Source organism: Micromonospora sp. U21, from assembly GCF_018070045.1.
In the GTDB taxonomy this organism is placed as follows: Bacteria; Actinomycetota; Actinomycetes; order Mycobacteriales; family Micromonosporaceae; genus Micromonospora.
Genome location: NZ_JAGPYK010000006.1, coordinates 278,969 through 334,452, shown reverse-complemented (window position 1 = coordinate 334,452; position 55,484 = coordinate 278,969). Strand labels below are relative to the sequence as shown.

59 protein-coding genes and 1 pseudogene (2 of these 60 running past the window's edge) are annotated in these 55,484 nt (G+C 71.5%); 33 read left to right on the top strand and 27 right to left on the bottom strand.

Translation table 11 applies throughout. The features are described from left to right. Positions 1-253: the 3' end of a DUF4396 domain-containing protein gene (locus KBX63_RS11275; RefSeq protein WP_210910930.1), read on the top strand. Its footprint begins 509 nt before the window's first position; only the last 253 of its 762 coding nucleotides appear in the window; its start codon lies beyond the left edge, outside the window; the stop codon is at positions 251-253. 249 nt (positions 254-502) lie between these two features. Here KBX63_RS11275 and KBX63_RS11270 read toward each other — a convergent pair whose 3' ends face one another. Next, positions 503-865, bottom strand: coding sequence for a hypothetical protein (locus tag KBX63_RS11270; protein WP_247662065.1), 363 nt, complete (start codon positions 863-865; stop codon positions 503-505). Continuing rightward, positions 844-1,065, bottom strand: a complete 222-nt coding sequence (locus KBX63_RS35150; RefSeq protein ID WP_247662064.1) for a hypothetical protein — start codon at positions 1,063-1,065, stop codon at positions 844-846. The genes KBX63_RS11270 and KBX63_RS35150 overlap by 22 nt, the downstream gene beginning before the upstream one ends. 62 nt (positions 1,066-1,127) lie before the next feature. Here KBX63_RS35150 and KBX63_RS11265 point away from each other — a divergent pair, with 62 nt between their 5' ends. From KBX63_RS11265 to KBX63_RS11255, 3 genes are all read left to right on the top strand, one after another. Continuing rightward, the gene (locus KBX63_RS11265) at positions 1,128-2,579 is read left to right on the top strand and encodes a glucose-6-phosphate dehydrogenase (RefSeq protein WP_210910929.1); all 1,452 of its coding nucleotides are present in this window, start codon (positions 1,128-1,130) and stop codon (positions 2,577-2,579) included. Positions 2,580-2,812: 233 nt separating this feature from the next. Beyond that, positions 2,813-3,157, top strand: a complete 345-nt coding sequence (locus KBX63_RS11260) for a hypothetical protein (RefSeq protein ID WP_210910928.1) — start codon at positions 2,813-2,815, stop codon at positions 3,155-3,157. A 786-nt stretch (positions 3,158-3,943) separates the two neighbouring features. After that, complete coding sequence (locus tag KBX63_RS11255; protein WP_210910927.1) at positions 3,944-5,179, top strand: MFS transporter; 1,236 nt, start codon at positions 3,944-3,946, stop codon at positions 5,177-5,179. Positions 5,180-5,327: 148 nt separating this feature from the next. Here KBX63_RS11255 and KBX63_RS11250 read toward each other — a convergent pair whose 3' ends face one another. Next, positions 5,328-6,047: a DsbA family protein gene (locus KBX63_RS11250; protein ID WP_210910926.1), complete on the bottom strand. Its 720-nt coding sequence runs from the start codon at positions 6,045-6,047 to the stop codon at positions 5,328-5,330. Between the two features lie 117 nt (positions 6,048-6,164). Between KBX63_RS11250 and KBX63_RS11245 the strand changes: the two genes are divergently transcribed. From KBX63_RS11245 to KBX63_RS11225, 5 genes are all read left to right on the top strand, one after another. Further along, entirely contained in the window at positions 6,165-6,596 is a 432-nt protein-coding gene (locus KBX63_RS11245; protein ID WP_210910925.1) for a helix-turn-helix domain-containing protein, read from the top strand. A gap of 163 nt (positions 6,597-6,759) precedes the next feature. After that, the gene (locus KBX63_RS11240; protein WP_210910965.1) at positions 6,760-7,101 is read left to right on the top strand and encodes a helix-turn-helix transcriptional regulator; all 342 of its coding nucleotides are present in this window, start codon (positions 6,760-6,762) and stop codon (positions 7,099-7,101) included. A gap of 122 nt (positions 7,102-7,223) precedes the next feature. Further along, a complete protein-coding gene (locus tag KBX63_RS11235) occupies positions 7,224-8,903 on the top strand; it encodes a hypothetical protein (protein WP_210910924.1) in 1,680 nt (559 codons plus the stop codon). Further along, on the top strand, positions 8,900-10,465 hold the full coding sequence (locus KBX63_RS11230; RefSeq protein ID WP_210910923.1) for a hypothetical protein: 1,566 nt from the start codon (positions 8,900-8,902) through the stop codon (positions 10,463-10,465). The genes KBX63_RS11235 and KBX63_RS11230 overlap by 4 nt, the downstream gene beginning before the upstream one ends. A 14-nt stretch (positions 10,466-10,479) precedes the next feature. Beyond that, positions 10,480-13,257 (top strand): hypothetical protein, encoded by a 2,778-nt coding sequence (locus KBX63_RS11225; RefSeq protein ID WP_210910922.1) that lies wholly within the window; start codon positions 10,480-10,482, stop codon positions 13,255-13,257. A 69-nt stretch (positions 13,258-13,326) separates the two neighbouring features. Here the strand turns inward: KBX63_RS11225 and KBX63_RS11220 are convergent, their stop codons facing one another. Next, positions 13,327-14,970, bottom strand: a complete 1,644-nt coding sequence (locus tag KBX63_RS11220) for an MDR family MFS transporter (RefSeq protein WP_210910921.1) — start codon at positions 14,968-14,970, stop codon at positions 13,327-13,329. After that, a complete protein-coding gene (locus KBX63_RS11215) occupies positions 14,967-15,434 on the bottom strand; it encodes a MarR family winged helix-turn-helix transcriptional regulator (protein ID WP_210910920.1) in 468 nt (155 codons plus the stop codon). Before KBX63_RS11215 ends, KBX63_RS11220 begins: the two co-directional genes overlap by 4 nt. A gap of 113 nt (positions 15,435-15,547) precedes the next feature. Here KBX63_RS11215 and KBX63_RS11210 point away from each other — a divergent pair, with 113 nt between their 5' ends. From KBX63_RS11210 to KBX63_RS11190, 5 genes are all read left to right on the top strand, one after another. Beyond that, positions 15,548-16,156, top strand: coding sequence for a TetR/AcrR family transcriptional regulator (locus KBX63_RS11210; RefSeq protein ID WP_210910919.1), 609 nt, complete (start codon positions 15,548-15,550; stop codon positions 16,154-16,156). A gap of 103 nt (positions 16,157-16,259) precedes the next feature. After that, complete coding sequence (gene ligD, locus KBX63_RS11205; protein WP_210910918.1) at positions 16,260-17,213, top strand: non-homologous end-joining DNA ligase; 954 nt, start codon at positions 16,260-16,262, stop codon at positions 17,211-17,213. A 106-nt stretch (positions 17,214-17,319) separates the two neighbouring features. Next, a complete protein-coding gene (locus KBX63_RS11200) occupies positions 17,320-17,481 on the top strand; it encodes a GNAT family N-acetyltransferase (RefSeq protein WP_210910917.1) in 162 nt (53 codons plus the stop codon). Between the two features lie 7 nt (positions 17,482-17,488). Then, positions 17,489-17,671, top strand: a complete 183-nt coding sequence (locus KBX63_RS11195; protein ID WP_307871689.1) for a GNAT family N-acetyltransferase — start codon at positions 17,489-17,491, stop codon at positions 17,669-17,671. Between the two features lie 233 nt (positions 17,672-17,904). Further along, positions 17,905-18,663, top strand: a complete 759-nt coding sequence (locus KBX63_RS11190) for an SDR family NAD(P)-dependent oxidoreductase (RefSeq protein ID WP_210910963.1) — start codon at positions 17,905-17,907, stop codon at positions 18,661-18,663. Positions 18,664-18,850: 187 nt separating this feature from the next. On the opposite strand, the gene KBX63_RS11185 is transcribed toward KBX63_RS11190, so the two are convergent. Beyond that, a complete protein-coding gene (locus tag KBX63_RS11185) occupies positions 18,851-20,644 on the bottom strand; it encodes an alpha/beta hydrolase fold domain-containing protein (protein ID WP_210910916.1) in 1,794 nt (597 codons plus the stop codon). Positions 20,645-20,751: 107 nt separating this feature from the next. Here KBX63_RS11185 and KBX63_RS11180 point away from each other — a divergent pair, with 107 nt between their 5' ends. From KBX63_RS11180 to KBX63_RS11165, 4 genes and pseudogenes are all read left to right on the top strand, one after another. Then, on the top strand, positions 20,752-21,765 hold the full coding sequence (locus KBX63_RS11180) for an RNA polymerase subunit sigma-70 (RefSeq protein WP_210910915.1): 1,014 nt from the start codon (positions 20,752-20,754) through the stop codon (positions 21,763-21,765). A 5-nt stretch (positions 21,766-21,770) separates the two neighbouring features. Next, positions 21,771-22,049, top strand: coding sequence for a hypothetical protein (locus KBX63_RS35145; protein ID WP_247662063.1), 279 nt, complete (start codon positions 21,771-21,773; stop codon positions 22,047-22,049). Positions 22,050-22,060: 11 nt separating this feature from the next. Next, the gene (locus KBX63_RS35140) at positions 22,061-22,516 is read left to right on the top strand and encodes a DUF6069 family protein (protein ID WP_247662062.1); all 456 of its coding nucleotides are present in this window, start codon (positions 22,061-22,063) and stop codon (positions 22,514-22,516) included. 228 nt (positions 22,517-22,744) lie between these two features. After that, positions 22,745-23,254 (top strand): annotated as a pseudogene (locus KBX63_RS11165) (response regulator transcription factor); the annotation flags it as partial. A 171-nt stretch (positions 23,255-23,425) separates the two neighbouring features. Here KBX63_RS11165 and KBX63_RS11160 read toward each other — a convergent pair. The 5 genes from KBX63_RS11160 to KBX63_RS11140 all read right to left on the bottom strand — a co-directional run bounded on the left by KBX63_RS11160 (position 23,426) and on the right by KBX63_RS11140 (position 28,954). Next, a complete protein-coding gene (locus KBX63_RS11160) occupies positions 23,426-24,253 on the bottom strand; it encodes an SAM-dependent methyltransferase (protein ID WP_210910962.1) in 828 nt (275 codons plus the stop codon). Positions 24,254-24,430: 177 nt separating this feature from the next. Then, positions 24,431-25,561, bottom strand: coding sequence for an MFS transporter (locus KBX63_RS11155; protein ID WP_307871688.1), 1,131 nt, complete (start codon positions 25,559-25,561; stop codon positions 24,431-24,433). A gap of 205 nt (positions 25,562-25,766) precedes the next feature. Then, entirely contained in the window at positions 25,767-27,506 is a 1,740-nt protein-coding gene (locus KBX63_RS11150) for a multicopper oxidase family protein (RefSeq protein WP_210910913.1), read from the bottom strand. Continuing rightward, a complete protein-coding gene (locus tag KBX63_RS11145; protein WP_210910912.1) occupies positions 27,503-27,955 on the bottom strand; it encodes a DUF6220 domain-containing protein in 453 nt (150 codons plus the stop codon). Before KBX63_RS11145 ends, KBX63_RS11150 begins: the two co-directional genes overlap by 4 nt. A gap of 9 nt (positions 27,956-27,964) precedes the next feature. After that, the gene (locus tag KBX63_RS11140; RefSeq protein WP_210910911.1) at positions 27,965-28,954 is read right to left on the bottom strand and encodes a carboxymuconolactone decarboxylase family protein; all 990 of its coding nucleotides are present in this window, start codon (positions 28,952-28,954) and stop codon (positions 27,965-27,967) included. Between the two features lie 143 nt (positions 28,955-29,097). Here KBX63_RS11140 and KBX63_RS11135 point away from each other — a divergent pair, with 143 nt between their 5' ends. The 3 genes from KBX63_RS11135 (at position 29,098) to KBX63_RS11125 (ending at position 31,069) form a co-directional block, all read left to right on the top strand. After that, complete coding sequence (locus tag KBX63_RS11135; protein WP_210910910.1) at positions 29,098-30,228, top strand: sensor histidine kinase; 1,131 nt, start codon at positions 29,098-29,100, stop codon at positions 30,226-30,228. After that, positions 30,225-30,899: a response regulator transcription factor gene (locus KBX63_RS11130; protein WP_210910909.1), complete on the top strand. Its 675-nt coding sequence runs from the start codon at positions 30,225-30,227 to the stop codon at positions 30,897-30,899. The genes KBX63_RS11135 and KBX63_RS11130 overlap by 4 nt, the downstream gene beginning before the upstream one ends. 62 nt (positions 30,900-30,961) lie before the next feature. Beyond that, positions 30,962-31,069, top strand: a complete 108-nt coding sequence (locus tag KBX63_RS11125) for an SDR family oxidoreductase (RefSeq protein WP_210910908.1) — start codon at positions 30,962-30,964, stop codon at positions 31,067-31,069. Between the two features lie 30 nt (positions 31,070-31,099). On the opposite strand, the gene KBX63_RS11120 is transcribed toward KBX63_RS11125, so the two are convergent. Then, positions 31,100-31,690, bottom strand: a complete 591-nt coding sequence (locus KBX63_RS11120; RefSeq protein WP_210910907.1) for a TetR/AcrR family transcriptional regulator — start codon at positions 31,688-31,690, stop codon at positions 31,100-31,102. 93 nt (positions 31,691-31,783) lie between these two features. On the opposite strand from KBX63_RS11120, the gene KBX63_RS11115 reads away from it, so the two are divergent. From KBX63_RS11115 to KBX63_RS11105, 3 genes are all read left to right on the top strand, one after another. Further along, positions 31,784-32,212: a nuclear transport factor 2 family protein gene (locus tag KBX63_RS11115; RefSeq protein WP_210910906.1), complete on the top strand. Its 429-nt coding sequence runs from the start codon at positions 31,784-31,786 to the stop codon at positions 32,210-32,212. A gap of 257 nt (positions 32,213-32,469) precedes the next feature. Beyond that, positions 32,470-33,969: a SulP family inorganic anion transporter gene (locus KBX63_RS11110; protein WP_210910905.1), complete on the top strand. Its 1,500-nt coding sequence runs from the start codon at positions 32,470-32,472 to the stop codon at positions 33,967-33,969. Then, positions 33,969-34,460: a MerR family transcriptional regulator gene (locus KBX63_RS11105; protein WP_210910904.1), complete on the top strand. Its 492-nt coding sequence runs from the start codon at positions 33,969-33,971 to the stop codon at positions 34,458-34,460. The genes KBX63_RS11110 and KBX63_RS11105 overlap by 1 nt, the downstream gene beginning before the upstream one ends. On the opposite strand, the gene KBX63_RS11100 is transcribed toward KBX63_RS11105, so the two are convergent. The 3 genes from KBX63_RS11100 to KBX63_RS11090 are packed head-to-tail and all read right to left on the bottom strand — an operon-like array spanning position 34,433 to position 37,034. Next, positions 34,433-34,996 (bottom strand): GerMN domain-containing protein, encoded by a 564-nt coding sequence (locus tag KBX63_RS11100; RefSeq protein ID WP_210910903.1) that lies wholly within the window; start codon positions 34,994-34,996, stop codon positions 34,433-34,435. The genes KBX63_RS11105 and KBX63_RS11100 overlap by 28 nt on opposite strands. Continuing rightward, a complete protein-coding gene (locus tag KBX63_RS11095; RefSeq protein WP_210910902.1) occupies positions 34,993-36,348 on the bottom strand; it encodes a cell wall metabolism sensor histidine kinase WalK in 1,356 nt (451 codons plus the stop codon). Before KBX63_RS11095 ends, KBX63_RS11100 begins: the two co-directional genes overlap by 4 nt. After that, positions 36,345-37,034, bottom strand: coding sequence for a response regulator transcription factor (locus KBX63_RS11090; protein ID WP_210910901.1), 690 nt, complete (start codon positions 37,032-37,034; stop codon positions 36,345-36,347). Before KBX63_RS11090 ends, KBX63_RS11095 begins: the two co-directional genes overlap by 4 nt. Before the next feature lie 154 nt (positions 37,035-37,188). Here KBX63_RS11090 and KBX63_RS11085 point away from each other — a divergent pair, with 154 nt between their 5' ends. The 4 genes from KBX63_RS11085 to KBX63_RS11070 all read left to right on the top strand — a co-directional run bounded on the left by KBX63_RS11085 (position 37,189) and on the right by KBX63_RS11070 (position 39,088). After that, complete coding sequence (locus KBX63_RS11085) at positions 37,189-37,605, top strand: STAS domain-containing protein (RefSeq protein WP_210910900.1); 417 nt, start codon at positions 37,189-37,191, stop codon at positions 37,603-37,605. 148 nt (positions 37,606-37,753) lie between these two features. Then, complete coding sequence (locus tag KBX63_RS11080) at positions 37,754-38,371, top strand: STAS domain-containing protein (protein ID WP_210910899.1); 618 nt, start codon at positions 37,754-37,756, stop codon at positions 38,369-38,371. Between the two features lie 52 nt (positions 38,372-38,423). Continuing rightward, a complete protein-coding gene (locus KBX63_RS11075; protein WP_210910898.1) occupies positions 38,424-38,699 on the top strand; it encodes a GlsB/YeaQ/YmgE family stress response membrane protein in 276 nt (91 codons plus the stop codon). An 89-nt stretch (positions 38,700-38,788) separates the two neighbouring features. Further along, the gene (locus KBX63_RS11070) at positions 38,789-39,088 is read left to right on the top strand and encodes a BON domain-containing protein (RefSeq protein WP_307871687.1); all 300 of its coding nucleotides are present in this window, start codon (positions 38,789-38,791) and stop codon (positions 39,086-39,088) included. A 26-nt stretch (positions 39,089-39,114) separates the two neighbouring features. On the opposite strand, the gene KBX63_RS11065 is transcribed toward KBX63_RS11070, so the two are convergent. Continuing rightward, on the bottom strand, positions 39,115-40,482 hold the full coding sequence (locus KBX63_RS11065) for a permease prefix domain 1-containing protein (RefSeq protein ID WP_210910897.1): 1,368 nt from the start codon (positions 40,480-40,482) through the stop codon (positions 39,115-39,117). Continuing rightward, on the bottom strand, positions 40,479-40,853 hold the full coding sequence (locus KBX63_RS11060) for a PadR family transcriptional regulator (protein ID WP_210910896.1): 375 nt from the start codon (positions 40,851-40,853) through the stop codon (positions 40,479-40,481). Before KBX63_RS11060 ends, KBX63_RS11065 begins: the two co-directional genes overlap by 4 nt. Before the next feature lie 292 nt (positions 40,854-41,145). On the opposite strand from KBX63_RS11060, the gene KBX63_RS11055 reads away from it, so the two are divergent. Then, the gene (locus KBX63_RS11055; RefSeq protein WP_247662061.1) at positions 41,146-41,538 is read left to right on the top strand and encodes a hypothetical protein; all 393 of its coding nucleotides are present in this window, start codon (positions 41,146-41,148) and stop codon (positions 41,536-41,538) included. 213 nt (positions 41,539-41,751) lie between these two features. On the opposite strand, the gene KBX63_RS11050 is transcribed toward KBX63_RS11055, so the two are convergent. Next, the gene (locus KBX63_RS11050; RefSeq protein ID WP_210910959.1) at positions 41,752-42,636 is read right to left on the bottom strand and encodes an MHYT domain-containing protein; all 885 of its coding nucleotides are present in this window, start codon (positions 42,634-42,636) and stop codon (positions 41,752-41,754) included. Between the two features lie 165 nt (positions 42,637-42,801). Next, entirely contained in the window at positions 42,802-45,603 is a 2,802-nt protein-coding gene (locus KBX63_RS11045; RefSeq protein ID WP_210910895.1) for an RNA helicase, read from the bottom strand. Positions 45,604-45,689: 86 nt separating this feature from the next. Here KBX63_RS11045 and KBX63_RS11040 point away from each other — a divergent pair, with 86 nt between their 5' ends. Then, positions 45,690-46,460, top strand: a complete 771-nt coding sequence (locus tag KBX63_RS11040) for an HAD family hydrolase (protein ID WP_210910894.1) — start codon at positions 45,690-45,692, stop codon at positions 46,458-46,460. Between the two features lie 18 nt (positions 46,461-46,478). Here KBX63_RS11040 and KBX63_RS11035 read toward each other — a convergent pair whose 3' ends face one another. Together KBX63_RS11035 and KBX63_RS11030 are read right to left on the bottom strand one after the other, a co-directional pair. Further along, the gene (locus KBX63_RS11035) at positions 46,479-46,877 is read right to left on the bottom strand and encodes a hypothetical protein (protein WP_210910893.1); all 399 of its coding nucleotides are present in this window, start codon (positions 46,875-46,877) and stop codon (positions 46,479-46,481) included. Further along, positions 46,874-47,182 (bottom strand): hypothetical protein, encoded by a 309-nt coding sequence (locus KBX63_RS11030; RefSeq protein WP_210910892.1) that lies wholly within the window; start codon positions 47,180-47,182, stop codon positions 46,874-46,876. Before KBX63_RS11030 ends, KBX63_RS11035 begins: the two co-directional genes overlap by 4 nt. A gap of 269 nt (positions 47,183-47,451) precedes the next feature. On the opposite strand from KBX63_RS11030, the gene KBX63_RS11025 reads away from it, so the two are divergent. After that, the gene (locus KBX63_RS11025) at positions 47,452-48,369 is read left to right on the top strand and encodes a DMT family transporter (protein WP_374102210.1); all 918 of its coding nucleotides are present in this window, start codon (positions 47,452-47,454) and stop codon (positions 48,367-48,369) included. Here KBX63_RS11025 and KBX63_RS11020 read toward each other — a convergent pair. From KBX63_RS11020 to KBX63_RS10995, 6 genes are all read right to left on the bottom strand, one after another. After that, complete coding sequence (locus tag KBX63_RS11020; RefSeq protein ID WP_374102209.1) at positions 48,332-49,279, bottom strand: diacylglycerol kinase family protein; 948 nt, start codon at positions 49,277-49,279, stop codon at positions 48,332-48,334. The genes KBX63_RS11025 and KBX63_RS11020 overlap by 38 nt on opposite strands. A 177-nt stretch (positions 49,280-49,456) precedes the next feature. Further along, positions 49,457-50,410: a twin-arginine translocase subunit TatC gene (gene tatC / locus KBX63_RS11015; RefSeq protein ID WP_210910890.1), complete on the bottom strand. Its 954-nt coding sequence runs from the start codon at positions 50,408-50,410 to the stop codon at positions 49,457-49,459. Between the two features lie 18 nt (positions 50,411-50,428). Beyond that, positions 50,429-50,722 (bottom strand): Sec-independent protein translocase subunit TatA, encoded by a 294-nt coding sequence (gene tatA / locus KBX63_RS11010; protein WP_210910889.1) that lies wholly within the window; start codon positions 50,720-50,722, stop codon positions 50,429-50,431. A 204-nt stretch (positions 50,723-50,926) separates the two neighbouring features. Beyond that, positions 50,927-51,172 carry a hypothetical protein gene (locus tag KBX63_RS11005; RefSeq protein WP_210910888.1) on the bottom strand — a complete coding sequence of 82 codons (246 nt, stop codon included), beginning with the start codon at positions 51,170-51,172 and terminating at the stop codon, positions 50,927-50,929. 10 nt (positions 51,173-51,182) lie between these two features. Then, the gene (locus KBX63_RS11000; RefSeq protein WP_210910887.1) at positions 51,183-52,262 is read right to left on the bottom strand and encodes a YafY family protein; all 1,080 of its coding nucleotides are present in this window, start codon (positions 52,260-52,262) and stop codon (positions 51,183-51,185) included. Next, the gene (locus tag KBX63_RS10995; protein WP_210910886.1) at positions 52,259-53,257 is read right to left on the bottom strand and encodes a YafY family protein; all 999 of its coding nucleotides are present in this window, start codon (positions 53,255-53,257) and stop codon (positions 52,259-52,261) included. The genes KBX63_RS11000 and KBX63_RS10995 overlap by 4 nt, the downstream gene beginning before the upstream one ends. A 127-nt stretch (positions 53,258-53,384) precedes the next feature. On the opposite strand from KBX63_RS10995, the gene KBX63_RS10990 reads away from it, so the two are divergent. Continuing rightward, a complete protein-coding gene (locus KBX63_RS10990; protein ID WP_247662059.1) occupies positions 53,385-54,431 on the top strand; it encodes a cation diffusion facilitator family transporter in 1,047 nt (348 codons plus the stop codon). 10 nt (positions 54,432-54,441) lie between these two features. Beyond that, a protein-coding gene (locus tag KBX63_RS10985; RefSeq protein ID WP_210910885.1) for a DUF3866 family protein crosses the window boundary here: on the top strand, positions 54,442-55,484 show its 5' portion. The gene runs 43 nt beyond the window's last position; 1,043 of the gene's 1,086 nt are visible here — the first part of the coding sequence; its start codon is at positions 54,442-54,444; its stop codon lies beyond the right edge, outside the window.

Here is a 55,484-nt window from a genome sequence, read left to right as displayed (position 1 = left end):
AAGAGCGTGGACCGCAATGCGGAAATTTTTCAAAGCCGACCTGCTGACCGTGTCCGTCTTCGAGCTCGCCCTATTAGGTTGGCTGGCGGTAATGCATTTTCGTGTTTTCCACGAGACCCTGCTGCCTAGTAGTCCGGTGTTTTGGTTCATTATCCTGGTCGGGTTGATCATCGGCTTCTTCACCGCTTGGCCACCAAGCTTGTTGCTGATCCGCCGCGGCGTCAAAACGGAAGTGCTGGGCACGCCGCAGTAGGTGGTGATGCGCCGACGCCCTGGGGCGGAGGGGTGCACGTTGAACTTGGTGTCGCGCAGCACGGCGAACGCCAGCGCGACGGCGGGCCACCGGTGGGCGTACTCGCCCGGGTGCAGCTACTCGCCAGCGACGATCCACGCCTGGCGGTGCCGGCGCATGTCCTCCACCAGATGTACCGCGCCGATCCGGTTGAGGGCGGCCAGCACCCGGCGCAGCGGCCGGGACACCGGGACGGCGGGGGCCGGTCGATCAGCGACTCGCCGCCCGAACGGGCGACCAGGAACCGGAGCACGTCGGTGGCGGTGTCGACCAGCGCGGCCACGTGCGCCTCGACGGCGGCCGGGTCGACCGGGTCCGCGAGTAGCCACGCCAGAACCCTGCCTTCGTCTCCCGGACGGGCACGGCGGCGCGCAGCCACGACACGTCGGTGCGGTCCTCGGCGTCGAGACGCAGGTTCAGGTCGTCCACGTCCGCAGGCGACAGCGCGGTCAGCACGGCGGCGCGGGGCAGCCGCAGCGCTGTGTGCAGCACGGCCCGGTGCTCGGTGGCGTTGACGTGCGCGCCGGAGAACATCGCGGCGATCCGGTCGGTCAGCCCGACCCACTCGGCCAACGCTCGCCCCGGCGCAGGTCGGCGGCGAGCAGGTCACGCAGATGGACGCCGCGGATCTCATCGACATGCCTGCGCAGGGCCTGCCACTCGGCGGTGCTGGTGCTGGTGATGCCTGCCACCATGAAGATCGGCGAGCGAGCCGGCCGCCGGCACTCCTGGACGCTGATCTCGGCCTGACCGGAGCAGGCTTCGATGCGCAACGATCGGGGCGCGTCCCCTAAAGGGGCGCCAACCTGCCCGACCGGCAGGGCATGGTGGTTGCATGACGACATCGCCTCCGAGCGCCGCCGGTCCCGTGGCCGACCTTCCCGCCGCCGGGGACCGCGTCTCCCAGACGTTGCTGCTGCTGGGCGGCACCGGCGACCTGGCCGCGCGCCTGCTGCTGCCCGGGCTCGGCCGACTGGTGACCACCGGCGCCCATCCCGGCCTCACGCTGATCGGCAGCGGCACTGCGGACTGGGACGACGAGCGGTGGCGCCGCCGCGTGGCCGACGCCTTCGCGACGGTCGGCGCCGACGGTCCCCGGGCGACCGAGGTCGTCCGGACCAGTCGGTACGTCTCGGCCGACGTCACCCGCGAGGAGGACCTGCGGCGGCTGCTGGCCGACTGTCGCGGCCAGCTGGTGATCTTCTTCGCGCTGCCACCGATGATCACCGCCCGGGCCGCCGCCGCGCTCGCCCGCATCGGCCTGCCGCCCGGCACCCGGCTGATGTTGGAGAAGCCGTTCGGCACCGACGCCGTCTCGGCGCGGTCCCTCAACGGCATCCTGGCCCGGCTCGTGCCGGAGGACCAGGTGCACCGCATCGACCACTTCCTCGGCAAGTCCACGGTCGTGAACATCCTCGGGCTGCGCTTCGCTAACCGGATCTTCGAGCCGGTGCTCAACTCGGCGCACGTGGCCTGCGTGGACGTCGTCTTCGACGAGACCCTGGGCCTTGAGGGCCGCGCCGGCTACTACGACGGCGCTGGCGCGCTCGTCGACATGGTGCAGAGCCACCTGCTGCAGGTCCTCGCGTTGATCGCGATGGACGCCCCGCCCACACTGGATGCCCGGGACCTGCGCGGCCGCAAGGCACAGGTGCTGCGGGCCACGCGGGTATGGGACGGCGACCCGGTGCGATGGAGCAGGCGGGCCCGGTACACGGCCGGGGAGGCGGCCGGGCGGCGGCTGCCCGCGTACGCCGACGAGCCGGGCATCGACCCGAACCGGGGGACCGAGACGCTCGCCGAGGTGGTGCTGGCCGTGGACACCTGGCGCTGGGCGGGCGTGCCGTTCCGGCTGCGGTCCGGCAAGGCCCTGGCCGGCAGGCGCGAGGAAGCCGTCGTCGCCTTCAAACAGCCGCCCCGGGTACCCACCGGGCTGACCGGCTACGAGCAGCCGGATCGGCTGCGGATCGGCTTCGGGCCGGACCGGCTGAGCCTTGACGTCAACATCAACGGTCCGGGCAACCCGCTGGAGCTCGATCAGGTGAACCTGGCGGCCGACTTCGGGCCGGGGGAGCTGCCGCCGTACGGTGAGGTGCTGCGCGGGGCCTTCGAGGGCGACCCGGCGCTGTCGGTGCGGGGCGACACCGTCGAGGACTCCTGGCGCATCGTGGAGCCGGTGCTCAAGGTATGGCGGGCGGGAGCAGTGCCGTTGCAGGAGTACCCGGCGGGCAGTCACGGCCCGGGCGACTCCCTCCTGACCCCGGCGCCCGGCGAGCGTCGTCACTGAGGACGATCTGGGCCGCCGATCATTCGGACGCCTGGAGGCGCCCATTCACCTCGTCGAACGCTGCTTCAACCGGCTCAAGCATCCTCACCGGGCTCAAGCAGAACGATCCAACAGAATTCCAACATCCGTCACGCACGATCTGTCCCTGATCGGCGCCGCCGGTCACTCCAGACGGACAGGAGCGTCACATGCGAACGAGACCGCGAACCCTTCGAACGACCGCACGGCAACGGGTGGCCGCCGGCGTCGCGGCCGCCGTGCTGGGCCTGTCGGCGTCGCTGGCCACCGCGACCCCGGCGCAGGCAGCCCCAGACAACTGCCAGAACGGCCAGATTGTCGGCCTCTACGCCAACTGGCCGAACAACGCCATGTCCTGGTTGTCCGTGTGCGCCGGCACCTTCACCGTCAACAGGAGCGGCGACCTCTTCGAGTCGAACAACTGGTCCGGCTGGTTCCAGGTCGGAAGCCGGAAGACACTGTTCTGCGACAACCAGTCGCTGTGGGTCACCGGCACACCCGGCCAGAACGCCGTGGTCAGCAAGGTCTACATCAGCGTGACGCGCATGCCCGGCTGCTGAGGCCGCCACGGGGGACCGCGGTGGGGTGAGCCCGAAAAGGACCCCCACCGCGATGGCGAAGCCCTCGGGTTCGAGGTTGGTCACGCCGGTCCCCCACTGGAGACCCCCAGGCGAGCACCATGCTGCCTCCTGGGGTCCGACGAAGAGGTCTGCTAGCCGTCTTGGCAGTAGCGAGAGCTGACCACTTCGGACGTCACTGGGAGGTCAGCCGCTCCGGAGTGCGTATCGCTGCTGCTCAGTGGTATGGCCGCGACACTCTCGGTTGAGCTCTTCGGAAGGCGACCACTTCGCTGGTCCGCACCCGATCTGCTCCCAACGCGAGTCTCAGCCGGCCCCACCGACGCTGACCTGCTCACACTCCCCCACCAGTCGCTATTGACAGCGGTTGACGTCCGTTCGGAGTCGTTGAGCACTCGCTGTGAAACAGGACGACGACGCACCCTATCTGACCTGCGGAAACGAGAAGCCCTCGTCAGGGGCGGGCACCCGCGTCGGAGATCCCCCCGCGGGGATCTGCGTCCCAGATGACGGCACGGCCGCGCCGCCCGTGACGGCGACCGCGGGCGGTGCTCGGCGACGAGGAGCGCCGCTTCCGCGCTCTGCTGCGGCGGGGACGGCCGGTGATCGAGGCCGCCCCTCCCGGGGGCCACTCACCGATGCCGACGACCGCTGGTTGCAGGACACCCACCGCCTGCCCCGGGACCTGGTCGAGGGTCCGTTGAGGCCGGCGAGCGGAGCGGGGGTCGGGCCCCTCGATTACGGTGATCACGAAAAAGGGGGTGGGCCATGGCGCCGGAGGTGTCGCCGCGAAGGGCCAGGGCCGTGCTCGTCGCGCTCTCCCTCGCCGCGTTCGCGTTCATCACGACCGAACTGCTGCCCGTCGGTCTGCTGACCCACATCGCACCCGATCTCGATCGATCCCGCTCGCAGGTGGGCATGCTGGTCAGCGGGTACGCCATCGTGGTCGTGCTGGCGTCCCTGCCGCTGGCCCGGCTGACCCAGCGGATACCCCGGCGTCAACTGCTCGGGGGCACGATGCTCCTGTTCGCCGCCGCGAACGCCACCGCCGCGCTCGCGCCGACGTACGCCGTGCTGGCCGGCTCCCGCCTCGTGACCGCCCTCGCCCAGGCGCTGTTCTGGTCCATCGCCACGGCGACCGTGACCGGGCCCTTCCCGGTCGCGGTGCGCGGCCGGGTGGTAGCGCTGTTCGCGACCGGGGCGACGCTCGCCCCGGTGCTCGGCGTACCCCTCGGCACCTGGCTCGGGCAGCAGGCCGGTTGGCGCGTGGCGTTCGCGGTGCTGGCCGGGGTCGGTCTGGCGATCGCCGCCACGGTGCTCGTCCTCCTTCCCTCCTATCCCCCGGCCGCTGGCGGCGCCGCCCGGGGCACCGCACCGGACGGGCGGCGCTTCGCCCTGTTGCTGATCGCGACCGCCCTCGGCATCGGCGGCTTCATGACCCTGCAGACCTACGTCACACCGTTCCTGCTCGACGTCAGCGGCTTCGCCGACGCGCTGCTGGCGCCGCTGCTGTTCGCCGCCGGCGCCGCCGGCGTCGTCGGCACCCTGGCCGCAGCCCGGACCCTGGACACTCGGCCGATCGCTTCCCTGCTGACGCCGCTGGGCATCGGCACGGCCTCGCTGGTCGGCCTGTACGCGCTCGGCACGCTCCGGCCCGGCGCGGTCGCACTCCTCGCCGGGATCGGCCTCGCCTACGCGGCGTTCGGTTCCGCCGTGCAGAACCGGATGCTGCAACTGGCCCCAGGCAGCACCGACATCGCGTCGGCCGGCGTCAGCACCGCCTTCAACGCCGGCATTGCCGGCGGATCCCTGCTCGGCGGTGCCCTCCTGACCACCTCGGGGGCACGCCCGCTGGCTCTCGTCGGCGGGCTGCTGACGCTGGCCGCCCTCACGCTGCTCGCTGTAGACGCGCGGTGGGGCCGCGCCGCCGTGCCAGCGCGGACCACCGCCCCTTCCCCCACCAGCCCCGCGACTGCGCGGCAGGTCACACCCACCCGGCCGTGAGGCCATTGCACGATCGCCAGACCGCGTTCCGAGCTGGCTCGATCGCATCGCAGATGACGGCGTACACGACGGCACGGGCGCTCCTGCCGTAGTGACACGGTGAATCGGCCGCTCCGTGGCCCCGGGGCCGGGCGGGAGCGGGACGGCGTCAGATGGTGCGGTCGGGCACCGCGCAGCCGTCCGGGGCGCACACACCCTCGGCGTCGGTGACGACCGGCAGCGGCCGCAGGGTGGGGTGGCCTTCGGCCCACGCCTTGCTGATCACCCCCAGCAGGTCATCGGTGCCGATGGCCCCGGGGACGGCGAAGCGGCCGTCGAACACGAGAAACGGCGCGCCTCGGGCGCCGAAGCGCTCCGCCTCGCGCTGGTCGGCCGCCACGCGGGTCCGATAGCGGCGGCTCCGCAGTGCCTCGGCGGCCCCGGCGCGGTCCAGGCCCACCTCACCGGCGAAGTCGAGGACCTCCGCGGCCGTCCACAGCTTGCGAGCCTGCCCGAAGTGGGCGCGGAACATCGCCGTCCAGATCTCGTTGCCGCGGCCCTGGTCCGCGGCGTACGCGAGCAGTTCGTGGGCGAGGTCGGTCGGGCCGAGCGTGCGGTCGACCGCTCGGTAGGGCGTTAGGCCCTCCGCCTCAGCGGCTCGCTCGATCGGGCGCAGGACCCGGTCCACGGTCGTCGCGGGGGCCCCGGCCATCTCGATCAGCTGCACCTGGCTGACGCCCTCGCGGGGCAGGTCAGGGTGGAGCTGGAAGGACCGGTGGATCACCTGCACCTGGTCGCCGTGCTCGAACCGGTCCAGTGCCAGGTGCAACCGGTGGTCCATCAGTCCGCAGTACGGGCAGACGATGTCCGACCAGAACTCGATCTTCACAGCTTGCTCCTCTCAATTCTCACTTCCTGTTCGTAGCACCATGATGCATTAGAATCGGAGAGCCACAAAAGGCACATTCATGTGCGTAGCGACCAGGTGACGGACAGGGCGGCGGCGATGAGCGCAGACGATCTTCGACGGAGACGGACCAACGTCCGGGCGAACGTCCGGAACGCGCCGGGACCTTGCGCGCACTGGAAGAATGAGGACGCCGACTTCATCCGTGAGGTCCTGGACCTCGTCGGCGACAAATGGAGCGTGCTGATCATCGGCACCCTCGCCGACGGCCCCACCCGCTACTCACATCTGGCGGACGCGATCCCCGGCATCTCCCAGCGCATGCTCACCCTGACCCTGAAGCACCTGCAGCGCACCGGGCTCGTCAACCGGACCTCCTACCCGGAGGTCCCGCCCCGCGTCGAGTACGCCCTCACCGACCTCGGCACCTCACTGCTGTCCACCGTCCTGGCCCTGGCGGCCTGGTCCGCCGACCACCACGCCGAGATCCGCCGCCACCAGACCGCATACGACAACGGCACCGCACCTTGAAGGACCATGACCCGGTCGTCGACCCGGGCGCTGTCCGCATCAGGCGTACGAGGTCCCTGGCGACCGGTTCACGATCGCCATCGGGGGACTGTCCCGGTTCCACCGGCCTATCGATGGTGTTGGTGGAACGATGGGAGGCGTGGGAGCTGCGAAAACTACCGCTATGCCTGTTATCTCGCCACTTGCTGGCGAGCCGATCAAACGTGTCGATGCCGAGCGGTTGGCGGGAGTGCTGAAGGCATTCGCCGATCCGGCCCGGCTGCGACTGCTCAGTTTGATCCAGTCCGCTCCGGAGGGCGAGGCGTCCGTGAGTGACCTCACCGCGCCGCTTGGCCTCTCCCAGCCGACCGTGAGTCATCACCTCAGGATCCTCACCGAGGCCGGCCTGCTCGAGCGCGAGAAGCGCGGCGTCTGGGCGTACTACCGCCTGGTGCCGTCCGCGATCGCGGCGATCGCCGACCTGTTGACGCCGCCCCGCAAGCGGCCGACGAAGAAGGCCCGCTGAGCTGGAGAGTTGGCGGGATCGCAGCCGAAGCTGACGGGCGTGGGCACGTGCGGGAAGTGGATCAGGTCCGCACTGGCACCTGGGTGACAGTGCTGGCGGCGCATCGCGGCTAACCTCCCGGCATGGGAGACACCGCCAACCTCGCGGCCGCCGGTGAGGCGGTGCGGCATCTGAGTGGCCTGCTGGCGGATGTCTGGCTGGCGGTGGACGCTCCGGACCACGTCGGCGGGCGCTGGGTGGAACTCTGCCGCGGGTCGCCGGTCAGTCCGGTGTTCGTCTGCATCGATGCCATGAGCAACGTGCTGCACGTGCGGTACCTCGGCCCCGAGAACCTCTCCATCGTCTACCTGCCCGGCTGGTACTACGAGGTGGCGACCGCCGCCTCGCTGGGCCGGCCGCTCGGCGCCTCCGCCGCGACCGTGCTGGACTTCGCGGCCGCGCGCCCGCTCGCCTTCGACCTGACCGTCGAGCACAGGATCCGGGATGCGGTGGAAACCGTGACGCTCGCGCCGGGCCGCGACCCGATCGAGTACGAGCCGCTCGCCTTCGGCTATGCCTTCGCGCCCGCGCGCGGCTTCGGCATCACCGATGCGCCGGGCACCGACCTGGCGACGGACCCGTCGGCGATCTTCCACTGGAGTGCGATGTCGCTGCGGGTCGCCGCGGCACCCGGCGTCACGTTCGAGCAGCGGCCGTTGTTGGGCGCCACCGCCCTGAGCGTCGTCCGGGCGGCCCACCGAGCGGGCGAAGGCACCATCACCTGCGATCAGACGCTCCACGTCGAGTTCGAGCGGCATCGTCATCCGATGACGCTGCCGCCGCTCGGCGCGCCGCTGCGTCCCGTACCGATGGCGGAGCCGGACATCGTCGCGAACGCCGTGGCCATGAGCCGTGCCCTCGGCGAGCCGCAACCCGTGGCGGTGCAGGAGACCTGCGCGGACGGCGTGGACCTGGTGCTGATGAAGCCGGACCTGCGCCGGCCGCCTCGGGGGACGCCGTGGAGCTGGCAGCCGACCTGGCTGGTCGAGGCGGCGAAGGTCGTCGACGACGCCGTGTTCGCGATGGTGATGAGCCTCCTCGACACCTACGTCCAGTGGCTCGGCGGGCTGCCGGAGACCGCGCCGGTGCCGATCCACATCCGCCTCGATCCGGCGAGCGGGAAGGACCGCTTCGCCTATCGACTCGACTATCTGGATGCGGACGGCGAGGCGTCGGCCGAACCGCCCGACGACACCGCGACCTTCGCACCGTGCTTCCGGTTGACCGTTGTCCGCACCGAGAACGTGCGGGTCGTCCTGGACCTGCCCCTCGGCGCGGCCGGTGAGTCTGACATCGCCGGCATCGTCCAGTACCGCGAGAAGGTCGTCCCCCACTTCGACGACGTGCCGCTGATGATCGCCGACGGCGAGGTCGACACCGGGGCCCCGCTGGAGGCACGGCCGGCGACGATCGAGGAGATCCTCCACATCGTCGTCACGCTCGGCGAGTTCGTCCCGTTCCCACCCCTCCAGGTCGGGTACGACCTGCGCGACCTGGGCAGCGTGGCGTCGTACGTGCTGACCGGGAAGGACCTGTACGGCGAGCCGATGGGAGGCCTCGAGGCCGCGATCACCCTCGGCGGTGTGCTGCTTCCCGAGGTCGCCGAACGGGTGGTCGGCTCGTTGCTCGCCTCGGGCCGGCGGGTCACCACCCTCGGCGACGATCCCGCGCGGCGCCTACGGGAGGCGGCGGAGGCCACGGTGCCCGGTGACGCGGCGCTGGCCCGTTCGTTGATCGAACGCGTCGAGGAAGGCCGGCGATGACGCGCCCGCCGGCCCGCGCCGGCCTGTCCGTACCGGAGCGGCTCGCGCTGCTGGGCCAGCTCCAGCGCATGACCCCACAGGCCCGGTCGCTCCTGCGGCAGGACATCGCGGCGCCCGCCTTCCTGCGCGACGCCGGACAGCTCATCGACCCGTCGGGCGTCTGCTTCCGGTCCGGCTTCCTGCAGCACGCCTTCGAGACAGCGCGCCGGGACGTCCCGACCCTGACGATGGAGGGGTTCCTGGCCAGCGGAGGCCATGGCTCGCTCCTGCACGGTGTCGTCGACGCGCTGCTCGGCGAGGCGTCCGCGACGCTGCTGCGCACATCGGATCCCGCACGCTACGTCGACGCGCTGCGGCGCGCCTACGGCAGCTTCAGGACGGTCCCGACACCCTTCGACGGCGGCGTGTCCTACGGCTCATACCGATACCACGAGGGTTTTCACGTCGAGGTGCCCGACGACCTGAACGTCACGCCGATGAACGCTCCGGTCGGCCCGGACCTGCATTACCCGGCGTACGGAGGCGTGGTCACCAGCCGCGGCCACCGCTCGATCGGCATGGTGCTGGCGTCGCGGGTCTGGGACCGGGAGATCCCACTGACCGCGCGGGGTCCGGACCTGTTCCGGGAGCTGAACGTCCGGAGCTACGACGAGGTGCACGCCTGGGACTACGACCCCGATCTGCTGATGTCCGAGGTGCAGATCGCCCACATGATCTCTACCGGGGACGCGCCGATCTACCGCTTCTCGTTCAAGACGGGGCCGCCCAGCGCCCGGACCGCCGAGCAGGCACGGTGGGAGCTCTCGGCCCGGCTGGAGGACGAGCGGATCCTGACCGTCGACAACGCCGAGCTCCAGCGGTTGTGGGACCACCACGGCCGTAACACGACCCGCCCGCGCGGAGACCCACTGGACCTGCGCAGCCGCTACGGCCGGGATCCGTACTACCGACTGTCCCGAGACGAGCTGTTCGAAACCGCCATGCGGCTTCCGTCGGCGCGGAACGTGTCCATCCGCGTCTACGAGTGGGAGCACTCGCGGCCCCAACGGTTCGACAGGGAGATGCAGCGTTGGGTCCGGACGTTGCGCAAGAAGCTCGACGAGGGTTTCTGGATCAGCCGGCTGTCCATGCTGACCGGGGCGTGCGAGCCGGGCAACCTGCAACTGCTCTCCCCACGGGACCACGCACTGACCGACGTCTACGCCGGGCGCATGATGGGCGGCACCACGCGGCTCGACCGCTGGGGCAACCGGGTGGTCCCGACCGTGGCGGAAGAAGCAGCCTACGACCATGCGGCGCGCGCACAGGACTTCATCGTCCCTTCCGGCGCGACCATGGAGCCGTTTCCCCTGACCGACATCGCCCGGGCCACCGAACCGGTCATCGCGTTCGACCAGCGGACCCTGGCCGACCTCATGGCGGCCCTTCAGGACGACGAATGGCAGGCGGCGCTGGCCTCGACACCCGAGGCGGCGGCGGCCTGGAACCGGCTCGCGCAACGGCTCAACAGCCAGGTCGACGGCTACGGCATGCCGACCGCGCTGCACCTGCCTCAACTCTGACTGGAGGATCGGCCATGCCGGCAACACCAGAGGCCACGCTCCGTTTCGTGCAGCTGCGCCGCGTGGGCGACCCCGCGGACACCGAGGACGGCAGTTGCACCACCGGACCGGAGACCGTCGGACCGGTCCTCGACTTCCGCGACGACTGGTCGCCGCCGGTCAGGAACGCGCTGGCCAACCGCGACATTGAGCAGGCCCAGGCACTGTACGCCGCCCGCCGCAAGGAGCGGGACGACCGTCTCGAGGACCTCGGGCGGTTGGCACTGGCGCTGGTGCGGCGCGCCGCCGTCGACTCGCGCCTCACCGTCGGCAAGCTGCGCCGCGTCATCGGTGAGTGGGCGGCCGAGCGGCAGATGTCCGGGGAACAGCTCGGCGGCGCCGTAGCCGCTCTCACCCGGTGGAGCGTCGACATGACGGCTCTGGGTCGGTTCCTGGGCCGGCCGCGCGGTGCCGCGTCGGCCGTTCTCGTGCGCCTGCTGCGCGGCATCACGCTGATCCGCCTCGCCCGGAGCGCCGCCGAGGACGCCTGCCTGGTCCGCCGGTTGATCAGCGCCCGCGACCTGGACCTTCCGCCCGCACCGAAGCCGGCCGCGCAGGCCGACTCCGACGTCGGAACTGCCAAGCAGTTCGCCGACCTGGTCATCCACGCGGGGCGTCTGCTCGACCGGGCACGCGTCACCGGTAGCCCGGATCCGACCCTCGCCGACGTCCAGGCGGCCGGCTTCGCCGACCTCGGCCCGGCCATCGAGGCGACGTCCCGCGCGTCCGCCGAACTCGGCGTGCCGGCCACCGCCAAACTCCGCACCCTCCGCAAGCTCTTCGACAGCGAACGCGAGGCTGCCCGCCGGCGGGCGGACCGGCGGGCCAACCCGACGGGGCGGCTGGTCGAGGGCGGACCCGTCGACATCGACGACGACGTCGAATACATCCCGCCCCGCGTACCCGTGCTGAGCGCGCAGGCGCGGGTCGCCGGCCGCGGCGACCTCATGGTCATCCGCACCGTGCACCTGCGCTACGACGTCGGCGACATCTCGCATCTGGAGAACGTGTTGGCCAGCGAGGTACGCGGTCGCACCCACGTGGTCGACACCAGCACCCGGGAGTCGGTCACCACGTCGACCCAGTCGATCGCCGAGACCACCCAGGAGTTGGAGACCACCGAGCAGAACAGCCTCGACCGCGCGCTCACCACCGCGGCCACCCAGAGCACCTCGATGTCGCTGGGTGTCAGCGTCTCCGGCGGCTTCGGCCCGGTCCAGGCCGGCGTCGACATCAACGCCGACCGGTCCACAACCACCGCGAGCAGCATGAGTTCGGCCGTTTCGTACTCCAAGACGCTCACCGAGCGGGCTTCCGAGCTGCTGCGCAGCGAGGTGTCCGAGCGCCGCAGCATCACCAGCACGACCCGGGTGACCGAGACCAACGATCACCGGTTCGACAACGCCGGCGGGTCGGCGAACATCACCGGCGTCTACCGCTGGCTCACCAAGGTCGACCAGGCGCAGGTCTACAACTACGGCGAACGGCTGCTGCTCCAGTTCATCCTGCCGGAGCCGGCCGCCGTGCTGGTCCACCTGGCGCAGCAGACCACCGACGAGGGCGCGGTCGCCAAGCCGGCCGGCTGGTTCCTCGACGTCGCCGACCTCAACGAGGAGAACTACGCCGACAAGGCCGCGCGCTGGGACGTGGTCGGCGTCGAACCACCACCCGAGGAGGAGGTGTCAGCCACCCTCACGTTCGCCGACCCGCCGGCGCGGCCGTTCGACTACGCACAGAACTCCACCGACAAGTCCCAGCCCGAATGGGGCTACAGCTCGTACGTCGGTGAGGTCATGGTGCCGACCGGCTACCAGGCGACCGAGGCGTACGTGACAACCACGTGGGGGCTGGAGGACGGTGAGTACACGGCTGAGGAGGGCAGTCCGCCGCAGGCCGTGCAGATCGCGATCGGGGAGAACCGCGTCACCGACAACGACACCACCGACGGCGAGAGCCTCGTACGCCTCGACCAGGTGCTCCCCGGGCCGCTGCCCGTCGGGATCAGCGCCGACCAGCGCGGCGGCCTCACGGTCGTGGTGCGGGTGCGCTGCGAACGCACCGACGCCGCCTACGAGGCCTGGCGGCTGCGCGCGTACGAGACGATCCGGGCCAGCTACCTGGCGCAGCTGGCGGCCTACGAGAACGACCAACGCCTCCGGCTGGCCCGCGCGGCGTACCGCTCGGAGCAGCCCTCCGAGATCAACCGGCGGGTCGAACAGCTGGAACTGAAGCGGGCCTGCCAGAGCGTGCTCTTCGGCCACGAGTTCGACCAGTTCGGCAGTCTGACCTTCCCGGCCGACGACGCCCCCCGCATCAACCGCCTCGAGATCACCGCGGAGGCGGACCAGATCCAGTTCGGCGAGGATCTCTTCGAATGGGAGAACATGGTCTACCTGTTCTACCCGTACCAGTGGGCCGGCCGGGAAAGGTGGACGACGCTACGGACCCGGACCAGCTCCGATCCGGTCCATGAGGCGTTCCTGCAGGCCGGAGCCGCCCGGGTGACGGTGCCGGTCCGCGCCGGATACGAGCACGCGGTCGGGACGTACCTGGAAACCTCGCAGATCCCGGCGCTGACCCCACGTCCCTGGCGGGATGGCAGGAATCCGTACCCACCGATCGAGGACCTGATCGGCGACGCCCTCGACCGCCCGGGCGACGAGGTCGCCGTCGACGAACCCTGGGAGGTTTCCACGCCGACGGCGCTGATCTATCTGCAGACGGGAGCCGAACTCAATCCGGAGCCCGCGTGAAGCGCGGCGGCAGATCGGGGCCGCCGCCGTCCGAAGACGGCGGCGGCCCCGGGTGGTACGGCCCCGACGTCACCGCCGGTCGGTCGTCCCGTTCGGTGCGGCGTCGACGGACACCTGGTCGAAGGGTGGAGCGCCGTCGACCGCGTCGGCGGCGACGGCCGCAGACGTGGCGCTGTCCGGCAGGTCGAGGCTGGTCCGCAGGGTGACCGGCCTGAGCAGGAGCGCGGCGATGACACCGACCACCGCGATGGCGGCGGAGATGAGGAAGATGTGTCCGGTGGCGTCGCCGTACGCGGCCCGGACGATGTGTTGGATCCCGTCGGGCAGCGCGGTGATGTTGAGGTTGCTGCTGCCACCCGCGCTGCCGGAGGCGGGGATCCCGGCGGCGGCGAGGTCGTGGGTGATCTGGTCGGTGACCCGGTGGGCGAGGACGGCGCCGAGCACCGAGACGCCGATGGTGCCGCCGAGCGACCGGAAGAACGCGACGCTGGAACTCGCCGCGCCGATGTCCTTGAGGGAGACCGTGTTCTGGACGGCGAGAACGAGATTCTGCATGGTCATGCCGACGCCGGTGCCCACGATGAACATGGCGGCGCCGACCAGGATGAGCGACGTCTCGTGGTTGATGGTGCCGAGCAGCGCGAACCCGGCGACCAGGATGATCGAACCGGCGACGATGTACGGCTTGATCTTCCCGGTCCGGGTGATCAGCCGCCCGGCGACGATCGAGGAGCCCAGGACCCCGGCCATCATCGGAATGGTGAGCAGACCTGCCTCCGTCGGGCTGTAGCCGCGGCCGATCTGGAAGTACTGGCCGAGGAAGACGGCACCGCCGAACATGGCCATGCCGACCGCGAGGCTGCCGAGGATCGCCAGCGCGGTGGTGTGCTGGCGCACGATGTTGAGCGGGACGACCGGCTCGGCCGCCCGCGACTCGACCCAGACCGCCAGGGCGAGCAGGAGGAGCGCGCCGCCCACCATGGCCGCGGTCTGCCAGGAGGCCCAGGCGAACGAGCCGTCGACGAAGGAGATCCAGATCAGCAGTACGCTGACGCCGGCGGCGATCAGGCTGGCGCCCAGGTAGTCAATCTTGACGTTCTCCCGCCGCAGGGTCGGCAGGTGCAGGGTGGCCTGGAGCAGGATCAGCGCGATGACGGCGACCGGCACGCCGACGAAGAAGCACCAGCGCCAGCCGAGCCACGACGTGTCGACGATGAGGCCGCCGAGCAGTGGGCCACCGACCGTCGCGACCGCCATGACGCCGCCGAGGTAGCCGTTGTAGCGCCCCCGCTCGCGCGGCGGGATCATGGCGGCGATCGCCACCTGGACGAGGGCCTGCAGACCGCCGACCCCGATGCCCTGGAACGCGCGGGCGGCGATGAGCTGGCCGGCGCTCTGCGAGAAGCCGGCAACGACGGAGCCCAGCAGGAAGACCACGATGGCGACCTGGATGAGGAGCTTCTTGTTGAACAGGTCGGCCAGCTTGCCCCAGATGGGGGTGGTCGCGGTCGCGGTGAGCAGGGTCGCGGTGACCACCCAGGTGTACTGGTTCTGCGAGCCGTTCAGCGAGCCGATGATCTTCGGTAGCGCGGTCGAGACGACGGTGCTGCTCAACATCGCGACGAAGAGCACCAGCAGCAGGCCGCTGAGCGCCTCGAGGGTCTGCCGATGGGTCATCGGCTCAGCGCCGGTCGTGGTGGTGGGTGCGCTCATCGCGCGGCCTCCAGCTTGTCGTTGTTTCCGAGGGCGACGTCGATGTCGCGGGTGAACCGGTCGAGCGCGGCGCTGAGTGCGTCCACCTCGCCGGGAGTCCAGTCGGCGAGCGCCCGCTCGAGCACCTCGCCGTACCAGCTGTAGGTGCCGGCCAGGGCGGCCCGGCCGGCGGGTGTGATCGCCAGGAGGCTCGCCCGCTTGTCCGCTGGATCGGGCCGCCGCTCGATCAGGTTGTGCGCTGCGAGGGCGGCGACGGAGCGGCTGACGGTGGACGGGTCGAGCCGGGTGCGTTGAGCCAGCTCCTGGGCGTGGCAACCGCTGGAGAGCTGGTCGATCTGCAGGAGCATGCCGACCAGACCCGGTGGAACGGCCGGCCGCTCGTCAGCCCGGCGCTGCCTCAGAAACCGGACACTCCGCACCAGGTCGTACAGCCGAAGGCCGAGTTCACGAACGGCGTCGTCCACGTCCTGCTCCCACGCGCGAGTTGGTTGGTTGCCTCAAGCAAGCATCTCCCGATCTTGCGCACTAGGCAAGTTTGCACGTTGAGAAGCGCGTCACCCCACGTACCCTGAGGGCGATGGACGAGACCACCGGGCTACGGGAGCGCAAGAAGGCGGCCACCCGCCTCGCCCTGCACGAGGCGGCCCTACGCCTCGCCGCCGAACAGGGGCCCGACGCCGTGACCGTCGAGGCGATCGCCGACGCCGCGAACGTCTCCCGGCGGACGTTCTCCAACTACTTCTCGAACAAGGAAGAGGCGCTCTTCCACGGCGACACCACACGCCTGCGCAGGCTGTTGCAGCTGATCCGCGAGCGGCCCGCAAGCGAGCCGCCGTGGACGGCACTGAGCCTGGCGGCCGAACGCTTCACCGAGGAGGCGTTCGGCGATCGCGACCATTCCTGGCTGACCCGACGCCGGCAGCTGCGCGGACACCCCGGCCTGGCCGCACACCAGGTCGCGGCATACACCACCATCGAGCGCGAACTGGCCGGCGACCTCGCACACCGGCTCACCGGCGCCGACGTGGCGCTGCGCTCCCGCCTCCTGGCCGCGACCTTCCTGGCCATCCTGCGCGTCGCCGTCCAGCACTGGATCGACCACCCGGGCGGCCACCTGCGGCAGACCATCCGGACCGCACTCGCCGAAGCAGCTCCCCCGGCGACGGCCGGGACCGCCGGCGACTAGCGACTGCTCCATCCCGTGGGCGCCGTTCCGGCCGCCGGGACCGGGAATGGCCGAAGGTCCCCTCTCCGTGCCTCAGGTTGGTCATGATCGAGGTGTGTCCAGGATGCCGACTCTCGTGCGCCCGATGCTCGCGACCAGTGGCGCACTGCCGGGCGGGTCCGGCTGGGGGTACGAGTTCAAGTGGGACGGGGTACGCGCGATCGGCTACGTCACCGACGGGGTGCGGCTGCTCAGCCGCAACGATCGTGACATCACTCGCGCGTATCCCGAGCTGGGCGAGCTCGGGCAGCTGCTGACCGGCCGTCAGGCGGTTCTGGACGGCGAGATCGTGGCACTCGACGGCAAGGGCAGGCCCGACTTCTCGGCGCTCCAGCACCGGATGCACGTGCGCGCTCCGTCCGCCGGACTGGTCAGCACGACTCCGGTTCGGCTCTATGTGTTCGATCTTCTGTACCTCGACGGACGGGACCTGACGCCCCTGCCGTACACCGACCGGCGCACCGCCCTGGAGCAGTTGGAGCTGAGCGGGGAGAGCGTCGACACGCCGCCCTCCTGGACCGGCGACGCCGGCCGGGACCTGGCCACCGCGGCCGCCGACCTCGGCCTCGAAGGCGTCGTGGCCAAGCAGCTCGACTCGTCGTACGACCCTGGTCGCCGCTCGCCGGCGTGGATCAAGGTGCCTCTCAACGACACCATCGAAGTCATCGTCGGCGGCTACAAACCCGGCGCCGGCAGGCGGGCCGGCACGATCGGTTCCCTGCTGCTCGGCATGTACGACCCGGACGACACGTTGACCTACATCGGGCACGTCGGCACCGGCTTCACGCAGACCGCGCTGCGCGACCTCCAGCAGCGTCTGGACCCCCTACGCCGACCGGACCCGCCGTTCGGCTCCCCCGTGCCGCGCGAACACGCCCGCCACGCCGTCTGGGTCGATCCGGAGCTGGTCGGCGACGTCACCTTCCGGTCCTGGACGCCGGACCAACGGTTGCGCCACCCCTCATGGAAAGGACTGCGCAGCGACCGCGAACCAGCCGAGATCCGGCTACGACGCTGACCGGGAAGTGCCGGAACGAGTGTGTCACCGGCCGCCGGCGGCGCAGCGGCGGCGTGCCCGGAGGGTCGGCCTTGAGGAGGGCGGTTGCGGTACCCAGAATGAATCCGTGATCACCATGGAGACCGGCCGGTTGACCCTGCGCGGTTGGCCGAACAACGACCTCGACGCCCTGGCGGCCATCAACGCCGACCCGAAGGTCATGCGCTACATCATGGACGGCTCCATGCGCGATCGCCGGCAGAGCGCCGAAGGCTTGCAGAAGAGGTGATGCCGGCGTGGAGATCGGGTGGCGGCTCGACCGACGGTCCTGGGGATTTGGGTACGCGACAGAGGCGGCCACGGCAGCCATGCGGTTCGGCTTTCTCGACCGCGGCCTGGACCGCATCATCAGCGTTCGCCACGTCGAGAACGTCAGGTCGACCACCGCGGTCCGAAACAGGACGCCCGCGCAGTCCTGAGCTGCGACCCTCGTGACGCGGTGGCCAGGGTCACCTCGGCGATCGCCCGGAGAAGCGGACGATTCCCGTCCGCCTGGGGTATAGTGCTGAAAGCGGACGACAGACGTCCGTTCCCACGAGGTGCGATGGAGAACGGGACCCCGGATGACTGATGTCAGTCCCGGGCCGGACGACTCGTGCGCACCCGCTTGGATCACCCACCCCGGAAACAGAGACAAGGACTGATCGTGTCCATGCGTTTCACGGACAAGGTCATTTTGGTCACCGGTGCCACCTCCGGCATGGGGCGGGCCGTCGTGGAGCGGCTCGCCGCCGAGGGTGCGAAGGTCGTCCTGGCGGCACGCGGCAAGGACGCGGGTGAAGCATTCCTCGCCGAACTGCGCTCCGCCGGGCGGGACGCGATCTTCGTGCCGACAGATGTGACGGTCGGGGCCGAGGTGGAGGAGCTGGTCGGCCGGGCGGTCGACCACTACGGCCGGCTCGACGGCGCCTTCAACAACGTCGGCGCGGCCACCGCGCTGGGTCCGGTCAGCGAGATCGACAACGACGCATGGCATGCCGAGATGGCGCTCAACCTCGACAGCGTCTTCTTCGGTCTGAAGTACCAGATTCCCGCGCTGCAGGCGTCCGGCGGCGGATCGATCCTGAACAACGCCTCCAACGTCGCTGTCACGGGTGCGGCTGGCATGTCCCCCTACAGCGCCGCCAAGCACGGCGTCATCGGGCTCACCCGGTCGGCGGCGCTCGACGTGGCCGCGACGGGTGTGCGGATCAACGCGCTTGTCACCGGCGGCGTTGACACCCCGCTCCTGCGGGGCGCGATGGGCGAGAACCCGGAGGAGGCCATCCGTGTTGCCGGTGCGATGCACCCGGTGGGACGAATTGGGCGGCCCGAAGAGATCGCCGCTTTCGCGGCCTTCCTGCTGAGCGACGAGACCAGGTTCATCACGGGAGCCGCACTCGCGATCGACGGCGGCATGACCGCCGCCTGACGGCAGCGGGCAGAACAGACACGCAGCTTGGAAACAGGTGCGGGGCCGGAGCATGCCGGTGACCGTGCACTGGGTACGGTGCCGCCCCGGCGTACGACCTCGGCCCGAAACAGCAGGCGATCGTGGATGCGCCGCCACGTCAGCTCCCGGCTCTCTTGCGAACCGGGAGCTGACGGTTGTCGATGACTCAGGCTCGACGGGCGGTTCGGTCTGCTGCCGCAGGTTGCGCGAAACGCCGAGTGAGATGGTCGGCGGCGGCCTGCTGGGCGTGCGCTGCCTTGTCGAGTACGACGGCGGCACCAAAGAATTCGTGCATCATCCCGTCGTAATGAGCCAGGGAGCTCTCCACGCCTGCGGCCTGTAGGTGGCGGGCGAACTCCTGCCCCTGGCTACGCAGCACGTCACGCTCGTCGGTGATGACCAGCGTCGGTGGCATGCTCCGCAGCTGCGCGGCGTCGAGGGAGAGCAGGTCAACACGGGAATCCTGGGCGCCCTCGGGCACGCCGGCGAAGGCATGCATCGCCATCCAGGACAGCAGCGGCCGGTTCAGCGGGCGCGCGTCGGCTGCGTCGATCATCGAGTCGCCGAACTGCTGCGCGGTGGCCAGCGGGTAGACCAGGACCTGGGCTGCCGGGCCTGGCTCACCAGCCTGCGCCAACTGTAGGCAGGTGGCAGCGGCCATCGTCGCGCCGACCGACTCGCCACCAATGGCGACACGTGTGGGGTCACCTCCGAACTCCGACGCGTGCCCGCGCAGCCAGCGCCAACAGGCGAGGACGTCGTCGTGAGCTGCGGGGAAGGGATGCTCGGGGGCCCGACGGTACTCGGGCGACACCACGATCGCACCAGTCCGGTTGACCAAGCCTCGGCAGGACGCATCATAGGTGTCCACGCCGTGGAGAACCCAGCCGCCGCCGTGGACCCACATCACCACCGGCGCGGCACCGGCTCCGGACTCACGGGGGTGGTAGACGCGCAGCTTGAGGCGGTGACCGTCCGCGATCGGCACCGACACTTCCTCCACCGCTCCGACAGGCTCCGATTCCGTGGACCGGCCGTCCTCGGTCAAGATCCGGTGGACGGCGTCGACGAGCGTGGGTTGCTGGCGGGCCTGTTCCGGGGTGAGGATCTCCGGTGGCAGCGGACGCAACGCGGCGAAGGCGTCCAGTAGCCGCTGGGCCTGCGGGTCGAGCAGACCCGAGGCGTCGGTGGCGAGTCGTCGGTCTCGGCCCGAGACCCTGTCCCGTCCCTTGTCGAGCAGGACAGCGGCGGGGTCGGCGAGTTTGTGCCCGGCTCCGCTGGACGGGGCGTTCGGGTGCGCCCGAGTCGGCGCGGCCCGCTTCGCCGCCAGGAACTCCCCGCCGAGGCGGGCCATGACCTCGGCCCCCACCGCGCGGCGAAACTCCGGCAGGAAATCGCCCTCCTCCTCCGCTACGTGCTCGCGAATGTCGGCCATCAACGTCACCAGCGCCTGCTCGAACTCTCCGCTGCCCGGCTCTGCCCGATCCAGGACGATCAGCTGCTCCTTGACCGCGTGATGCTCGTCGCGTGCGTGGCGAGCGTCATCAGCTTCACCGGCATCCGCCATCTGCGGATACAGGGTCCGTTCCTCGGCGTCGGCGTGCAGCGCCAGGTTGAAGCCGACCTGATCGGTCAACGTCCGGCGGTCACCCCGCCCGGCCTCCAAGTGCTCGAACAACCGCGACACCACCGCATGATCGTCAGCGATCAGGTGGTCGATGTCCCCCGGCTGCGTCTCGTACGAAAGTCCCATGGTCTTTACCCCCGTCTCAGCGAGTCGGACATTACCGCGCATCTCCGACCACATCGGCGTCATTCTCAAAGAGGGTCTGCGTCGACGTCGGCCGCGCGGCTGCGGCCGGACGCCTCGTCTGGGTGTCGGCGGCACTTCCCGGCTCGGCGAACGCACCGTCGCCACCCTCAAGACCTGAAAATCCCGACCAAGCTGCGCTGCGGCCACTCCCGGGCGATCGCAATGGTGCGGGCCATACGGACCCTGGTGATGAGTTGTCACGCCCGCACCCGTCACACCTACGACGGGACACGACGAGACGGAAGGATGACGTGATGAGTGCGGACACGCGGCTGGAGGAGTTGGGTGTGAGCGGGCTGGGCGGGAGCGGTCTGGGCGGGGTCGACGAGCCGGCGTTCTCAGGGCTGGCGCAGCGGCACCGGCGGGAGCTGCACGTGCACTGCTACCGGATGCTCGGGTCGTTCGAGGACGCCGAGGACACCGTGCAGGAGACGTTCCTCCGTGCCTGGCGGCGGCGGGAGACCTTCGAGGGGCGGTCGACGTTCCGGGCCTGGCTGTACCGGATCGCCACCAACGCCTGCCTGGACCTGCTCGCCAAACGCCGCCCGGAGCCCGCGACCGGCGGCGAGGTGCTGTGGCTGCAGCCCTACCCGGACCGGCTGCTCGACGAGCTGCCCGCGGGCGACGCGGACGAGCCGGAGGCCCTCGCCGTCGCGCGGGAGACGATCGAGTTGGCGTACCTGGTCGCGGTCCAGCACCTCGCGCCGCGCCCGCGGGCCGTGCTGATCCTGCGGGACGTGCTCGACTGGCCGGCGAAGGACGTCGCGGAACTCCTCGGGGACTCCGTCAACTCCGTGAACAGCGCGCTGCAGCGGGCCCGCGCCGGCATGCGGGAGCACCTGCCCGCCGAGCGGCAGGACTGGACCGGCGGCGAGGAGGACGCCGGGACGCGCGAGCTGGTGCGCCGCTTCACCGACGCCAGCGTGGCCACGGACATCGACGTGCTCGCTGCCATGCTGCGGGACGACGTCCGCTGCTCGATGCCGCCCACGCCGGGCCTGTACACCGGCCGCGACGCGGTGGTGAACAGCTGGGTCGAGGATGGATTCGATCGCATGAAGGGCCTGCGCGCGGTCCGCACCTCGGTGAACCGGCAGCCGGCCGTCGCCTTCTACCTGTGGCGGGAGCGGGAGGGCGCGTACCTGCCGCTGACGATCGACGTCCTGCGCGTCACCGGCGGGGCGATCACCGAGATCGTCATCTTCCACGACGACCAGTTCCCGCGGCTCGGGCTGCCGGAGCGCCTGCCGACGGACGGCACGGAGTAGTCCCGGTGCGGACGCTCGCGCTGCGCGGTGGCGCGCGTGTCGCGGTGGTCGCGGCCGAGTGGTGCGACGCGTTCGGCGTCGTCACCCGCGGGCGGGTGCAGCTGGAGCTGCGCGACGGCGAGCCCGGGCCGGTTTTGGGACGCGACGCCGGGTTCTGGCTCCGCGGCACCGGCGTCCGCGCCCTGCGGAACCCCGGCCGTCGCACGGCGAGGGTGCGCATCGTCACCCCACGGCCAGGACCGTCACATGCCAGTCAACACACCCCTACGCCAGTCACCGAATGATGGAGGATGGCATGGACAGCATGAATGACACCGGCGTTGTCGCAGGCCCGACATCGGGCCAGGCCAGCCACACCCACCGACTCCGCAGGCTCACCGGCACCGGCTTCGTTGCCACGCTCGCAGCGACGGTGGCCACCACCCTCGCCGCTGCGCTTGCCCAGGCCGTCGGCGTCGACTTCGAGGTCCCCGATGGTGGCGAGACCATCCCGTTGTCCGGGTTCGCCGTGGTGACCGGCTTCTTCTCGGTCGTGGGCATCGTCATTGCCGTCGCTCTTCTTCGGTGGAGCGCTCGCCCCGCCGAGCGATTCGTGTGGACGGCAGTGTCGCTGACCGCGATCTCGTTGGTCCCACCCATCCTCTCCGGGGCGAACACCGCCACCACCACCGCCCTCCTCGGGCTGCACCTCGTCCCTGCGACGGTGATGATCCCCACCCTGGCGCGGAGCCTCCGCACCCGGACCGATTGACGATCCGGCAACGGGACGCGGCGCAAGGGCGTGCGCGAGCGAACTTGTTTCCGGCCATGCCCGGCTGCGGGTGAGCGACAACGGGATCGGTCCGCCCCAGGCCGTAACGCGCGGCTCGGGACTGCTCGGCATCGAGGAACGCGCGCGGGCGCTCGGCCGCAGCGCTCACGTGAACCGGCGCCCCGCCGGCGGTACGGTGCTGGAGGCCAGCCTGCCGGTGGCGAAGCCATGATCCGTGTCGTGATCGCCGACGACCAGCATCTGGTCCGCGACGGCTTCAGCCAGATTCTGCGTTCCCAGTCGGACATCCACGTCGCAGCCGAAGCCGCGGACGGGCGGGAGCTTCTCGATGCCGTCCGCCTCGATCCCCGCATCGACGTCGCCCTCGTCGACATCCGCATGCCGGTCCTGGACGGCCTGCAAGCCACCCTTGAGCTGGCGACGATTCCCCATGCGCCGGCCGTCATCATCGTCACCACCTTTGACGATGACGCATACGTCCTGGACGCCATCGCCTCCGGGGCGCGTGGGTTCCTCCTCAAACGCAGTAGTGCCCACGACCTCATGTCCGCCGTACGCACAGTCGCTGCCGGCGGCGCGATCCTCTCGGCCGCGGTCACCGGCGCCGTCCTCGAACGTGTACGGGCGACCGGCCCGGCTACCCACGTGGACCTCGCCGCCTACCAGCTGACCGCGCGCGAGACCGACGTGCTCACGTTGATCGGTGCCGGGCTCAACAACGACGAGATCGCACAACATCTTCATCTATCAATGAGCACGGTCAAACCCACGTCGCGAACGTGCTGGCAAAGACCGGCAGCCGCGACCGCGTGCGAGTGGCCATCCTGGCCATCCAGGCCGGCCTTTCGTAAGGACGGTCAGCTGATCCACCCTCCGACCGCCGGAGTCTCAGCGCTTGCGGCCTACCCCGCCGAAGGCGTCGATGTCGGGCGGCGTGTCGACCGCGTCGTCGGGTCGCCACTGCGGGCACGGCACGACGCCCGGCTCCACCAGATCCAGGCCCTCGAAGAACCCCGCGATCTGGTCGGGCGAGCGCAGCGTGTACGGGGTCGCCCCGGTGTCGTTGTAGTCGTCCTGCGCCTGCTGCATCTCGGGGCTGATCAGGCTGCTGCCGTCGTTGAGCGAGAGGTAACTGCCGCTCGGCAGCGGCGCCAGCAGCTGCCGCGTGATCGAGCGTGCCGCCTCGTAGTCGGGCACGTGACCCATGACGCCGCTGAGAATGAGGCCGATCGGCTGCTGGAAGTCGAGCGTCTTGCCGGCCTCGGCGATGACCCCGGCCGGATCGCGCAGGTCGGCGTCGATGTAGGCGGTCCTGCCCTCGGCCGTGCTGACCAGCAGCGCGCGGGCGTGCACCAGCACCAGCGGGTCGCTGTCGACGTAGACGATCCGCGCGTCCGGCACGATCCGCTGTGCCACCTCATGGGTGTTGTTGGCAGTCGGCAGGCCGGTGCCGACGTCGAGGAACTGGCGGACGCCGGCCTCACCGGCGAGGAACGCGATCGAGCGGACCAGGAACTGCCGGGAGGCGCGCGCCACGTCGACGACGCCGGGGAAGACCTGCCGGTACTGGTCGCCGGCCTCACGATCGACCGCGAAGTTGTCCTTGCCGCCGAGCCAGTAGTTCCAGATCCGTGCCGAGTGCGGCACCGACGTGTCGATCCCCTGCTGCACGTCGACCTCGCCGGCGTCGGGCCGGTCGGTCGCCTGCGAGTCCATGGTCACGACGAACCCCTCACGTCGACTACGTACGCGAATCCGGTCGCGGAACCGCCCTGTCGGGGAAGTAGCCGCCTGCAACCGTGTCACGGTATAGAAGACAGGCAATCCGCGCCACCCTCCGACTGGTCCGCCACCCGCTCTTTCTCCGGTGCGCCTCAGGCGTTTCCCAGCCCCTTAGCCGGCTTCCCGCGAAACGCCTGCTGTCTGTGGTTGGCGACCGGCTGCTGTCAGGCCGAGGTCGGGTACGGCTGCGAGATCTCTGCGGCGGGTCAGCAGCAGCGGGCTGGCGAGGATGAGCAGTCCCGCGACCGCGATGGCCGTGCGCGCGCTGGTGGCGTTGGCGAGCAGTCCGCCCACCGCGCTGAGGATGGCGATGGAGGCGCTGCTGCTGATCGACCAGGCCGACAGGGTCCGGGCGACGCGGTCCTTGGGCGTGTGTTCGAGTCGACAGGTGGCGAGCACCGGGTTGTACAGGCTCATGCTGATGATGATCGCGAGCTCAACAGCCATCACGGTCGCGAGGCCGGCGACACCGGGCTGGACGAAGGCGAGGCCGATCAGCCAGACCGCCCGCAGGGTGCCGACGGTGCGGAGGATCCGGTGTCCGCCATACCGCGCCACGACACCGCGGGCGAGGCGTGAGCCGATGAGTGCGCCGACGCAGGGGACGGCGAAGGCGAGGCCGTACTGCCAGGGTGGGAATCCGAGCTGGCGGAGCAGGAGGACGGCCAACAGCGGCTCCGTGGCCATGATCAGTCCGCTGACGAGCAGGTGGTTGAGGTAGAGCGCCCGCAGGCCGGGGTGGGTCAGGAGGTGTCGCCAGCCGTCGAGCAACTCGTTGGCCCGGGCCCGGCGCGTGCCGGGTCGCTGCGGGTGTTCCTCCCGGCCGCGGATCGCCGTGATGCCCAGCGCGGACAACAGATGGCTGAGTGCGTCGGCCACCACGGTGGTGACCGGTCCGAGCAGGCCGATCGCCGCGCCGCCCAGCGGCGGCCCGACGGCGATGGAGCTCCACGTCGTCGACTCGAACCGCGCGTTCGCCACGAGCAGGTCATCCGGCCGGACGAGGGCCTCGAGGTAGGCGCCGCCGGCGGCGTTGAAGGCGATCTTGGCTGCGGCGACCACGGCCGAGACGACCAGCAGCTGGACGAAGCTGAGCACGCCGAATGCGTACGCGACCGGGATCGTCATGATGACCGCCAACCGCGCCAGGTCCATCGCGATCATCACCGGTCGCTTGCGGCGAAACTCGACCACGCTCTGCGCCTCCCCCTCGGACAACCCGCCGTTGATCGCTGTGAGCACAGCAGGGCCCGGAGGACGGATCAAACAACTGAACCGGCGGCGAGCCACAACCACCTGTTGTGCGAGCCCGAGTGATCGATGACGCCAGCCACTCGTCGGCCCCGGCCATTCGCCACCGCGGGCTGCGCAACGTGCCGGCCATCGGAGCTGCGACCTGCGCCGCATACCGGTGCGCAATCCGACCCGATCCACCCCATGTCCAGGATCACGAGTACATCAGGTGCAGCGTCATCCCGGCGTCGGCGTGCGCCAGATTGTGGCAGTGGTTGGCCCACATCCCTGGGTTGTCGGCCCGGAACGCCACCTCCCACACCTCACCGGGGCGTACGTCGAAGGAGTCCAGCCACAAGGGACTTCCGGTCGCCGGCTCACCGTTGCGGGACAGCACCAGGACGTGATGGCCGTGCAGATGCCACGGGTGCACGATCTGAGACCTGTTGACGATCGTGAACGCGACGACGTCGCCGAGCCGTACGACCTGCGACGGGATGTCCGGGTCGGCCGCGCCGTTGACGGTGTGGGCGTATCGCGGAAGCAGTCCGCGCAGGTCGAGGCCACGGTCGAGTACGAGGGTGAACTCCTTGTCGACCCTGGACCAGGGCACCGGAGAACCGACGCCGTAGGTGAGCGGATCCAGCACCGGCCACGCGCCGGTCGCCGCCGACACCGGTCCGGTCGAGTAGACCGGCCGTCCGTCGACGAACAGCGCCACCGGCGTGGGTGGCGCGGTGAACACCAGGTCGTAGCGGCCCCCGGCCGGGATCAGCACGGCCGTGTCCACCAGGGATGCCGGGCCCCGCAGGTCGTATCCGTCGATCGCGGCGACCCGGAACGGCGTCCCGGCCAGGGCGTAGCGGTGCGTCGTGCTGTCGGTGTTGATCAGCCGCAGCCGCACGGGCACGCCCGCCTCGACCGGCTCCGTTCTCGGTTCAGGCAGCGCAAGGCCCGCCAGCGTGTGCACCGGCACTGTGACGTCGACGCCGGTCATCGGCGCAGGGCGCACCACCAGGACACCGTAGAGGCCCATCCGCACACCGACGTCGGAAACCGCATGCGTGTGGTACCAGTACGTCCCGACCTGGTCGGCGCGGAACCGGTAGACGAACTCCTGGCCGGGCAGCACCGCCGCCTGCGTCACGCCGGGCACCCCGTCCTGACTGTTCGGCACGTCGTACCCGTGCCAGTGCAGCGTGACGCCCCGCGTGATGTCCCGGTTGCGCAGCGTCACCTCGAGGACGTCGCCGACGGTTGCGGTCAGCTCCGGCCCGGGAACCTGCGCGTTGAACGCCCACGCCGCGACGTCACGGCCGCTGACGCTCACCGTGGCGGTCCCGGCCGTCAGAGCGAACCGCCTGGTCGGTTCGTCGGCGGTCCGCGCAGTCGGATATCCAGGACCATGGGGTACGCCGGGCGCGGCTTCCGGGGCGACGGCCAGTCCGGTTCCGGTTACCAGCGTCGCGACCGCCACCACGAGGGCGGCCCGGGACACCATCCGGGACGGGCGCGCGCCGAGGACGCGCCACGAGACCCCGGTCGCCGCGACCACCCCGGCGAGCGCGAGCAGTCCCACGCCCGCCGACGCCGGATAGCCGTGCAGGAGCGTCACGAGCAGTCCGCCGCTCTGGGCGTACCCGGCGAACAGAAGCGGGACCGCGAGGGACCGGATGTCGCCCGGCGCCCGCAGCAGCCGCGGCCCGGCGACGACCACCGCCGCGAGCGACAGTGGGGCGGCGATGAGGACCTTCTCCCCCGCGAACCACCAGCCGGCACGGGCGAGCGCGATGGTCGTGAACGCGCGGGCGAGCGTGGCGAGCAGCGCGAAGGCGGCCAGTCCCAGCGCGAGCGGGCGGCGCCGGGCGGCCGATGCGGCGCCGCCGCCCAGCCATGCGGCGGCCGCGAGGACCGCGATCGCGAGGTCGACCGCGAGCAGCGAGCCGGTGGTCATGCCGGCTCCGCTTCCCGGACGGTCACCTGGGTGGCGCCCGCCGGCGCGGGGTCGACCAGCGTTCGCGCTGCCCGGAGGATGCCGACCACGACGTGCACCGCGATGATTCCGTTGACCGCGTGCAGCCCGGCGATGGTCAGGCCGAACGGGGTACTGGCGCTCGCGGCGTCGGTGGACCCGTTCGCGAGCATGGCGGTGAGCGCCTGTACGACGACGAGGCCGAGCGGCAGGGTCGTCAGTCCGATGAGCCGGCCCGGCGCCTTCGCCAGCGCGGCGAACAGGATGGTGAGCAGGGTGAGAACGGGGATGACCGCCATCCCGTTGACGCTGTGCAGCGCGTACGCGCCGTCGCCCGCGGGCTTCGTGAACGCGCCCACGGCGGCGAAGACGAACTGCACAGCGAACGCGATGAGCAGCAGAGTGGTGACGACGACGAAGGCCTTGCGCATGGTGCTCTCCTAGAGGTGAGCCGAGGCCAGTGCCTGGGCGACGTGATCGGTGGCCGTGATCGCGCCGTACGCGACCAGCCGTACGAGGTCGGCGTCGTCCGGATGGGACAGCCGCCAGAGGGCGACGTCGCCGACGGTGACCGCGCTGGGCGCGAACGCCGCCAGCAGCGCGATGCGTGTTCCCACCCGATCCGCGCCCGGGACGTCCCGGACCAGGTCGACGGCCCAGTCCGAGGGCCGAGCCGGGTGCCGTCCGTCCTCCCAGCGCACCGTGGCCGAGACGGTCTGGCGCGCCACGTCGCCCAGCAGGTCTCCGCCGCGCAGGGCCGCGTTCCGCAACGCCGCGTACGCAGTGCCGACCGGGCTGTCCCCGGCCCAGGCCGGCGGGACCGTCGTGCCGGCTTCGAGGAGCGGGAGGCTGAGACCGGGCTCCTTCCGCTCCCGCGCCGTCCTGGCGTAGAGCCGGCCCCCGACCGACCGCACCACCGGGGAGCGCTGCAGGCCACCGGGCAGCAGATCCGGGTCGAGCAGCGCCGAGACACCCCGGGTGATGAAGTGGAAGGCGAGCAGGGTGCCGGTGAGCTCCGGGCCGTACGGGCTGGTCCAGGCGGCGGCTCTCGGGCTGCGGCTGGCCTCGGCCCAGGCGGCGAGTTCGGCGTGCCTCGGCTTCGCCGGCGTCCCGCCCCGTGCGATGACCTCGGCCAGCTCGTGCTCGCTGAGCGCGTGCAGCAGCATCACGTGGGCGTCGACGCAGAACCGGCAGCGGTTGGCCCGGGACACCGCCGATGCGACGAGTTCGCGGTCGACCCGGGACGCGTCCCCGGCGAGCAGGGCCTCGCGTATCAGCGCCCAGGTCGCGGCCAGCAACTCCGGCACCGCCGAGAGCGCCTGGAAGGTGGGCACCGGCCCGAGGAACTCGTCCCGTAGCTGCCGGTAGACCGCCGCGGTGAGCCCGGTTGCCGACTTCGCGGGAGCGGGGGTGAAGAAGCGGTATGTCATGGGCTCGATGCTTGCCGCGGCGGGCCCGGAAAGCGTCGTGCCGCCGCAGACACTTGGCCACCCGCCGATACCGCGTCCGCGGTACGCCCTATCTACCGCGAACGGGGGATGTTCCCCGCGAACGACCGTTCTACAGTTCGATCATGCGCCGTGACCTGCCGTACGCCCTCGGCGGCCTCGCCCTCGGCGTCCTCCTGCTCGCCAACTCCGCGCTCGCGCCGGACGCCGCACCGGTGCGGGCGGTCGACGTCGGCCTGATCCTGGTCATGGCGGTGGCCCTGGCGGCGTGCCGACGCTATCCGGTGGTGGCGTTGGTCGCGGTGAGCGGCGCCATGCTGGCCCTCCACGTGCGGGTGCACCCCGGGGTGTCCGCCGCGTTCCCCGTCCTCGGCGCGGTCTACGTCTCCGCCTGGCGGGGGCACCGTGCGGCCGCCGCCCTGGCCAGCCTCGTCTTCCTCGGGGGCTTCCTGGCCCGCGACGCCTCGGTCGCGCCCGCCGACCGGCCGGGCCAGCTGATCGTCGAGCGGACGTCCCTGCTGCTGGGCTGGTTCGTGGCGGCCAACGTCGCCGGGCTGGTAGCGCGGCAGCGCCGGGCGTACCTGGAGCAGGTCGAGCAGCGGGCGATCGAGGCCGAACGCACCCGGGAGGAGATGGCGTTGCGTCGCGCCGGGGAGGAGCGCCTGCGCATCGCCCGTGACCTGCACGACTCGCTGACCCACAGCATCTCGGTGATCAAGGTGCAGGCCGGGATCGCCGTGCACCTGGCCCGCAAGCACGGCGAGGAGCCGTCGGCCACGCTGCTGGCGATCCAGGAGGCCAGCGGCGCCGCGATGCGGGAACTGCGCACGACGCTCGACGTCCTGCGCTCGCCCACCGACGGTGATCCCGTCGGGCTGGGCCGGGTGGACGAGCTCGCCGAGCGGACCCGGGCGGCCGGCGTACCGGTGCGGGTGACCGTCACCGGTCGGCCCCGGGCCCTGCCCGCCGAGGTCGACCAGGCCGGGTATCGCGTCGTCCAGGAGGCACTGACCAACGTGGCCCGCCACGCCGGTCCGGCCACCGCGCAGATCCACGTCGAGTACGCCCCGGCGCAGCTGACCGTCTCGGTGGCCGATGACGGCTCGGCGTCGCCGGTCCGGCCGATGACACCGGGCGTGGGCCTGCAAGGCATGCGGGAACGGGTGACCGGACTGGGCGGCACCCTGCGGGCCGCCGCCCGCGACGACGGCGGTTTCGCGGTACGGGCCACGTTCCCATTGGACGGTTCAACATGACGCGGGTCCTGCTCGCCGACGACCAGGCGCTGATGCGCGCCGGATTCCGGGCGTTGCTCGACGCCGAGGACGATCTGGAGGTCGTCGGCGAGGCCGCCGACGGCACATCGGCCGTCCATCTGTCGCGAAGCCTGCGGCCGGACGTCGTGCTGATGGACGTGCAGATGCCGGGACTCGACGGCATCGGAGCCACCCGGCGCATCGCCGCCGATCCCGACCTCACCGCGGTCCGCGTCCTCATCCTCACCAACTACGGGCTCGACTCCTACGTCTTCGCCGCGCTCCGTGCGGGCGCCAGCGGGTTCCTTCTCAAGGACGCCGACCCCGCCGACCTGCTGCAGGCCGTCGCCGTCGTGGCACGCGGCGACGCGCTGCTCGCCCCGGCGGTCACCCGTACGCTCATCAGCGAGTTCGTGGCCGGCCCACCACCGGCCGAGCCGGCGGCCGAGCCGGCGGCCGGACGCGACGTGCTGACCGCCCGCGAACAGGAGATCGTCGAGCTCGTCGCCCGAGGGCTCAGCAACGACGAGATCGCCTCGCGCATGGTGATCAGTCCGCTGACCGCCAAGACCCACGTCAACCGGGCGATGACGAAGCTGCACTGCCGCGACCGCGCCCAGCTGGTCGTGTGGGCGTACGAGTCGGGACTGATCACGCCGCGTCGCCGCTGACACCGGGGTCACGAGCGCTCCGACACCGCCTTTCTTGCGGGCAGGAACGCCTCCCCCAGCGCATGGGCCACCCCGACGAGATCGCCGTGGTGATCGCCTTCCTGGCGGACCCCGCCGCGTCATATGTCACGGGCGCGGTGCTGGACGCCCACGGCGGCTACAACGCCTGACCGGTAGGTCGCGGCCGGCGCGCCGGAATCTCAGGCGCCCGGCAGGAGCTGGGCGGTCAGGGTGCGCGCCGTCACCGTGAGCTTGTCGATGTCCAGGCCGGTGCGGCCCATGAACACGAGCCCCTGCTGCGCGACGAGCAGTGCGCGCGCCGTCTCGATCGGGTCGGCGTCGCGCGGCATGTCCCCTTCGTCCTGGGCCCGCGCGACGCACTCGGCGACCAGGCCGGTGGTCGTTTCGTAGGTGCGTCTCGCCTCGGTCAGGACGTCGGGGTCGGTGGTGGCGAGTTCGTAGGTGCTGTTCGCCATGAGGCAGCCGCGCCGGGCGGCGGCTCCGCCCGGGTCGCTCACCGGTGCGGCCAGGAACGCCCGGAGGGCGTCCAGAACGCGGGGCGTGGAGGAGAACATCTCCTGTAGATAGCCGCAGCTGGTCTCGTTGTAGCTGCGCAGCGCCCGGAGGAAGAGCTGGCGCTTGTCGCCGAAGGCGCCGTAGAGGCTGCCCTTGCCCAGCCCGCTGACGCGCATGAGGTCCTCGAGCGAGGTCGCCGCGTAGCCGGCGTCCCAGAACTGGTCCCGGACGGCGCGTAGCACCTGCTCCTCGTCGAACTGCCGCGGTCGCGCCATGTGACCAGCATAGCAGTTCTTGACCGAACGGTCCATCACGCGCATATGGTGGACCGGTCAGTTAATAACTCGGGTCACGTGGAAGGTGTCCCCATGTCAGACATGATCAAAGAGACCACCGAACCGGGCGGGACCCGCCGGACGGCCGAGGCCTTTCTCAAGTTCCTCGGCGGGGACCCGGATCGCATCGCGGAGGTCTTCGCCGAAACCATCGACTGGTACGTGCCGGGCAACCCTGATCTGCCGTGGACCGGGCCGCGTACCCGCGCCTCCGAGGTACCGGCGTTCTTCACGACGATGGGCTCGGCGTTCCTTCCTGGCCAGAGTGAGTACGCGGTGGACCGCATCGTGGTGGAGGGCGGTGACGCGGTCATCGTCGCCACCGCCACACACACGTTCGCCCGCAGCGGCAAGCGCTTCACCACCCCGATGATCATGCATCTGACCGTCGAGGATGCGAAGATCGTGCGCCTGCACCTGTACGAGGACACCCACCTGGTCTCCCGGTCGTCCTCGATCTGACGGGCGGGTCCCCGGCCGCCGAGGTGGGCGGCGGTGATGATCACCACGTCCGGCGAACTCTCCCGTCACGGGAGAGTAGGGTCAGCACCGGTCGTCGAGGGTGGGGCAACCCCTTCGGCGACCGTGTTGCGTCCTGGGCCAGGCCCAGGGGCCGGACGCGAGCCGGCCGTCGCTGATCCGTACGTAGCTGCCCGTGTCCGACCGTGGACACCGGCTGTGCGCGCCCGTCGGGCGCGCCCCCGAGTGGAAATGGCTGTATGTCTTCCATGCTGTCCGCAGTGTCCCGTGCGCGCCTGTCCCGCCCGTCCTGGCTGTCGCCGAAGGTGTTCCGTACCGAGGTCCTCGCCGGCCTGGTCGTCGCCCTGGCGCTGATCCCGGAGGCGATCTCCTTCTCGATCCTGGCCGGGGTCGACCCCCGGGTGGGGCTGTTCGCCTCGTTCACCATGGCGGTCACCATCGCGTTCTGTGGCGGCCGGCCGGCGATGATCTCGGCCGCTACCGGCGCCATCGCGCTCGTGGTCGCACCCCTGGTCAAGGCACACGGCCTGGATTACCTGATCGCGGCGGTGATCCTCGGCGGCGCGATCCAGGTCGTGCTCGCGGTGCTCGGCGTGGCGAAGCTGATGCGCTTCATTCCCCGCAGCGTCATGGTCGGTTTCGTCAACGCGCTGGCGATTCTGATCTTCGCGGCCCAGGTGCCGCACCTGCTCGGCGTGCCGTGGCTGGTCTATCCGCTCGTCGCGGTGGCCTTGGCGATCATGGTCGGCCTGCCGCGGCTCACCAGGGCCGTACCGGCGCCGCTGGTCGCGATCGTGGTGCTGACGGTGGTCACCGTGTTCGCCGGGTTTGCCGTACCGACGGTCGGTGACGAGGGTGCCCTGCCGGACAGCCTGCCCACCCTCGGCCTGCCGCAGATTCCGTGGACCCTCCACACCCTCACCCTGATCGCCCCCTACGCCGTGGGGATCGCGTTGGTCGGGCTGATGGAGTCGCTGATGACCGCCAAGCTGGTCGACGACATCACCGACACCCACTCCAACAAGACGCGTGAGTCCTGGGGTCAGGGCGTCGCCAACATGGTCACCGGATTCTTCGGTGGGATGGGTGGCTGCGCCATGATCGGCCAGACGATGATCAACGTGAAGGCGTCCGGTGCCCGCACCCGGCTGTCCACGTTCCTGGCCGGCGTGTTCCTGCTGGTCCTGGTCGTGGCGCTCGGCGACGTGGTCGCCGTCATTCCGATGGTCGCCCTGGTCGCCGTGATGATCATCGTGGCGGTGTCGACGTTCGACTGGCACTCGGTCACGCCGAAGACGCTGAAGCGGATGCCGTACGGCGAGACGATCGTCATGGTGGTCACCGTGGCCACCACGCTGGCCACCCACAACCTCGCCGTCGGCGTCGTGGTAGGTGTGCTCACCGCCATGGTCATCTTTGCTCGCCGGGTCGCCCACCTGGTCGAGGTCACCAGCGTCCTCGATCCGGACGGCACCACCCGGATCTACTCCGTGCACGGTGAGCTGTTCTTCGCCTCCAGCAACGACCTGGTAGGCCAGTTCGACTACGCGAACGACCCCGGGCACGTGGTCATCGACATGAGCCGGGCCCACGTCTGGGACGCCTCTTCCGTCGCCGCCCTCGACGCCATCACCACCAGGTACGCCACCCGCGGCAAGACCGTCGAGATCGTCGAGTTGAACAAGCCCAGCGCCCGCATCCACGACACCCTCGCCGGCCAGCTCGGCGTCGGCCACTGATGGCCGTCATCAGCCGGGAGAACGGGCCGGAGCGCAGCTCCGCCCCGGCTACCGGCCGCCTGATGCAGATCGGGGAAGCAGCCGAGCGGATCGGGTTGAGCATCCGGACCATCCGCCACTACGAGGAAGCCGGCCTCATCGTCCCCGCCGCGCGCAGCGAGGGCGGCTTCCGCCTCTACACCGAACCCGACCTCAGCCGACTCGCCGTGGTCAAGCGGATGAAGCCCCTAGGGTTCACCCTCGACGAGATGCGCGACCTGCTTACCGTCCTCGATGCCCTCGACACCGCCACCGGCACCGACCGCGCCGCCCTGATCGACCGCCTCGCCATGTTCGAGACCGCCGCCACCGCCCGCGTCACCGCACTGCGCGACCAGCTCGCCATGGCCGAGGCCTTCGCCGGAACACTCCGCGACAAGCTCGACCACCACAGCGGCCACCGCGCGGGTCCGGCTCAACCTGGTCAACCTGGGGTGATGAGCGGGACGTAGTCGGCGCGGGTGAGCGGTTGTTCGGACAGCGAGCCGTCGGCGCGGGGCACGGCGAGTGGCCTGCCGTCGCGCAGGAACACCACGGTGGTGACGTCGTCGCGACTCGTGAGAGTGCAGACGATCTGCCCGAAGGCGAGGACCTCGTCGCTGCGGCCGGCGTCGTCGCCGGGTTCGTCGACCGCGACGTGAGCCTGCGTGCCCGTCACTGTCGCACCAGCGGCGTTGACCGCTCCCGGCAGCGCGCTGGTCAAGTCGCTGTCGCGTTCGGCCGTACCTGGTCCGGCCAGTAGGTGCCGCAGTTGGTCCTCGACCGTGGGTGGGCGGTCGACGTGCCGGACCACCGGGACGATCCGGTTGTCGCGGACGAGGCAGAGTGTCTCGTCCGCACGGCCGGCCGGCGCCGTGGTGTCGGCGGGAGCAGCGCTGTGGAACGGCCCCCACGGCGGCTGCACCGTTCGAGGGCTGTCGTCGGTGGGGACGCCGCAGCCGGTCAGCAGCGCGGCGAGTGCCAGTGGGGCGAGGTGGCGGCGGTTCACGGCAGGCTCTCCGGCAGGGTGACGCGGAAGCGGGCGCCTCCGCCGGGGCGGTCGGTGACGGTGGCGTGCCCGCGGTGCGCCGCGGCGTGCTGGGCGACCAGCGCGAGTCCGAGACCGGTGCCGTCGCCGGCGCCGCGGGTGTGGGCGGCTCGCCCACGGACGAAGCGGTCAAAGATCGCCTCCCGGTCCTCGATGGACACACCCGGGCCGTCGTCCTCCACCTCGATGACGCCGGCGTCACCGTCGCGGCTCAACCGGACGCTCGCGGGGCCGCCCCCGTAGGTCACGGCGTTCTCGAGCAGGTTGGCGAGGATCTGCGCGATACGCCGCCGCTCGACCCGCCACGTCGCGGGTGCGTCCGCCTCGAGGTGGACGAGCGAGACTGGCAGGTCGAGGGCATGGCAGGCGTCCCGGGCCAGCGCCACCACGTCCACGGCGCCCCGGTGGGCGGGCTGATCGCTACGAGCCAGGTCGATCAGGTCGTTGACGAGCCGTTGGAACCGGTCGATCTCGTCGGCGACGAGCCCGGCGGCGGTGGCGGTTCGTTCGTCCTGGTGCTCCCGGCGACGCGCCAGAACGCTGGCCGCCGCGGCGAGGGTCTGCAGAGGTGAGCGCAGTTCGTGGCTGACGTCGGCAGCGAAGCGGCGGTCCCGCTCGATGCGATGGGCGAGCTGGTCGACCATCTGGTTGAACGAGGAGGACAGACGCGTCAGGTCGGGGTCGGTTGCCGGGTCGAGGCGGGCGGTGAAGTCGCCGGCGGCGATCTTCTCGGCGGCGTCGGCGACGGCCGTCAACGGACGCAGCCCGTGCCGGGTCGCGTACCAGCCGAGGGCCGCGCCCGATCCGGCGACCATGATCGCGACGGTGGTCAACGCGAGTGCCAGGACCTGGAACGTCTGCTCCAGCTCGCGCAGAGAGTTGACCTCGAAGTACGTCGCCGTCGCGGACAGGGGCACCCCGACCACCAGGGCGGGTTGGCCGTCGACGCGTACGCGCTGCACCGCCGGCTCCCCGGACGCGACGGCCTGTCGCAGGGCGATGGGTATGGCGGTGGTGGTGCCGGGGTCGGCGGTGCGGGCGTACCACTCGCCGTCCAGGTGCAGCACGGGCCGCCGGCTGCCGCCCGTGTCCAGCGACCGAAGCACCTCAACCACGTCGGGGGTGTCGGTGTCCAGCCCGGCACGGACGACGGCAGCGTCGAAGTAGGCGGCGCGCAGGGCGGTGCGTTCCCGCTCGTCGATCAGGGAGCGACGGGTCAGCTCGTACGAGACCAGGGCCATCGACGCGGCGAGCAGGAGCGCACCGACGGCGAACGCGGCGGTGACCCGGGTGCGCAGTCCGAGACGTCTCATCGCTGCAGCTTGTAGCCCAGGCCCCGCAGCGTGACCAGGTGCCGGGGAGTCGCCGGATCCGACTCGATCTTCTGCCGCAGCCGGCCGACATGCACGTCGACCAGCCTCTCGTCACCGCTGTCGTACCCCCAGACCCGTTGCAGCAACTGCTGGCGGGACAGCACCCGGCCGGCGTGTTCGGCGAGCTCGCACAGAAGCCGGAACTCGGTGCGCGTGACCGGTACGGGCTGGCCGGCCCGGCGTACCTCTCCCCCGTCGGGGCTGATCTCCAGCTCGCCGAATGCGAGCACGGGCACCGGCTCCGGCGCCGATCCGGCGACGCCGGCACGGGCGCGGCGGCGCAGGGCGCGCAGCCGAGCGGTCAGTTCCTTGATCGCCACCGGCTTGACGACGTAGTCGTCGGCGCCCGCTTCGAGGGCGGCGACGATGTCGTGGGTGTCATCGCGGGCGCTGACCACCACGACCGGCACGTCGTCGTCACGGCGCAGGTGCCGGATGCACTCGAAGCCGTCCAGGCCCGGCAGCATCAGGTCGACCAACACGTAGTCCGCCGGATTGCGGCGCTGGACGCGCAGGCCCTCCTCGGCCGTGGCCGCGCCCACAGCGTCGTACCCCTCGTCCTCGAGTGCGAGCAGCAGCGCGAGGCGGATGCGGTCGTCGTCCTCGATCACCAGTACGGCCGTCATACCCGGCATCATCCCCAGGTCACCGGCCACGCGCCCAACCGTGTCGGCCGGCTGGCGGATTTGTCACGCAACTGTCATAGATCTGCGTGGTGACCGCCAAGCGGGCACGGCACGGTCGTAAGCGACCGGGTCCGGCAAGGGAAGGGGTACGCCGGTGACAGGACCACCAGCACCTACGCCGTGCACGTTGCCGCTGGTCGAGGTATGCGTCACCGAACTCGACCGGGCCTGCCTGCCGGCGGCCGGAGCCGTGTTCGACCGGTTGCTGGCCCTGCATCCCACGCAGGTCGTGGTCGACCTGTCCAGGTGCCGGCACATCGATGCCGCTGCCATCGGCCTGCTGCTCGACGTGCACCGGCGGCTGGCCCGTGCCGGCGGGGTCCTCACCATCCGCAACCCGAACCCCCGCATCCGGCGCATCCTGCACACCGCCCGTCTGGACCAGGTCCTGCCGATCGTCACCGATCCCCCGCCGTCCGCGTCAGGCGCCCCGACACCGGGACAGGAACCCGCGTCGGCGCAGCCGGCTCTGGTCGCCTACGGCCGAGCACCCGTAGCCACCTCTCAGTGACGAGCCCGCCAGGCCGTCGTCCTGGCCGCCATCGGGCAGGACCGCCGCACCAGCACCTGAAACGGAGGGCGCGGGAGCCGGACCATCCCACCCCGAACGCCGTGCCCCGCCGAACCGGCGGGACACGGGCCCAGGAAGGACCAGCGGAATGACCGTCGTCCCGGACGATCACCTGATGACACTGATCTGCGACACCTGCGGCGACTCCATCAGGGCCACCGCGTGTGTGCTCCCGGACGCCGAGGTCGTCTGGACCCTGGTGTCCGAACACGGCTGGAGTGGTTCCCCGTTCGCCACCGGCCCGCACCGCTGCCCGCACTGCAGCCTGCTGCCGGTCACCGGCGGCGGTCACGCGTCGTACGACAACCACGGTCCCGGCGGCATCCTCGGCATCGACCCTCTTGACGACATGACCGTCGCCGCCGCCACCGGTGACGTCGATCTCGACACCGGTGACACCCTGCGCGCCGCCCTGCGCCATGCGGCCGACATGGGAGGACACGTCGTGGTCGATCTGACCCGAGTACACGTCATCGACTCCATCGACCTCGGCCTGCTCGTCCGCGCCCACCGCGACGCCCGCGACCGCGGCGCCACGCTGTGCCTGGCCGCGCCGTCGCGGTTCGTCCGCACCGTCCTGCACACCATGCGACTGGACCGGGCCTTTCCTGTGTACGAGAGCCGCGACGAGGCCCTCGCCCAGCTGTCTCGGGGCCGGGCGTCCGCCCCCACGGCCTCCACTGCGGCGACGGCCGCCCGATCCTGATCGACGCCGACCCTCGTCACCGGCAGCGACAACCGACACCTGAGGAGAGCCCATGAGCATCACCGGCCTCGTCACCGCGCTCCTCGTCGGCGTCACCATCGGCCTGCTCGGCAGGCTCATCATCCCAGGACGTCGGGAGGCCCCGATCTGGCTGACCGTGGCCGTCGGGGTCGTCGCGGCGCTGGCCGGCACCATCGTCGCCCGTCTCGCGGGCGTCGACACCCACGCGCTCAACCTCCTGGCCGTGATCATCGAGGTCGGTCTCGCCGGCATCGCCGTGGTGCTGGTCGTCGCCACCGCCAGGTCCGAACGGTCCGACTCCCCGTGAATCCGAAACGAGACAGCGCCGGCACCAGAAGGCCGTCCGGCAGCACGGCCAGACTTCGACCCGGCCTGCCCACGACCAAGGAGCTTCCCGTGTACATGCCGTGGCCACTACCCGACGAGAACTGGTTCGCCGACGCCTCGAACCAGTTTGAGCCGGACCGCGAGGACGTGCGGATCGAGGCGCTGGTCGCGCAGCGACTGAGCGTCGACTGGACGACGCGGCGCCAGCAGATCAGTGTCGCGGTGCAGAACCGCGTCGTCATCCTCAGCGGCGTGGTGAGCGACACGGAAACGCGGCAGGTCGCCGCGGAACTCGCCTACGACGTGCCCGGTGTCTTCGACGTCTGCAACACACTGCGGCTCACCGGTCAGCGGCGTAGCCGCCGATGACCGAAGGTCACAGCCGCACCTGCGGCTCAGGCGAAGTTGAACAGGGGCGGGAAGGCGAGGACGACCGCCCAGGCCCACCCGGCGTACACGAGCACGTAACGGGTCTGCCACCGTTCCAGGCGGGCGAAGGGCATGCGGCCCCGCACGAAGCCGAGGTACAGCCATGCCGACCACGCCAGGTTGGCGAGCAGGACGAGGTTCTCGCCCAACGCCGCGGTCTTGTTGGGGCTGAAGCCCCATTCGGTGATCCGGCCCGTGATCGCCGCCAGCACCAGGACGTCAATGATCAGAGCGCTGACGATCAGCGCGAGCTGCAAGCGGTCGAAGAGGCCGGGTCGGGCCGTGAGGTCGCGGGCGGAGATGGCGTACAACAGCATGCCCAGCACGATGACGAGCAGCAGGTCGAAGAGGATGAGCGCGTCACGCTCGACGTCGATGCCGTTGGTCGTCCAGACGACGGCGACCAGGAAGGCCAGCAGGGTGGCCGTGAAGAGTGGCGTGAAGACCCGGGTCAGCACCGGCGCCATGTTCTCGATGACGCTCTGCTTGGCCTCCACCAGCCAGGCCGACACGATGACCGCGGCCATGGCGCCGCACGGCAGCAGCCACGACTGGATGAATCCCTCTGCGTCCAGGCCGATGGCCGCGAAGGCGTTCACCGTGATGCCCGTGAGCACGCCCCCACCGAGTCCGATGAGGACGAAGTAGATCAGCCACTCCCCGGTGAACCGGATGAAGTCCATCCGCCGCCGGTCTGAACGCCAGTCGCCGCCCACGTAGGCGACGCCGACGACCAGCCACAGCGCTATCGGCAGGTGGATCGCGGTGAGGACCATGGTCTGCGAGTCGTCGGCCAGCGGGTACGCGTTCGCGGCGACCGCGCCGAGCACGAACAGCAACGCGAGCGCGCCGATGACGCGAAGACCGACGCGGCGTTGCCAGGCGAAGTACGCCGCGAGGGCCGGCAGCGCGAATAGGCTGGCGTTTCGCGCGTAGAAGCCGGCGTCGTCGTCCCCTGACAGGTCGACCCCGAACCAGGACGGCACCTTGATGGCGAGCGCCGCGACGGCCGCGCAGAGCACCATGACGGGCAGCTCGCGACGGGAACGGGCGGCGGTGGGTGCGTCCGGCTCTCCGGGCAGCACGAGCTGTTTCCATAAGCGCTCGGAGTGCTCCCGAGCGAACTCCCGCGACAGTTCATCGAGGCTGCCCATGCGCTTGACAGCGATGAGGAACGATTCGTCGGCTCGCAGGCCGGCCTCGGTCAGCTCGGTAATCCGGCTGCGAAGGTGGTCCTCAAGCTCCTCGGCGTCGGTGTGGTGCAGCTCCCGGCGGCGGTGGATGTAGGCCCGCCACTCGGCGATCTGGCCCTCCAGATCGTTGTCGACCGTCATAGTCCCGCCCCCCATGCCGGTGCCGTGATCGGCTTGATGGACTGTGTCGTGCTCCAGACGCCCCGCAGGGCGTCGACGACCGCGGCCCACTGGCGGCGCTGCTCGGCGAGCTCGGCCCGGCCCTGGTCGGTGATGCGGTAGTACTTCCGGCGTCGTCCCCCCGCCGGGGTCTCCCAGGCCGACTCGACGTGGCCGAGCCGCTCCAGGCGGTGCAGCAGCGGGTAGAGCAGGCCGTCGGTCCACTCCAGTTGCCCGCCCGAGAGGTCGTTGACCTGCTTGAGGATCGCGTACCCGTAACTCTCGCCCTCGGCGAGGATCCCCAGCACGAGTGGTGTCGCCGAGGCCGCTACGAGGTCTTTGGTGATATGCATGGGACCGCCTATACCTAGATCTGCAATGCATAGTAGTTCTAGGTATAGCGATCGCGCAATCGGGATCGCCATCAACGACGCCCGGCGCCCCGATCGCACCCGGCCGTTCTTGGCCGACCCAAGAAACGGATCAGGCCCGGCCGTCGGCCGGGCAGCCCTGAACGTGACGGATAGTAATCGGACGGTGTTGCCCGCGTCACAGTGTCGCTTTCAAGACAGTTAAGAACATGAATGTAAGATCGAATGGGGATCGGGCGCCCAAGCCTCACTGTTCGTCCCAAAAGGAGGAAGCGTGACCAGAAGGGCTTTCCGACCTTTCACCGTCGCAACAGCGATCGCAGTTGTCGCCGCTGGCGCGGTCGCTGGCGCGGTCGCCGCTCCGACACAGGCCTCGGCGCACTGGAGCTGCGGACGGAGCGCTCCGCCGGACCTCGACACCACCGGCGGCCACCACACCACCGGGGCCGCCAACATGCGCGTCGGGTCCAGCACCCGCTGCGCGGAATCCGGTGTCTCGTACTCCAGCCAGTCGCTCGACTACCACTGCTACGCGCTGGACATCAACGGTGTCGACACATGGACCTACGTCGTCAACGTGCAGACGAGAGTCGGAGGCTGGATCCGCGACGACCTGCTGAACGACTACGGATCGGGCGTGTGGTGTCCGAACCAGACCCAGGTCTGACCCGCGCCGGCTGAGCCACCGCGGCGGGCCACCAGGGCACCACACCGAATCTCGGCGTCCTGGTGGCCCCACGCTCTCGAGCATCCCCAGGTAGCACGCTGGCGAGACCATGTCCGGGTCCCCGATGGAGGCGAGAGAACCCACGCCTCGCTTCTGCCGTGCTGGGCCGTTGATCAGGGTGCGGCCTCGACGGACCGGGCAGCCCGGCCTTCGTCAGCGGGGCGGCATCTCCCGTCGGGACGGAAACGGGGTGCCGGGCTGGCCGAGCGTGGAGCGGGCGCGCAGCCCGACCGGATCCGGGGCGACGACCGGTGTCGCGGCGGCCGGCTCCGGGGCTCGGCGACCGTCGAGGTACGCGGCGGCGGCCCGGTCGTCGTCGGTCGGCGCGGCGAGCAGGGCGTAGAGCAGGCCGACCACCCCGAAGATCACCGCCAGCACGATCGGCACCAGGAGCGTGCTCATTCCGGTGCCGATGACGTCACCCTGTCCCTCGTGCCGGTGCACCGAGAGGGCGCTCATGCCGGTGAAGTGCATGCCGTTCACGGCGACGCCCATCACCAGCGCGGAGGCGAAGATCGCCAGTGGCCGCCGGACGGTCATCGCGAGCCACAGCGCGACGGTGGCCGCCACGATCGCGATCACCACCGAGAGCGCGACCCGGGTCGTGTCGTAGCCGAGGCTGCCGTTCAGGCGCATCGCCGCCATCCCGGTGTAGTGCATGGTGGCCACACCGGCACCGGTGAAGATCCCGCCGGCGATCAGCCGTACCGGGTTCAGCCGGCCGGTGCCCACGATAGCCAGGCCGATGCCGACCGCCACGACGGCGATCGCCGTGCTGGCCGCGGTGAGCGGCACGTCGTACCGGATCCGGGTGCCGGCGACGGCGAAACCGAGCATGGCCATGAAGTGCATCGCCCAGATGGCGGTGCCGCCCAGGGCCCAGGCAGCCAGCAACCCCCACCACGCGCGCTGGCCGGCGGTGCCGGCGGTGCGGATACGCCCGGCGCAGATCAGCCCGAGGACCGAACCGAGCACGGACAGCGCGTAGCTCAGCGCAGGCGTGATCCACCCGTACTCAAAGTGATTAATCTCCGCCACGGCGGCCATCTCCCCATTCGTTACCGGCGCGTAAACGAAGCGCCCGGGCAATGATCAGGGGTGCTCCGAACAGGCGCGACAGCACCCCCCGGTCTATCCGGGGGGTGCTGTCGCGGTGACGGTCCGATGCGTCGGTTCGCCGACAACGGTGACCGAAAGTGATGATCAGGCGGAGGTGTGGTACGCCAGCACACCTCGGTTGATGGCCGCGATCGCCTGCCGGGCGGTGGAGCGCAGGTCCGGTGACGCGCCGCCGGAGTCGGCCAGCTGGCCCAGCAGGTCGACCACCTGGCGCGCCCAGCGGACGAAGTCGCCGGCCGGCATCTCACCGTCGATCTCGTGACCACTGCCGAGCACCTTGGCCAGCGCGTCACCACGGGCCCACCGGTAGACCGGCCAGGCGAAGCCGAGGTCCGGCTCCCGGGTCGCGGTCAACCCGCGCGCCGCCTCGTCGGCCTCGATCTCGCCCCACAGCTTGAGCGTCTCGTCTACCGCGTCGGCCACCGGCCCGCGCGGCAGCGACGCCCGCTCGTCGACGTCGCGGCGCGCCTCGAAGACCACCACGGACACGGCGGCGGCCAGCTCGGCCGGCGACAGCCCGTCCCACACCCCCCGGCGCAGGCACTCGGCGACCAGCAGGTCCGCTTCCGTCCAGATCCGGCCGAGCATCCGACCGGCGTCGGTGACCGCGCCTTCGCCGGTGAGGTAGCCGCGGTCGGTCAGCAGCGCCACGATCCGGTCGAATGTCCGCGCGAGGGACCCGGTACGGCCGGAGACCCGCTCGCGCAACTCCTCGGTGTCGCGCTCCAACCGCCGGCGCCGCTCGGCCCAGCGGGCGTGCTCCTCCCGCTCCGGGCAGGCGTGGCAGGGGTGGTGACGCAGCTCGGTGCGGAGCTGGGTGAGCCGGTGGTCCTCGCCGGCCACCTGCCGGGAACGGCCACCCCGCCGGCCGCCGTGCCGGTCCAGGCCGGTGCCGCTGACCTCGGCGGCGAGGTCGCGCCGGGCGGCCGGCGAGCGGTGGTTGAAGTGCTTGGGCACCCGGATCCGGGCCAGCACCTCGGCCGGGGTGGTGAAGTCGCCCGGGCTGACCCGCCCGGCCCAACGGTCCTGGGTGAGCACCAGCGGCCGGGGCTCGCCGAAGCCGCCGGTCGCCGGGTCCAGCACCACGGCCAGCCCGGCCCGCCGGCCCGCCGGCACCCGGATCACATCGCCGATCCGCAGCCGCTCCAGCGAGGCCACCGCGGCGGCCTTGCGCTGGGTCTGCCCCTGCCGGGCGATGGCCTTCTCCCGGTCGGCGATCGCCACCCGCAGGGCGAAGTACTCGTCGAAGTCGCCGTGGTGGCAGGCGGCCTCCGCGCCGTACGCCTCGATGGTCTCGGTGTTGCGCTGCACCTGCCGGGCCAGGCCGACCACCGACCGGTCCGCCTGGAACTGGGCGAACGAGGACTCCAGCAGGGCCCGGGCCGGCTCCGCGCCGACCGTGCCGACGAGGTTCACCGCCATGTTGTACGAGGGCCGGAAGCTGGAGCGCAGCGGGTAGGTCCGGGTGGAGGCGAGCCCGGCCACGTGCCGCGGGTCGGTCTCCGGGGACCACACCGCCACGGCGTGCCCCTCCACGTCGATGCCGCGCCGGCCGGCCCGTCCGGTGAGCTGCGTGTACTCCCCCGGGGTCAGGTCGACGTGGGCTTCGCCGTTGTATTTGACCAGCCGTTCCAGGACCACGCAGCGGGCCGGCATGTTGATGCCCAGCGCGAGGGTCTCGGTGGCGAAGACCGCCTTGACCAGGCCGCGGACGAACAGCTCCTCGACGATCTCCTTGAACACCGGGAGCATGCCGGCGTGGTGGGCGGCCAGGCCGCGCTCCAACCCGTCGAGCCACTCCCAGTAGCCCAGCACCGTCAGGTCCTCGCCGGGGATGGCGGTGACCCGGGACTCGACCACCCGGCGGATCTCGGCCCGCTCCTCGGGCGAGGTGAGCCGCAGCCCGGCGGCGAGGCACTGCTGCACCGCGGCGGCGCAGCCGGCCCGGCTGAAGATGAACAGGATCGCCGGGAGCAGACCCTCCCGGTCCAGCCGGTCGACGATGTCCGGGCGCATCGGGCCGCGCCAGCGCGGGCCGCGCCGGCCGGAGCCGGGCCCGGCGCTGCGGCCCTCGCCCAGCTCCAGGCGGCGCATGGTGTCGCGGGTGTAGCGCAGCAGCTCCGGGTGCACGTCGTGCTTGCGGGCCGCGTCGGCGTCGTGGAACAGGTCGAACATCCGCTTGCCGACCAGCATGTGCTGCCACAGCGGCACCGGCCGGTGCTCGCTGACCACCACCGCGGTCTCGCCGCGCACGGTGACCAGCCAGTCGGCGAACTCCTCGGCGTTGGAGACGGTCGCCGACAACGACACCAGGGTGACCGAGGCGGGCAGGTGGATGATCACCTCTTCCCACACCCCGCCGCGGAACCGGTCGGCGAGGTAGTGCACCTCGTCCATCACCACGTAGGCCAGCCCCCGCAGGGTGCTGGAGCCCGCGTAGAGCATGTTGCGCAGCACCTCGGTGGTCATCACGACCACCGGCGCGTCGCCGTTGATGGCGTTGTCGCCGGTGAGCAGGCCGACCTGCTCGGCGCCGTACCGGGCGACCAGGTCGTGGTACTTCTGGTTGGACAGCGCCTTGATCGGCGTGGTGTAGAAGCACTTGCGCCGGGTCGGCGGTGCCCCCGGCTCGTCGGCCGCCGCCGGGTCGCCGGGCCGCCCCCGCAGCGCCAGGTGTACGGCGAACTCGCCGACCACGGTCTTGCCGGCGCCGGTCGGGGCGCAGACCAGCACCCCGCTGCCCCGCTCCAGGGACTGGCACGCCTCCCGCTGGAAGTCGTCGAGATCGAACCCCAGGTCAAGGGCGAACTCGTCCAGCGCCGGGAACTCTGAGGCCTGCGCGGCCCGGCGGCGCGCCGCGACGTACCGCTCGGCGGGACTCGACATGTCACCAAGATTAGTGCGTGCCGGGACACGACACCCGACAAGGCCGTGCGGAGGGGCCGTCGGCGGCGGTCGGTAGGGTGCACGGCGTGCCGGACCATGCCGAACCGCCCCAGACTCGTCCGCCGGGAAGCGCCGAGGACGCCGCCGTCCCCCGGGCGTCCCGACGGCCCGTGAAGGCGGTGCTCTTCGACTTCCACGGCACCCTGGCCCAGGTGGAGGAGCCGCGGCAGTGGGTGCTGAAGGCCGCGACGGCATGCGGGGCCACCCTGGATCGGGTCCGGGCCACCTCACTGGCCGACCGGTTGCTGACCGCCGGGCGGGCCGGCGGGCCACTGCCGGCCCGGGTGCCGCCCCGGCTGGCCGAGCTGTGGGCCGACCGGGACCTCTACCCGCACGCCCACCGAGGTGCGTATACCGGTCTGGCCGAGACCGTCGACGCGGGCATCGAGGGCTTCGCCGAGGCCCTCTACGAGCGGCTCCTGATCGCCGAGGGCTGGCTGCCGTACCCGGACACCGCCCCCACCCTGACCGCACTGCGCGAGGCCGGCGTGCGGGTGGCGGTGGTCAGCAACATCGGCTTCGACCTGCGACCGCACTTCGACGCCTGGGGCCTGACCGGGCTGGTCGACGCGTTCGTGCTCTCCTACGAGGTGGGGCGCTGCAAACCCGACCCGGCGATCTTCTGGCGTGCCTGCGGCATGCTGGGCGTCGACCCGGAGCAGACCCTGATGGTCGGTGACACCCCGGCGGACGCGGGCGCGGTGGCCGCCGGCTGCTCGGTGCTGGTGCTCCCGGCAGCCGAGCCGGGCCGGGAGAACGGGCTGGGCGCGGTGCTCGACCTCGCCCTGCCGGCCTGACCGGCGGTTTGTGTGCCGTCAGTCGGGAATGTGAATCACCGGTAGCTCACCGTCGCCGTACCGGTCCTCCCCGGTGAGGATCGAGGCGTCGTGCTCGAGGACGGCCAGCGCTGTGGTGGCCAGATCGGCACGGCCCGTCACCGTGCGCCAGAAGCTGAGTTCGTGCCAGGAGCGCCCCTCGGTCGAGAGCACCTCGCAGGCGTCCAGGTTCAGCAGCCGGTGCAGGGTCGCCCGTTCCTTCGGGTCGCTGACGATCGCCAGCGCCTCCGCCGCGGTCACGGCGGTGACGCCAAACCTGTTGCGGTCCTGGATGACCTCGTGCAGCGGCTCCCCGACATGCACCGATCCCGCCAGGTACGCCAGCAGTGCCGACCGGTCCAGCACGAGCCGGACCGGGCGGTCGTCCTCGGGGCTCACGCCGCCGGTTGTTCGAGCGTGCCGGCGGCGGCGCCCAGCGCGTGCTGGCGGGCCCGCTCGCGAAGGGCGCGGCGGCGCTCCGGCGACCAGTCGGCCTCCACGGCAGCCCGGCGGGCGCGCGCCTCGGCCACGCCCTGCTCGGTGATCGGGATGCCCTGGTGGGCCAGCTCCGCGTCCAGGGCGTCCAGCCGCATCCGGTCACGGACGGCCTGGGTGATGTAGGCGCTAGCGTTGGACTCGCGCTCCAGGCGCTCAGCCACGTCGGGTGGCACGGAGATCGACAGTTTCCGCATCGCGCTCGTCATACCAGGGACCGTACGCCGGTAGCACCACGTTGGCGAACACTTACGGCCGTGTCGGCTTGCGGTCCCCCGGCGCACGAGCAGAGCGGTCGGGGCTTCAGACGGTTCCTGTTCCGAGCGGGGTAGCCGCCCATCGAGACTCTCGGGTTCCCCATATCCGCGAGCCAGGCGAACGGCAGCGAACCCGACCCTCGCCACGAGCCGACTGGGAAGGCGCGCCTTTCTGCAGGTGGACACCGACGCAAGGTAGCCGGAGCCGAGCGCCTACCGTCGTGCCCGTGACCGAGATCCTGCTGCCCACGCCACCGCCGGCCGACACGCCAACAGCCCGGCAGGGTGGCGTCGCCGCCGTGGGGCTGGTGCTCGGTGGGGCCGTGTCGGTGCAGTTCGGCTCCGCCGTGGCCGCGTTGCTCTTCCCGCGTACCGGGGTGGCCGGCGCGGTGACCCTGCGACTGACCATCTCGGCCCTGCTGCTGCTCATGGTGTGCCGGCCCCGACTGCGCGGGTACGACCGGGGGGCCTGGGCCGCGGCGGGCGCGTTCGGGCTGGCGCTGGCCGGCATGAACTCGCTGTTCTACCAGGCCATCGAGCGGATCCCGCTGGGCCCGGCGGTGACCCTGGAGGTGCTCGGCCCGCTGGCGCTGTCGGTGTTCACCGCCCGGCGGCGGGCCAGTTGGTGCTGGGCGGGGCTGGCGCTGGCCGGGGTGGCGCTGCTCGGACAGGGCGGCTTCGACCGACTGAACCCGGCGGGGGTGGCCTTCGCGTTCGGCGCGGGCGCCATGTGGGCCGCGTACATCGTGCTCAGCGCCCGGGTCGGCGGCCGGTTCCCGGGCGCGGACGGGCTGGCCCTGGCGCTCACCCTCGCCGCGCTGCTCACCCTGCCCCTCGGCATCATCGACGGCGGTGCGGTGCTGCTCGACCCGGCCGTGCTGGCGCTCGGCACGGCCCTCGCGGTGCTCGCCTCCGGGCTGCCGTACACCCTGGAGCTGCTGGCGCTGCGCCGGATGCCCACCGCCACCTTCGCGGTGCTGATGAGCCTCGGCCCGGCCATCGCCACGCTGGCCGGTTGGCTGGTGCTGCGACAGGCGCTGACGTTGCTGGAGTGTGCCGCCATCGTGCTGGTCATCGCCGCCAGCATCGGGGCGGTGCGGGTCAGCGCAGCAGCCGCAGCGCGCCCGGAACCACGCTGACCGTCACCGGCAGGTCCAGCGACCGCTCACCGTCGGCGTACGTGGTGATGCCCTCGGCGCTCAGCTCCACCGTCCGCGCCCGGTAGCTGCGCACGAGGGGGTGGCCGACGTGGGTGCCCTGGTAGATGCGGGGCTTGATGCGGATCAGGGTGCGCCGGTCGATCCGGCCACCCACCACCACGTCCAGCAGCCCGTCGGTCGGGTCGGCGTCCGGGCAGATCCGCATCCCACCGCCGTAGCTCGGGCAGTTGCCCACCGCCACCAGCACCGCGTCCAGCTCGTGCGGCACCCCGTCCAGCCGCAGCGTGTACCGCCGGGGCCGCAACCGGGCCAGCTCGACGAGGATCGCCAGGTCGTACCGGCGAGGGCCGCGCGGCCAGCGCATCCGGTTGGCCCGCTCGTTGACGATCGCGTCGAACCCGGCCGCGAGGACCGCCCCGTACCAGCGCTCCCCGCCGTCGGCGCCGGTCATCCGGGCCAGGTCGACCAGGTGGGTCCGGCCGGCCCCCAGCGCGTCGGCGATCACCGCCACCGCCGCCAGCGGATCGGCCGGGAAGCCGGTGTCGACGGCGAAGTCGTTGCCGGTGCCCGCCGGCACAGCCCCGAACGGCACGGCGGTGCCGGCGGCGGCCTGCATCGCCCGGTGCACGGTGCCGTCCCCGCCCATCGCGACCAGCGCGCCGGCGCCGTCGGCGACCGCGGCGCGGCACGCCGCCTCCGCCTCGGCGGGACTCGTCGCCGACAGCAGCTGGACCGGCCGACCCGCGGCGGCCAGGCCGTCCAGCAGCCGGGGCAGCAGCGCACGGTGCCGTCCCCGACCGGCGGTCGGGTTGGCGAGCACGGCGACGGGGCCACCGGCGAGCGGGCCGGGCGGGCTGGGCGGGTGATCGTCTGCGGTCACGGGCAGCACGGTAACCGGTCGGACGCCGGTCGTTCACCCGGGGCGGACGACCTCCCGGCGGTCCTGACCCCGGCGGTCACGGTGATGCGCCGCGGTGGCGACTGCGTCGATCGCGAGCCCGCACACGCGGCGACGCCGCCCCCGGCGAGCGGGGACGGCGTCGGCGGACCGGACGGCGCGGGGCCGTCAGGTCATGTCGTCGTAGCGGCGTTCGATCGGGGCGGGTGGGGCGACCGGCTCGGGTACGCCGACCGGCGCCCCCACGTCGATCCGCTGCCCCGCCTCGACCGGCTCCGGGTCGTGCTCCAACGGCGACACCTCGTCGTCGTCGAGACCGGCGTAGACGTCCTTGCCGCGCCCGCGCCGCTTGTCGTTGAGGAACGCGATCCCGACCGCCACGAAGTACAGCAGCGACAGGGAGAGCGCCAGCAACGTCATGCCGAACGGACCCGGATCCGGTGTGGCGATGGCGGCGAAGGCGAAGCATATGAAGATCACCGCCCGCCACCAGCTCAGCAGCCGCCGGGCGCTGGCCACGCCGGTGAAGTTGAGCATCAACAGGATGAGGGGGAACTCGAACGCCACCCCGAACAACAGGATCATGTTGGTGACGAACGAGATGTAGCGGGTGACCTCCAGCTGCGTGGAGAGGCCGGTCACGCCCGCCTCCAGCAGGAACGCGAGACCCTTGTCCACGACGAGGTACGCGAGGACAGCACCACCGGCGAACAGCGGGGCCGCGATCGCGACGAAGACGTACGCCCACTTGCGTTCGTGACGGTGCAGGCCCGGCGCGATGAAGGCCCAGAGCTGGTAGAGCCAGACCGGTGCGCCGACGATCAGGCCGATCCACAGCGCCAGCTTCAACTTCAGGATGAACCCGTCCGCGGGCGACAGCTGAAGGAACGACCGGCAGTTGCCGAGTGCGTCAGTGGCATCCGGCAGGCTGCAGTAGGGCTCCTTGAGCAGGTTGAACGCCGGCTGCGCCAGGAAGTAGCCAACGATCAGACCGACCACGATCGCCAGCGAGGCGCGGAACAGGCGGTCGCGCAACTCGCGGACGTGCTCGATGAGCGTCATCGAGCCGTCGGCGGCGCGCTCGAAGGCGCGCGGGCCGCGTTTACGCAGTGCGAAGGCCACGGTTCTCGGGCCTCTCGGTCAGTTGTCGCGGACGCGGTGCACCGGGTCGGCGACCGGCTGCTGCGGCGGCGCCTGGTGGTACGGCGCCTGCTGCGGCTGCCCGACCTGGGGCGGCAGCGGCTGGTAGCCGGCCTGCGCGTCGGCCTTCTCGGCGAGGTCGCGGTCGTCGTCCTGCAGGCTCTTGGTCTCGGCCTTGATGATCCGCAGCGAACGACCCAGCGAGCGGGCCGCGTCGGGAAGCCGCTTCGCACCGAAGAGCAGGATCAGCACAACCACGAGAACCGCGATGTGCCACGGCTTGAGGGCACCCATGAGAAGCTCCAGTCGCTCTGTGTGTCCGGGGGCGGTACGCAGCCCATCGTACGTGCGGATCGGCCGGTTGCCACCTGCCGGGGGCAGTCGTCGCGGCCCGGCCGGTGAAGTCTTGACCAACCGCGATGATCAGTCAACCATCGCGGAGCCGTCGCCACCGCAGCGGCCCGCCCCGACCGGGGGCGGCGCCTCGCCGGGGATCGATCAGCCGCGCCTGGCCCGGATCACGGCGAGACGCTGCTGGGTGGTGTCGAGCTGGCGCTGAACGCCCTCCGCGCGGAGCTGCAACGCCTCGGCGGTGTCCCGCAGCGCCTCGGCCTCGGCGGCCCGTCGTTGCAGCGCCACCGCGGCGTGGCGCAGCCGGGGCAGTCGGGTCAGCACCGGACGCACGGCCAGCGCGAGCGCCACGAGAGGGAGCAGCACCACCGCGAGCACGATCCATTTCAGCACGGCGGTCAGCCTACTGCGTGCGGCCCGCCACCGCCGGGTCGCCCGACGGCGCGCCGGGCGCCGCGGATGCGGGCGTCGCCGGGTCGGCCTCGGGCTGCCGCGGCGCGGCGGTGGGCGCGGGCACGGCGTACGCGTCCAGCGCGGCAGCCGCCGTCACCCGGACCTGCTCGGCCAGCTCGACCGGGGCGACCACGGTGACGTCCGGGCCGAGGCCGAGCACGAACCGGCGGGCCCAACCCAGGTCGGTCACCCGCAATGAGACCAGCCACTGGTCGCCGTCGCCGGCCTCCACCCGCTCACACGGGTAGTACTCGGTGATCCACCGCTCGCCCCGGCCGACCCGCAGGGTGATCAGCGGCAGGTCGGGCGAGGGGCGGAAGACGCCCTCGGTCAGGTCGTGCGGGACGGCCTGCGGCGGGACGGTGGCCGGCTCGTCCAGCTCGGTGATCGCGTCGATCCGGTCGGCGCGGAACAGTCGGACCGCCTCCGCGCGGCGACACCACGCCTCCACGTACGCCAGGCCGCCCACCATCAGCATCCGCAGCGGGTCGATGACGCGGTCGGTGGTCTCGTCCCGGGTGGCCGTGTAGTAGGTGATCCGCAGCGCCCGACCGCCCTCCACGGCGGCGCGCAGCGCCTCCACCCGCCGGTTGTCCCCGGGCAGCCGCACCGCAACCGGAGCGCCCACCAGATCACCGGCGGCGTCCTCGATCTTGGCGAGGGCCCGCTCGACGGCCTCCCGGTTGGCCACCCCGGGCGTCTCGGCGAGCATCCGCAGCGCCACCACGAGGGCCAGCGCCTCGTCGGGGGTGAGCCGCAGCGGGCGGTCGATGCCGGCGTCGTAGGTGATGGTCACCCGGTCACCGTCGAAGGCCATGTCGATCAGGTCACCGGGACCGTAACCGGGCAGCCCGCACACCCAGAGCAGCTCCAGGTCCTCACGCAGCTGCCGCTCGGTGACCCCGAGGTCACCGGCCGCCTCGGCGATCTCGATGCCCGGCCGGGCCAGCAGGTAGGGCACCAGGTTGAGCAGCCGGGCCAGACGGTCGGCGGAGGCCCGGGAGCCGCCCCGGGCGGCCGGCCGGGTCATCGGGCACCGCCGGTGACGACCATCTCGTCGTGCCGGGCGGCGATCTCCTTGAGCCGCTGGATGACCGCCTCGCGGACCTCCGGCGGGTCGAGCACCCGCACGTCCGGGCCGTAGCGGACGAGTTGGCCGGCCAGCCCGTCCGGGTCGGCGTACGGCAGGACCAGCCGGTCGCCGTCCGGCCCGGCGGTCACCTCGACGGCCCAGCGGCGCAGCCCGGCGGCCCGGCCCGGTGCGGCCAGCACGGTGGCCCGGCCGGTGCGCTCCACCGGGCCGGACCAGCGGGCCACGTGGCTGATCAGGTCGACGCCGGCCGGCGGCTGGTAACCGCCGGACGCGCCGGTCACCCGGACCGCGCCGACCACCCGGGACAGCCGGAAGCAGCGCGTCGCCGCGCGGTCCAGGTCGTGGCCGACCACATACCACCGGCCACGCCAGCAGACCACGCCCCACGGCTGCAGTCGCCGGCGGCTGGGCGCGTCCCGGTCGGGCACCCGGTAGTCGAACCCGACCTCGCGGCGGTCGCGGGCAGCGGCGGTCAGCGGCGCGAACGCCGGGTCGACGGTGACCATCGGCTCCAGGCCCAGGGTGGCCTGCGGATCCACGTCCACCCCGGCGGCACGCAGCTTGGCCAGCCCCGACGAGGCGGCGGCGGCGAGACCGGCGTGCTGCCACAGCCGCGCGGCGATGCCCACGGCGGCGGCCTCGTCCGGTTCGAGAGGGATGTCGGGCAACGCGTACTCGCGGTGGGCGATCCGGTAACCGGGCTCGGCGTCGAAGACGCTGGCCGTCCCGGTCTCCAGCGGCACGCCCAGCTCGCGCAGCTCGGCCTTGTCCCGCTCGAACTTGCGCTGGAACGCCTCGTGGTCACGCGCGTCGTCCGGATCGTGCTCGTAACCGGGCACGGTCGCGGCGATCTGCGCGGCGGTCAGGAACCGTCGCGTGGACAGCAGGCAGATCACCAGGTTGACCAGGCGTTCGGTGCGGGTCCGCGACACGGGTAGACGCTAGCAGCCGACGCGCCCGAGACGTGCACCCACGCTGGCGTGCCGCACATCTGTTCGGATCGGTGGGTCGGGAGCCACAGCCGAGCGCGGTGCCTCGACCGGTCATATGGTGGCCCTCATGCCGCAAGCGATCAAGACCGAGAGCGTCGGCACCGTGGTCGTCGCCGGCGCCGCCAACCTCGCCATCGCGGTGGCCAAGCTGATCGCCGGGCTGATCTCCGGCTCGGCGGCGATGCTCTCCGAGGCGGCGCACTCGGTCGCCGACACCACCACCGAGGTGCTGCTCTACCAGGCGCTGCGCCGCGGCGCCCGGCCTGCGGACAGCCGGCACCCCTTCGGGTACGGCAAGGAGAGCTACGTCTGGGCGTTCTTCGCCGCCATGTTCACCTTCGTCGCCGGCGCCGGTTTCGCCGTCACCCACGGCGTGACCACCATCCTGGTGCACCAGCACAGCGGCGACTACCTGATCTCGTACATCGTGCTGGGCGTGTCCTTCGTCATCGAGTCGATCTCGCTGAGCCGGGCCGTCCGGCAGGTCCGCCGCGAATCCCGACGGTGGCGGACCACTCCCCGACGTTTCCTGCGGCTGACCGCCGACACCACCGTCAAGGCGGTCTTCCTGGAGGACAGCGCCGCCCTGATCGGCCTGCTGCTGGCCGGGCTCGGGGTCGGCCTGTCCCAGGCCACCGGCGACGAGGTGTGGGACGGCGTCGCGTCGATCCTCATCGGGCTGCTGCTGCTGACCGTCGCCGGGATCCTGGCCAGCAACAACCTCTCGCTGCTGGTCGGCCGGGCCGTCCCGGCGCGGCTGGGCCGCGAGATCGAGCAGGAGCTGGCCGAACTGCCGGAGGTGGAACGCATCGACACCCTGCTGACCATGCAGCTCGGCCCGGACGACATCCTGGTCGCGCGAAGATCGACTTCCGCGACGAGGCCACCGGCGCGGCCATCGAGGCCACCGCCGACGAGGCCGAACGTCGACTCACCGCGCGGTTCCCGGAGATCCGCTACGTCTTCCTCGACCCCACCCGATCGCTGCCCGGCGCCCTCGGCCAGGCCCGCAACACCCAGGCCGGTCCGAGCCCGGACGCCGGCGGCGAACCCGACCCGACCTGAACCACGCGCCGGACCACCCGGGCGCGGGGCACCGGGCCCCCGCGGCTAGCGTGCCCGTCATGGTGCGATGGCGGGCGGGGACGGTGGCGGCGCTGCGACGGCAGTGGACCGGGGCGGTGGAGCTGGACGTCGACCTGCCCGATGGCACCCGCATGCGGGCGCTGGCCTACCCGGAGCTGGTGGGCACGCCCGAGCCTGGCGACCGGGTGCTGCTCAACGCCGGGGCGCTGCTGATGGGGCTGGGCACCGGCGGGTACGCCCTGGTGGTGGCACTGCCGGACCGGCTACCGCCGGACCCGCCGGACGTCGGCGACACCCGCGACGCGGGGCACCTCGTCAAAGCCCGCTACACCCCACTGCAACCGATCCTGCTCGGCGTCGACGAGGAGGCGTCACCGCACCGGGACGTGCTGGCCGACGCCGACGACCTGGGCGGGCTGCCGGTCGTCACCGCCGACCTGCACTCGGCCCTGCCGGCCATCCTGGCCGGCATCCGAGCCGACGCCCCGCACGCCCGGGTGGCGTACCTGCTCACCGACGGCGGGGCGTTGCCGGCCTGGTTCTCCCGCACCCTCGCCGGACTGCGCGCCGAGCTGGCCGGCACGATCACCGTCGGGCAGGCGTTCGGCGGCGACCTGGAGGCCACCACCCTGCACGGCGGCCTGCTCGCCGCCCGGTACGTGCTGCGCGCCGACGTGGCCGTGGTCGCCCAGGGCCCCGGCAACCTCGGCACCGGCACCCGGTGGGGCTTCTCCGGGGTGGCCGTCGGCGAGGCGGTCAACGCGATCGCCACACTGGGCGGGCGACCGGTCGGGTCGCTGCGGATCTCCGCCGCCGATCCTCGCCCCCGACACCGGGGCGTGTCGCACCACAGCCTCACCGCGTACGGGCGGGTGGCGCTCGCCCCGGCGGAGCTGGTGGTGCCCGACGACCTGGACCCGGCGCTGGCTGCCGAGGTGGACGCGGCGCTGGCCCCGCTGACGGCCCGGCACCGAATCGTCCGGGTGCCCACCGCCGGCCTCGATGCGGCGCTGCGGGCCAGCGTCGTGCCACTGTCCACCATGGGGCGCGGCCTGGACGCCGACCACGCCTACTTCCTCGC

Coding starts and splice junctions, on each gene's coding strand:
- KBX63_RS11265 (WP_210910929.1), top strand. CDS start 1,128: ATGACGACATCGCCTCCGAGCGCCGCCGGTCCCGTGGCCGACCTTCCC.
- KBX63_RS11210 (WP_210910919.1), top strand. CDS start 15,548: ATGGACGAGACCACCGGGCTACGGGAGCGCAAGAAGGCGGCCACCCGC.
- KBX63_RS10990 (WP_247662059.1), top strand. CDS start 53,385: ATGCCGCAAGCGATCAAGACCGAGAGCGTCGGCACCGTGGTCGTCGCC.
- KBX63_RS11090 (WP_210910901.1), bottom strand. CDS start 37,034: ATGACGGCCGTACTGGTGATCGAGGACGACGACCGCATCCGCCTCGCG.
- tatA (WP_210910889.1), bottom strand. CDS start 50,722: ATGGGTGCCCTCAAGCCGTGGCACATCGCGGTTCTCGTGGTTGTGCTG.
- KBX63_RS11110 (WP_210910905.1), top strand. CDS start 32,470: ATGTCTTCCATGCTGTCCGCAGTGTCCCGTGCGCGCCTGTCCCGCCCG.
- KBX63_RS11095 (WP_210910902.1), bottom strand. CDS start 36,348: ATGAGACGTCTCGGACTGCGCACCCGGGTCACCGCCGCGTTCGCCGTC.
- KBX63_RS11065 (WP_210910897.1), bottom strand. CDS start 40,482: ATGACGGTCGACAACGATCTGGAGGGCCAGATCGCCGAGTGGCGGGCC.
- KBX63_RS11190 (WP_210910963.1), top strand. CDS start 17,905: ATGCGTTTCACGGACAAGGTCATTTTGGTCACCGGTGCCACCTCCGGC.
- KBX63_RS11140 (WP_210910911.1), bottom strand. CDS start 28,954: ATGACATACCGCTTCTTCACCCCCGCTCCCGCGAAGTCGGCAACCGGG.
- KBX63_RS11045 (WP_210910895.1), bottom strand. CDS start 45,603: ATGTCGAGTCCCGCCGAGCGGTACGTCGCGGCGCGCCGCCGGGCCGCG.
- KBX63_RS11120 (WP_210910907.1), bottom strand. CDS start 31,690: ATGGCGCGACCGCGGCAGTTCGACGAGGAGCAGGTGCTACGCGCCGTC.
- KBX63_RS11230 (WP_210910923.1), top strand. CDS start 8,900: ATGACGCGCCCGCCGGCCCGCGCCGGCCTGTCCGTACCGGAGCGGCTC.
- KBX63_RS11240 (WP_210910965.1), top strand. CDS start 6,760: ATGCCTGTTATCTCGCCACTTGCTGGCGAGCCGATCAAACGTGTCGAT.
- KBX63_RS11075 (WP_210910898.1), top strand. CDS start 38,424: ATGAGCATCACCGGCCTCGTCACCGCGCTCCTCGTCGGCGTCACCATC.
- KBX63_RS11115 (WP_210910906.1), top strand. CDS start 31,784: ATGTCAGACATGATCAAAGAGACCACCGAACCGGGCGGGACCCGCCGG.
- KBX63_RS11225 (WP_210910922.1), top strand. CDS start 10,480: ATGCCGGCAACACCAGAGGCCACGCTCCGTTTCGTGCAGCTGCGCCGC.
- KBX63_RS11105 (WP_210910904.1), top strand. CDS start 33,969: ATGGCCGTCATCAGCCGGGAGAACGGGCCGGAGCGCAGCTCCGCCCCG.
- KBX63_RS11080 (WP_210910899.1), top strand. CDS start 37,754: ATGACCGTCGTCCCGGACGATCACCTGATGACACTGATCTGCGACACC.
- KBX63_RS11150 (WP_210910913.1), bottom strand. CDS start 27,506: ATGACCACCGGCTCGCTGCTCGCGGTCGACCTCGCGATCGCGGTCCTC.
- KBX63_RS11180 (WP_210910915.1), top strand. CDS start 20,752: ATGAGTGCGGACACGCGGCTGGAGGAGTTGGGTGTGAGCGGGCTGGGC.
- KBX63_RS35140 (WP_247662062.1), top strand. CDS start 22,061: ATGGACAGCATGAATGACACCGGCGTTGTCGCAGGCCCGACATCGGGC.
- KBX63_RS11255 (WP_210910927.1), top strand. CDS start 3,944: ATGGCGCCGGAGGTGTCGCCGCGAAGGGCCAGGGCCGTGCTCGTCGCG.
- KBX63_RS11000 (WP_210910887.1), bottom strand. CDS start 52,262: ATGACCCGGCCGGCCGCCCGGGGCGGCTCCCGGGCCTCCGCCGACCGT.
- KBX63_RS11160 (WP_210910962.1), bottom strand. CDS start 24,253: ATGGACTCGCAGGCGACCGACCGGCCCGACGCCGGCGAGGTCGACGTG.
- KBX63_RS11125 (WP_210910908.1), top strand. CDS start 30,962: ATGGGCCACCCCGACGAGATCGCCGTGGTGATCGCCTTCCTGGCGGAC.
- KBX63_RS11245 (WP_210910925.1), top strand. CDS start 6,165: ATGAGCGCAGACGATCTTCGACGGAGACGGACCAACGTCCGGGCGAAC.
- KBX63_RS11220 (WP_210910921.1), bottom strand. CDS start 14,970: ATGAGCGCACCCACCACCACGACCGGCGCTGAGCCGATGACCCATCGG.
- KBX63_RS11135 (WP_210910910.1), top strand. CDS start 29,098: ATGCGCCGTGACCTGCCGTACGCCCTCGGCGGCCTCGCCCTCGGCGTC.
- KBX63_RS11130 (WP_210910909.1), top strand. CDS start 30,225: ATGACGCGGGTCCTGCTCGCCGACGACCAGGCGCTGATGCGCGCCGGA.
- KBX63_RS11145 (WP_210910912.1), bottom strand. CDS start 27,955: ATGCGCAAGGCCTTCGTCGTCGTCACCACTCTGCTGCTCATCGCGTTC.
- ligD (WP_210910918.1), top strand. CDS start 16,260: ATGCCGACTCTCGTGCGCCCGATGCTCGCGACCAGTGGCGCACTGCCG.
- KBX63_RS11030 (WP_210910892.1), bottom strand. CDS start 47,182: ATGACGAGCGCGATGCGGAAACTGTCGATCTCCGTGCCACCCGACGTG.
- KBX63_RS11235 (WP_210910924.1), top strand. CDS start 7,224: ATGGGAGACACCGCCAACCTCGCGGCCGCCGGTGAGGCGGTGCGGCAT.
- KBX63_RS11060 (WP_210910896.1), bottom strand. CDS start 40,853: ATGCATATCACCAAAGACCTCGTAGCGGCCTCGGCGACACCACTCGTG.